The following is a 57017-nucleotide window of genomic DNA, read 5'->3' as shown; positions in this document are numbered from 1 at the left end:
CGTCGAGCTGCAGCAGCTGCTCGGCGCGCCCGTCGAAAACCAAGCGATCCTGGCTGTGCCGGGAATGAATTCCAACGTGCCGATATGGCTGCTCGGCTCCAGCCTCTATAGCGCTCAGCTTGCCGCGATGCTGGGGCTTCCCTATGCGTTCGCCTCGCATTTCGCGCCGGATTCGCTGCTCGATGCGCTCGATATCTACCGCGACCGCTTCCAGCCCTCCGCCGTGCTTGAGAAGCCCTATGCCATGGTCGGTGCCATGGGATCGGTCGCCGACACGGACGAGGAGGCGCAGTATCACTTCACCTCCGCGCAACAGCAGTTCGTCAATCTGCGCCGCAATGTCCGCGGGCAATTCCCCCGTCCGATCCGCGACATAGAAAGCTTCTGGTCGCCGATGGAAAAGACGATGGTCGAGCATACGCTCCGCTATGCCGTCGTCGGCTCGCAGAAGACCGCCGAGGCCAAGCTGACGGAATTCCTGCGCGACACGCAGGCCGATGAAGTGATCATCTCGATGCCGATCCACGATATCGAGGCGCGGCTGAAGTCCGTCGAACTCTTTGCCGGGCTGGGCAACTTCCGGCGCGCTGCCGCCGCTTGAAGTCTGCGGCAAATGCGACAGTTGGCGGCACCGCTGTTTGGACGAATTGACTTCGTACAGGCGGAGCATAGCTTCTAGTGACAGTGCATGCCAATCGCCTGCCGGTGGCGGGCGAATGGGACAGCAGGCCGGCTCGGGAGGGCCGACCCTGTCTGAGCAACCTTTAGAGGAGGATTGCTATGCGTTGCCTTGTTGCTGTCATGAGCATACCGGTCGTCTGTCTTTTCGCCTTCCAGGCTGTGGCCCAGGAAGGCGATGTTGCAGCAGGGGAGACCGTTTTCAAGAAATGCGCGGTGTGCCATATCGCCGATACCGACAAGAACAAGGTCGGCCCCTCGCTGAACCATCTGTTCGGGCGAACCGCCGGCACGCATCCCGACTTTGCCTATTCACCCGCCATGCAGGCTGCCGGCAAGGGCGGTCTCGTTTGGGACCAGGCGACCTTGCGGGACTATCTTCACGACCCGAAGTTGAAGGTGAAGGGTACGAAGATGACCTTCGTCGGCCTCAAGGACGACAAGGATATTACCAATCTGATCGCCTATCTCGAGCAGTTCTCGAAATAGCGACTGTTCACCAGAGCGAGCGACGTCGATCCGTCGGCGCCGATCGAATAATTGCCGCCAACCCATATTTATGAGATAGTGCTGAAGTAAACGCGCGACGGTTGCGGATTTTTGTCCGCGATCTGGTTTGCGGCTCGGGAGGAGCCCATGGTCGTCGTGTTGGTTCTGGTTCTGATTGCCGTCGGTTCGGTGGCTTTCCACCTCCTGAGCCCTTGGTGGTGGACGCCAATAGCGTCGAACTGGAGCTACATCGACAACACCCTCATCATCACCTTCTGGATCACGGGCTTTGTGTTCGTGGCGGTGATCCTGTTCGTGGCTTATTGTGTCTTTCGCTTCCGTCACAAGCCGGGTCGGACGGCTGCCTACCAGCCAGAAAACAAGCGGCTGGAGTGGTTGCTTGCCGGCGGCACGGCGCTTGGCGTCGCAGCCATGCTGACGCCGGGGCTGGTGGTGTGGAAGCAGTTCGTGACCGTGCCGCCTGACGCCGGCGAGGTCGAGGTCGTCGGCCAGCAGTGGCAGTGGAATTTCAGGCTACCTGGTGTCGATGGAAAGCTCGGGCGTGCCGACAACACGGCCGTCACCGCCGACAATCCGCTCGGCGTCATCGCCAGCGATCCGAGTGGGCTCGACGACATCATCATATCAGGCGGCGATCTGCACCTGCTGCTTGGCAAGTCGGTGCGCGTCCACCTGCGATCGCTCGATGTACTGCACGATTTCTACGTTCCCGAATTCCGCGCCAAGATGGACATGATACCGGGCTCGGTCACCTATTTCTGGTTCACGCCGACGCGGACGGGAACATTCGAGGTGCTGTGCGCCGAGCTTTGCGGCGTCGGGCATCCGCAGATGCGCGGCTCGGTCGTGGTCGACGACGCGGAGGCCTACAAGAACTGGCTCCAGCAGCAGCAAACATACTCACAGCTGATGGCAGCGGTGGCGCCAGCCAACTGACGTCTGCGCGTGGTCATGGCGTGAAGTGAGAAGGAAGGGTATGCGATGGTTGACATTCCCAGCACCGCCGGCGGCCTCGTACCACCTGCAGAAGTTCCGGATGTGGAGCTCTATCATCCGAAGAGCTGGTGGACGCGCTACGTCTTCAGCCAGGATGCCAAGATCATTGCGATACAGTATTCGCTGACGGCCTTTTCGATCGGCTTCGTGGCGCTGGTGCTCTCCTGGCTGATGCGTCTGCAGCTCGGATTCCCAGGCTATTTCTCCTTCATCGATGCGGACCACTATTACCAGTTCATCACCATGCACGGGATGATCATGGTGATCTACCTTCTGACCGCGCTCTTTCTCGGCGGCTTCGGCAACTACCTGATCCCGCTGATGCTCGGCGCCCGCGACATGGTGTTTCCCTATGCCAACATGCTGAGCTACTGGCTCTATCTGCTGGCGGTGCTGGTACTGGTCGCCGGTTTCTTCGCCCCAGGCGGGCCGACCGGGGCCGGCTGGACGCTTTATCCGCCGCAGGCACTGCTGTCCGGTACACCGGGCGGGCGCGACTGGGGCATCATCCTGATGCTGTCGTCGCTGATCATCTTCATCATCGGCTTCACGATGGGCGGGTTGAATTATGTCGTCACCGTGCTGCAGGGGCGCACGCGCGGCATGACGCTGATGCGGATGCCGCTCACCGTCTGGGGGATATTCACCGCGACGGTCATGGCGCTTCTGGCTTTTCCGGCACTCTTCGTCGCCGCCGTCATGATGCTGTTCGACCGGTTGCTCGGCACCAGCTTCTTCATGCCGTCCATCGTCGAGATGGGCGAGCAGCTGAAGTCGCAGGGTGGCAGCCCGATCCTCTTCCAGCATCTGTTCTGGTTTTTCGGCCATCCGGAGGTCTATATCGTGGCGCTGCCGGCCTTCGGCATCGTCTCCGATCTCATCAGCACGCACGCGCGCAAGAACATCTTCGGTTACCGGATGATGGTCTGGGCGATCGTGATCATCGGCGCGCTCAGCTTCGTCGTGTGGGCGCATCACATGTATGTAAGTGGGATGAACCCGAACTTCGGCTTCTTCTTTGCCACCACGACGCTGATCATCGCCATTCCGACGGCGCTCAAGGTCTACAACTGGGTGCTGACGCTGTGGCGCGGCGATATCCATCTGACATTGCCGATGCTGTTTGCTCTCGGCTTCATCGTCACCTTCGTCAATGGCGGGCTGACGGGGCTCTTTCTGGGCAATGTGGTGGTCGATGTGCCGCTTTCCGACACGATGTTCGTTGTCGCGCATTTCCATATGGTGATGGGCGTTGCGCCGATCATGGTGGTGTTCGGAGCGATCTACCATTGGTATCCGAAGATTACCGGGCGGATGCTCGACGAGGTGCTGGGGCGGGTCCACTTCTGGATCACCTTCCTTGGTGCCTACGCCATCTTCTTCCCGATGCACTACATCGGGCTGATCGGCGTCCCCCGCCGCTATTACGAGCTTGGCGATACCGTCTTCATCCCGCCCTCGGTCCATACGCTCAACATGTTCATCACGGTTGCGGCGCTGGTGGTCGGGGCGGCGCAGCTCGTCTTCCTGTTCAACGTCGCCTGGAGCCTGAGGCATGGGCGCGAGGCGGGTGGCAATCCATGGCGGGCGACGACGCTGGAGTGGCAGACGCCGCAGACCCCGCCGGCTCACGGTAACTGGGGCAAGGAACTGCCGATCGTCTATCGCTGGGCCTATGACTACAGCGTGCCGGGTGCGGCCGAAGATTTCGTGCCGCAGAACCAGCCGGACGGCTTGACGAGGGCGCCAGCATGAGCGCGATCCTTGTCTTCATGGCCGGGCTTGCGCTCATCATCGGTCGGTGGATGAGTGGTCAGCGACTGATGTCGAAGCCCTGGCTCGAGGCGGGGCGCGTCGGGGAGGTCGCAGCCCGTCAGGGCTCGCCGATGCCGGTGGCGAAGATCGGTCTCGGCATCTTCCTCGCGGTCGTGGGTGCCTTGTTTTCGCTGCTGGTCAGCGCCTATCTCGTCCGCATGGGTGGCGCGGACTGGTGGTCACCGCCGGTGCCGTGGCTTCTTTGGGTCAACACCGCTGTGCTGGTCGTCAGCTGCGCGGCGATGCAGTGGGCAACGTTCGAGGCCAGACGCGATGGCGAGGAGGCGATACGGATCGCGCTCGATGCGGCTCTTGCCACCGCGGTCCTGTTTCTCATCGGGCAGCTCGTGGCGTGGCGCCAGATGGCAGCCGCCGGCTATGTGCTGGCCGACAACCCTGCCAACAGTTTCTTCTACATGCTGACCGGCCTGCATGGCCTGCACATCCTCGGCGGCCTTGCCGTTCTCGGCCGTGTCAGGATCAGGGCGGCAGCGGGCAGCCGCTCTCCGCAGGCGGCGCTTCGCCTGAGCACCGAGCTCTGCGCCACCTACTGGCACTTCATGCTGATCGTCTGGCTGGTGCTTCTCGCACTCTTCACCGGCTGGGCGAACAATCTTGTCGATCTCTGCCGTCAACTGGTTAGCTAGGAGGTGGACGATGGCTGACCTTACCCGCACGGATACCGACCAGGGGGCTCTTTTGCCCCGCACCGGTCTGCGCGGCATTGCCGCCGATTTCTCGTCGGACCAGCGGGCGTTCAAGAACGTCTCCTGGGGGAAGGCCATGATGTGGATCTTTCTCCTGAGCGACACCTTCATCTTCGGCTGTTTTCTGCTGGCCTACATGACCGCCAGAATGTCGACGCCGGTTCCCTGGCCCAATCCGAGCGAAGTCTTTGCGCTCAATATCGGCGGGCAGGAGGTGCCGCTGATCCTGATCGCGATCATGACCTTCATCCTGATCAGCAGCAGCGGCACGATGGCGATGGCGGTCAATTTCGGCTATCACCACGAGCGCGGCAAGACGGCGGCGCTGATGCTCCTGACCGCAGCGCTCGGCGCGTCCTTCGTCGGCATGCAGGCCTTCGAATGGACGAAGCTGATCACCGAAGGCGTGCGGCCCTGGGAAAACCCATGGGGAGCGGCGCAGTTCGGCTCGTCCTTCTTCATGATCACCGGCTTTCACGGAACCCATGTGACGTTCGGCGTGATCTTCCTGCTGATCACGGCGCGCAAGGTGCTGCGCGGTGATTTCGAGACGGGCAGGCGAGGTTTCTTCACGAGCCGCAAGGGCAGCTACGAGATCGTCGAGATCATGGGCCTCTACTGGCACTTCGTCGATCTCGTCTGGGTCTTCATCTTCGCGTTCTTCTATCTCTGGTGAGGTGGCATCATGGCACAGGCGCAAACCCATTCCGGCCAACAACATCCCATCAGGCTCTACCTAGTGGTCTGGGGATTGCTGTTCGTGCTCAGTACCTTCTCCTACCTGGTGGATTATCTCGGCATCCAGGGTTATCCGCGCTGGTCGCTGATCATCCTGTTCATGATGCTCAAGGCCGGACTGATCGTCGCCATCTTCATGCACATGGCCTGGGAAAGGCTGGCGCTCGTCTACGCGATCCTGCTGCCGCCGCTCCTGGTGCTGGTGTTCGTGGCGATGATGGCATCCGAGGCGCACTACACGATCTTCACCAGAATGGCGTTCCTCGGCGGCGGCGTGCAATGACGCCGCTCGTCACTTGATCGTCTCGTTCGGATAGACGCCCCAAAGCGCGGATTGCCTTACGAAGCCCTCTAGGTGGTGTTCCGTCACGTCGACATGGCACCAGTCGCCGTCGCAGGAGTGGACCGCGAGGCGGACTCTCGGCGAAAGCCTTGCGAGGATCGTCGTCGAGGTGCCGGGTGCCGCACGGATGGCGACCGGCTTGGTGATCCAGGGACCGACGAGTGCGGTGCGCTTGCTGGCGAGCAACGCGCGATGCATCCATCCGGAGACGCCGTCGCTGTCCCTGACTTGGCGCCAGTTACCATATTCGGCGGTTATCTCCAGCGGCAGGCCTGCCACCCGGTAGATCCACAGGGTGCCGTAGTCGAGGGACGGGCCGACGCGCATACGCGCTTCCTTCGACCGCAGCGAGACGAAGCGTGGCACGGCAAGGCCGGTCTCACGTCCCTTCGGGCCGTTGACAGCGGGTGCCTGCGGCTGCAGCGGATTGGCGGCGATCGGGGCGCATGTGAGGGCCAGGCCTAGACAGCAGAGGGCAAGAAGTCGCTTCCTGCCGCGCCGTGCCGGAGGCATTCTCTTCATGACATGAGGAATGTCCATCCTCAGTTGCACGTGCTCATGCGCTTCAGGGCGGCGGTCACGCCATTCAGAGAATAGGTATAGCTGGTGGCGGTTCCGCGCAGCGACTGGGCCTGAACGGTCATATTGCTGCCCGAGCGCAGGGCGCTTATCACCTCCGGCTCACGCGCTTCTTCGATGACCCAGGCGGACTTCCCCTTTGTGAACATGGAAAAGGCCTTGTCGCCGATTTCGACCTTGACGCGGGACCCCGGCTTGAGGTCGTAGCCCATGATCGCCTGCGGCTCGTATCCCGAACTCGGCGCGGTGCCGATGACGAAGAAGTTGCGGCCGTGGTCGACGCTTGCCGGCTCCATCGCCTTCGGGACGGTCAATATGTAGCAAACCGTCTGCCCGCCCTTTTTATAGGAATAGACGCCCCAGTCCTCGAATTGCTTGACCATGGTCGGTTGCGCCATGGCCGATGCGGCGCCAAGCAGCGTGAACGAGAGGATGAGGGCTGATCTTTTCATGGGTGGTTTTCCCCGCCGAGAGTGTGAGAGAGGCTGGCCTTGAGACAGACCGGCTGGAGCGAATGCGACGCATTCAAGTCGGGGAGGGTTAGCGATATCTTAACGAGGGGGTCGGGGTAACGAACGTGTTACCGACCGGCGGCAGGATGTGAAGTGCCGGGCGACGAAGGCTGTGGACAACGAAAAGCCGGCCGCGTTTCCGGGGCCGGCTGTTCAGGATGAACCAAATTGGATCAGATCAGGCCGAGAGCTTTGCCAGAACTTCTTCCGAGACTTCGAAGTTGGAGAAAACGTTCTGCACGTCGTCGTCGTCTTCGAGGCTGTCGATAAGCTTGATCAGCGACTGCGCGCGCTCTTCGTCGACCGGTACGTTGTTCTGGGCACGCCAGACCGACTTGACGGTCTCTGCTTCGCCGAGCGTCGCCTCGAGCGCCTTCGCGACTTCGCCAAGGGATTCGAACGCGCAGGTGATGTAGTGGCCTTCTTCATCGGTCTCGACGTCGTCGGCACCGGCTTCGATGGCCGCTTCCATCATCTTGTCGGCATCGCCTGCCGACAGCTTGTAGGTGATCTCGCCGACATGGTCGAAGGAGAAGGAGACCGAGCCGGTTTCGCCAAGCGCGCCGCCGGCCTTCGTGAAGATCGAGCGGACGTTGGATGCGGTACGGTTGCGGTTGTCGGTCAGCGCTTCGACGATGATCGCGGTGCCGCCCGGGCCGTAGCCTTCGTAGCGCACTTCATCGTAGTTCTCGCCGTCGGCACCGGCTGCCTTCTTGATGGCGCGGTCGATGTTGTCCTTCGGCATGGACTGAGCCTTGGCGTTCTGGATCGCCAGACGCAGACGTGCGTTCATGGTCGGGTCGGGAAGACCGGCCTTGGCGGCAACGGTGATTTCGCGCGCGAGCTTGGAGAACATTTTCGATCGCACGGCGTCCTGACGGCCCTTGCGATGCATGATGTTTTTAAACTGTGAATGGCCAGCCATGGCACCCCTGTTCACGTCTTATTGTTAGGAATGGGCCGCCTTATAAGAGCGAAATCGGGCGTGTTCAAGGGAAAAGCGGTTTGTCGGCCGGGTTGCGACCCACCCTCTGGCGCTCCTCGACGACGCGGATTTGGGCCAGCGCGAGGCGCCAGGCGCATTGCGTTGCCGGGTGCGGCGGAACGTTGCAGCTCATTGTGCGCAGCGGAACAAAGCGGGGAGGCCTACGTTTCAAACCACGGACTCTGGAAACGGAAGGAAGTGCGATGGCCAGTTTCAATGAGGCACGGGAACACCCGGCACGGCAGCTTTGGGATCAAGTGAACGACGTGCATGCGGGCATGCTCGGCGTCGAGGGTGCGGACATGCACATGCAGCCAATGGCGCCCCATGCCGACCCGAAGACCAACATCATCTGGTTCTACACCAAGTCTGACGCGGAGCTCACGCGCGCAATCAAACCCGGCACACGGGCGCGGTTCTGCCTCGTCGGCAAGGATCACGATTATCACGCCTGCCTTGCCGGGAAAATCGAGGTGCGGGCGGATCCGTCGAAGATCGATGAGTACTGGAATTCGGTCGTTGCTGCCTGGTATGAGGACGGCAAGAAGGACCCGAACCTGACGATGCTGGCGATGCATGTCGACGATGCGGAGATCTGGGTCTCGACCGGCAGCAAGCTCAAGTTCGGCTGGGAGATCGCCAAGGCCAATCTCGGGGACGAGAAGATGCCGGATGTCGGCGTGAGGCAGCATCTGCATTTTGCTTGAGCGCCATCGAATGGTGCAAGCCGGCCCGGAGCTTTCGGCTCCCAGGCCTTTTTACTGCATCCCCTGGGCGACATAGATCAGGGGCTTCTTCGGTAGCGTGCGCATCGAGACCGTTATCGTGTTGGTCGGTGCGTAGGTGATGTCGAAATCAGGGCCGAACATCGCCAGAAAGCTTTTCAGCGGCCGCGGCTGATGCATCGGCAGGATGAGCGACGACCGGAGGCGCTTGACCACCCGGCTCATGCTGTCCTCGCCCATGGTCAGGCCGCCGTCGACGGGCACCATGATGATGTCCAGCCTGCCGATCTCCGTGTAATGGGCCTCAGTCAGCTCGTAGTGCAGATGGCCGAGATGACCGATGCAGAGGCCCGCAACCTCGAAGATGAAGATCGAGTTGGCGTCCGGTTGCGCGGTGCCGTAGCTGCCCCGGATATCTGTGGTGACGTTGCGGATATAGGTATCGCCCACCGTGAGGTCGATCTTCGGCTTTTCGCCGGGCACGTCGCTCCAGCCGTGTAGCACGTATCGAATGCCCGGGTCGGGCGTCAGCGTATAGTGGGAGGAGTGCGCGCGGTTCATTGTCACCACGGTCGGCAACCGCGGCGGTGTGTACCAGCCGCTATAGTCGGTCGCGATCGAGATGCCGCCGGGTGTTTCGATGAGGAAGGTCGAGTGGCCGACATAGGTGATCTTCACCGTCTCTTCGGTGATGCCTGCGGGCGTCGGCGGCGTGGAGCCGGCAAAGCTTATGAAAGTTGCTTTCGGGATCGCCTCGGCAACTGCCTGGCACTGGCTCACGGCCCTTCGCTGCTCTTGCGCGACAGCGACGTTTGCAGCTGAAAGGGACAGAAGGCAGGTCATTGCCAGGAGAAGAAAATGCAGCCTCATGCCATTTCCTCCGCAGCGCGTTATCGGCGAGCATGGGGCAAGAGGAAATGTCGGTCCACCTGAAATCCGGGGCCGCTGCTCACTTTTATGTCATGGCAGCGACCGCCCGGGCTATCGCCAGAACTCCGGAATGGTCTCGGCCAGCCTCGGTCCCAGGCGCAGCGGCGCGATCTTCTCGGCAAGTCCCGTCGCGTCGGAAATCTCGACGCCGACGCCACAGATGGTCGCGGGGCCGGTGGCGGCTTCCATGCGACCCTTCGGCATTTTCGAGATGAAGCGGTTCAGCGGTTCATCCTTGTCCATGCCGAGCGACGAATCGTAGTCGCCACACATCCCCGCATCCGAGAGATAGGCGGTGCCGCCGTTCAGGATCTGATGGTCGGCAGTCGGGACGTGGGTATGGGTGCCGACAACGAAGCTGGCACGGCCATCGACAAAGTGGCCGAAGCACTGCTTTTCGCTCGTCGCTTCCGCGTGAAAATCGAAGATGATCGCATCGGCCTGCTCCTTGAGCGGGCAGGCCGCCAGGATTGCTTCCGCTGACTTGAAGGGGTCGTCCAGTTCCGGGTGCATGAAGACGCGGCCCATGACATTGGCGACGAGCACGCGGGCGCCGTTGCGCGCATAGAAGAGGCCGGAGCCGCGGCCGGGCGTCCCCTGCGGATAGTTGGCCGGGCGAAGGAACTGGTCGTGGCGACCGGCAAAGGCGACGGCTTCCTTCTGGTCCCAGACGTGATTGCCCGTGGTGACGACATCGGCGCCGGCGTTGATCGTCTCGAGGAAAATGTCCTCGGTGATGCCGAAGCCGCCCGCGGCGTTCTCGCCGTTGACGATCACGAAGTCGAGCTTCAGGTCCGATATCAGGCCGGGCAGGCGATCCCAGACCGCCGTACGTCCCGTCTTGCCGACCATGTCACCCAGAAAAAGCAGTCGCATTGCTATCCAATCCAAGAGGCAAAAAAGCGTAGGCCGCTTTCTGTCAGGATGGCATCCAGGCTTACATCGTGCGGCTCGTCGGGCACATGTGCCACTTCCTGGCAGTCGAATGCAATGCCGATCAGTTTCGGATGCATGCCTTTTTGCTTCAAACGGTCGATTGCGCGGTCATAATGACCGGCACCGTAGCCGATCCGATGACCACGAGCGTCGAAAGCCGAGAGCGGAACGAACATGATGTCTGGGTCAAGCACTGCGGCATCGGGGCCGGGGCCCGACGTGCCGAAACCCGTGCTGACGAGGGGTGCCTCGCGCAACAGTTCGCGAAAGACGATCGTCTGCCGGTCGAGAATGGCGGGTACGCACAATCTTGCGCCACGCACCTGCAACCGCGCCATCAGCGGCCGGATATCGGCTTCCGAGCGGATCGGCAGAAAGCCGGATATGATCGTGCCGGGCGCGAAGGCGATGGCCTCGCCTGCATGGTCGGCCATCGCCAGGCTCTTCTCGATCCTGGTATCGGTCGGTATGGCGTCTCGGAGCGCGAGCCTCTCGGCGCGCATTTCGGCTTTCATTTCTCTCGAGCTCATCGGGTCCGCCGTGGTGTTTTGCTGGACCATAGAGCGCTCATTGCTGATTGCAACGCGCGAATGCGACGTGGGCGCGCCAATCGCGCCGCGTCAGACGATGATGCTGGTCGGTGTCGATGACGCCGGCACCTGAGCCTCGAGCGCGGCACTGTCGACGCCTGTCTGGTCGTTCCGCCCGCGCCAGCTGTTCTTCTCCCGCAGCTCGCGCATTGCCTTGTCCATGAGCTGCCGCACGTCGCGCAGGATCGATTTGAACTCTTCCATCGTCTTGCGATCTTCGGAAGAGATGCCTGACGTGGCGGTCTTTCCGTCTTCGACGACGTTCTGGTAGGCCTTGCGTGCCTGCGTTGCGTCATCGAGTTCCGTTGCCTCAGTCGAGCCATCATCGGTGCCGGTGCTTGAGGCGGAGTCGTCTGCTGCCGCAGTCTGGGCGCCAGCCGCAGTGGTCTCTCCAGATGTGCCCGCCGCGGCATCGGCGCTCACGGCGGCCGAGGCGGCGGTTGCATTGGAAGCGGTGGCGGCGACGGCGGATGCGAATTCGGCCGCGGCGGCGCTGATCTTGTGGGCTAGTTCGGCTGCTAGGCGGGCGACAACTTCCGGCGGGAAGCCGCCGCTTTTCAGCATCTGTAGCTGCTGCTTGGCTTCTTCCAGCTTGCGGGCGGCGCGAGCCTTGGCCGCGTCGGCGGAGGTGGTCATGCTTTCGCGCAGCGTTTCGAGCGCCTTGGCCGAATTCTGGAGTATCTTCAAGCGCGCCGTGGTCGGGCTATCAGCGGTGCTGAGGCTGTCAGAAACCGCAACAGAGGTGCTGCGCAGAATATTGAGCGCTGAAGTAGATTCGACCTGCATACCATTCCCCGGATTGTACAGACCCGGACAATTTGCAACCTCAGGCTTGCGTGGGCCTGTGCGGTATGCCGTCGGTAGCGAGGAAATGAAGGGTCTCCTGCAGCAGCGGCGTGCCACCGGGCTGCCACCCGAGCGCGCGGATCTTCGTGGTGTCCATCGGCGTCAACTGGGACTTGTCGGCTGCTGCAGGCAGCCTGTTCGAACAGTCCCGCTCCCAGCGGATCGGCTCGAGAATGTCCCAGGTGTCCAATGCGAGGTCGGAGATATTGAAGGTTTCGCCCGAGATGCGCGAACTCTCGGTTTCCAGCATCAGCCGCACCGCCTGACCGACGTCGCGGCCATGGACCTCGGTTCCGGCACGCGACAGCATAGGCCGGCCGGCGAGATAGTCGTCGATGAGCTTGTCCCATTTGTTGGGGCGAAGATTGCCGTAGACGCCGGTCAGCCTGAGGCTGGCCGCCGCAAAGCCGGGGCCGGCGAGATGCGCGAGACTGCGCTCGGCGTCCAGTTTTACCTGGCCGTACAGCGTTTCGGGCTTTTCGGGCGTGGTTTCCGTCAGGACGGTTCCGGGCGGGTGCTCGCCGTAGACCGCACGGCTGGAAATGAAGATGCAGCGACGGGTGCCGGCACGCTTGGCTGCTTCGAAGAGCCGGACGGTGCCGTCAAGGTTGAGCCGTCTGAATGTTTCCGGATCGTCGCCCTCTCCGCCGCGGTATTTTCCCGGCGCGTGATGGAAGGCCGCATGAACGAAGAAATAGGCGTCGTCGAAGGCGTCGATGTGATCGTGGGCTGGATCGAGCGACAGCGGCGCAAACTCCACCGGCCGCGAAAAGGCGCGCGGCAACGGGGCATGCCGACCGCCGATGATGACGGAATACCCGGCAGCCAGCAGCTCTTCGACGATATATCGTCCGACGAGGCCTGTTCCGCCCGATACCAATACCTTCATGCTGCCTCTTCCGGGTTGGCCATTGCCGATATGTCCGGCAGTTCATCGCCGGCGTAGAACGCATGCCAAAGGTCGATCAGCGGCCGCAATTTGGCGGCTTTCGGATGATTCGCTTCCCACGGCTTTTCGTACTGGTAGTGCAGGACCGAAATGCTCTTCCAGTCCCAAAGTTGAGGGATGGTAAACCACACGTACTGCAGCATGTTGAAGTAGACAGGCAGGCCGTGCCAGTCCGGGAAAAAGGCCTGCAGGAACGATTGATCCGTGCGTTTCCAGAAGATGTCGGGCTGATCGAGCCGTTCCAGCATGTGCCGGAACGTGTCGGCGGACGGCTTTGCGACGAACACCCCGGAGTTCATGCGTTGGAAATCGGCAAGGCTCTCGTAGACGTTCGGGGCGGCGGAGAACTCCGGATAAAGGAAAAGCTTGTCGATATTCCTGAGCACGATCGCGTCGGCGTCGATGAACACACAGGTTTCGTAGTCCGTGAGCTCCCAGAGACGCAGCTTGCAAAAGTTGTCGAGCGGCGAATGAAAGTCCGGTTTGCGGCCCTTGGTGAAAGGGGCGGCGGCATGCAGCGCCGAGCGCACGTGGCGTTCGTTGAACGCATCCGACAGCGGCAGGTGCGCGACTTCGATGAGGCGACAGCCGAGCGTCAGGAGAGGAGCAAGTGCGGACGATGCGACGCCTGCTGTGTGAAGCACGACGATATCGGCCGCGGTTTGGGTGCGCAGAAGCGAATGGGCGAGCGCCGTGGCCCCCATGGCATAGTCGCCATTGGTCACCAGCGTCACATAGGCATGGCGGGTCGGCGCTTGGCTCATGAGACCGATTTCAGCCGCTTGCCTTCGGGATCGCGGTTGAGCGTGGCGGCGATGTCCCTGGTCCAGGCCGAAACCGCGGGAACGCGCGACCGGTCGACTCGATAGGCAAATTTTTTCGCCACATCGACGATCTCGGTCATCAAGCCTGCCTGCAGCGTGATCGGATCAAGACCCAGGTTGCGGAACTTTTCGTTCTTCACGATCAGCTCGTTCTCCGGTGCTTCCTTTCGGGGATTGGGCAGCCACGCGATTTCGGATCCTGTCATCCGGGCGATCGTTTCGGCCAGATCGCGAACGCGGTGGGTCTCGGTCACCTGATTGAAGATTTCCACGCGGGCCCCTCGGGCTGGCGGGTTGGCCAACGCCAGTTCGATGCAGCGAACCGAGTCCTGAATGTGAATGAAAGCGCGGGTCTGGCCGCCGGTGCCGTGCACGGTGAGGGGGTAGCCGATCGCCGCCTGAATGAGAAAGCGGTTGAGCACCGTGCCGTAGTCGCCGTCGTAGTCGAAGCGGTTGATAAGTTGTGCGTGGCGTCTCGTCTGTTCCGTGTGCGTGCCCCAGACAATGCCTTGGTGCAGGTCAGTGATGCGCAGGGCGTCGTTCTTGGCATAGAAATGGAAGAGCAGCTGATCCAGGCACTTCGTCATGTGGTAGATGGAGCCCGGATTGGCGGGGTAGAGGATCTCCTGCCGGACGGTTTCGCCATCGGACGTCTCGATGCCGACGGGCAGATAGCCTTCGGGTATCGCCGCGCCGACGGTCGAATAGCCGTAGACACCCATGGTGCCGAGATGGATGACGTGGGCGTCGAGCTGCAGCTCGGTGAGGGCGTTGAGCAGATTGTGGGTGGCGTTGAGGTTGTTGTTGACGGTGTAGTTCTTGTGACGGTCGCTCTTCATCGAGTAGGGTGCGGCGCGCTGCTCGGCGAAATGGATGATCGCATCGGGCCTGCTGTCACCAAGCCATTTCTTCAACAGCTCGTAGTCCCTGGCGAGATCGATCAGATTGAAGTAAATGCGCCGGCCGGTCTCGGCGTGCCAGATGCGGGTGCGCTCTTGTATCGAATCCATGGGGGTGAGGGACTGGACGCCGAGTTCCGTATCGATCCAGCGCCGCGAGAGGTTGTCCAGAATATGGATCTCGTGGCCCGCGTCGGAGAGATGCAATGATGTCGGCCAGCCGATAAAACCATCCCCGCCCATCACCGCAATCTTCATGGCGCCATCTCCTGGTTGTCGCGTCTATCGAAAATTACTTAGGAAGCGTGACAATTGTTCAATGCTTGCACCGCGGAAACTCTTGCGCCAAAGAGGGGCGGCACGTTGGAGAAAATTATGGTGGATCACGGTTTTTCGATTTCAGGTGAACTGACAGAGGCGGGCCACCGGCTGCTGCAGCGGGTCTATTACGAAGACACCGATTTCTCCGGGCTCGTCTACCACGCCCGCTATCTTCACTTCCTCGAGCGTGGACGTACCGACTATCTGCGCTGCCTCGGCGTCGAACAGCGCGAACTCATCACCGCTGACGAGGAGGGGCTGGTTTTCGTCGTCCACCGCATGGAGATCGACTTCAAGTCGCCGGCCCGGATGGACGATATCCTGACCGTGCTGACCCACACCGAAAAGGCCGGCGGCGCCAAGATGGTGCTCACGCAGGAAATTCGCCGCGGCGACACCCTGCTGATCGCCGCAAAGGTCATCATCGCGGTCATCAACGCCAGCGGTCGTCCGCGGCGGCTGCCGGAAACGCTGGCCGAGAAGTTTCTCGAAGGTGGCCAGCCGCTTTAGAAAGTATCAGGCACCGATTGTCGGCAGCATTGACATCAGTTCTTCGAGCGATGCGGTTAAATCCTTCCCTGCTGTGTCGATGACAATGCGTCGTTGCCGCCATGCTTGGTATTCACGCGTTACCACTGCATCCCAGCTGGGTAGCCTAAAATCGGCGATATCCGTCGTGCGCGTTTCGATCCGTCGGCGGTGCTCTACAGGATCAGAACAGACGACTTCGACCTGTACGGCTGCAACCTTCGCGTCGGCCGCGATGTCGAGCCAGGCTTGGCGGGTGGTTTCGATTGGGTTGACGGAATCGGCGATGACTGTTTGTCCAACCAGCAAATTTTCACGCGCCAGATTGTAGGCTATTACATAACCTTCCGCCGTAATCTCGGCCGTTAGTGATCCCCAAGACCTCAGTGCCTGTTCTATGGTGTCGATGCGAAGGTAGGTTGCCTGAAGTCGCCGCGCGAGCAGTTTTGCCAGAGATGATTTTCCCGATCCGGGTAGTCCCGCGAAGACGATGAGCATTTCATTTCCTCTGGAGCGTACTCAAATGACATGGCTGGGGTGACCAGATAAACCGGTTTTGTGTTCGCAGCATAAACAACATGGAAAGCGAGCGCACCATAAACGGCAACCGCGAATGGTTTTCGCGTAATGGTTTTGAATTTTGTGGATTTTACCTCTTGAATACAAACAGATAGGCGCGAAACTCGTAGGGTGAATTTAAACTATATTTAATTGATCTCATTCAGATCTGGCTAACATTTGTTGCCATCAAAGGTCTGATATGTCCGGCTTCCTCTCTAATCTCAAAATCGGCCAGCGCGTGCTTCTGCTCGCGGTCGTCGCTCTTCTCGGTATCGCGGCGATCTCCGCCATATTCATCGTGCAGGGGAATGTGGAAGCGGAATATCGCGCCACGACGGACCGGTTTGCGGCCGCGGAAGCCAAGACCGGCAAGCTGGCGACCACTGTCCTTCAGAACCGCAGGCATGAGAAAGACTTTCTGCTGCGCAAGGACGATGCCTCGGTGAAGAGCTTCGAGCAATCGACTGCCGATGCGCGCGGCATCGTGGCGGATCTCCGCAGTGATGCCGATCCCGCCGTACAGTCGAAGCTGGACGATATCGCCAAGCAATACGATGCCTATGCGGCCAACTTCGGCGTGCTCGTGGAAAAGAATGTTACGCTCGGCCTCGATCCATCGAAGGGTCTCGAAGGCGCAATGCGCGAAGCTGTCCATTCGATCGAGGATCAGCTGGGCGCGCTGAAGAACAACGACCTGATGGTCAGTATGTTGATGCTGCGGCGCCACGAGAAGGATTTCATCATCCGTCGTGATGCCAAGTACGTCGACCAGCACGCGGCCGAGACGAAGACGTTCGCCACGCTCGCGGCGAACGAACTCAAAGCCTTGGAGCAGCGCGGCCCGACCATGGATGCGCTCAAAGCCTACAGCGCTTCCTTCCAGAAATATGCGTCGGTGGTGCTTGAAGAGGTCGCCGCGCGCAATGCCACCTCCCAGAGCTACGCCGCCGTGGAGCCGATGATCATCGCGCTCGGCGAGGATTATGCGGCTGCGAAAGTCGCCAACCTTGCCGAGAACGAGCGGGTCGAGGCGCGCAACATGGTGTTCGTGATCGCGGCGCTCGCAACGACCGTTGTCGTTCTCATCCTGGCTGTCTTTGTCATCGGTCGTTCGATCGCCCGTCCGATTATCTCGGTGACGGGTGCCATGCGCATGCTTGCCGCCGGTGATATCGGTATCACGGTCCCCGGCCTTGGGCGCCGGGACGAAATCGGGTTGATGGCAGCGGCGCTTGAAGTGTTCAAGCAGGCGGCGGTTGCCAATCGCCGGCTGGAGGAGGAGGCCGCCGCCAACCGCGCGCAGGCCGAGGCCGATCGTATTCGCATGCAGGAGGAAGCGGAAGCTGCCGCCCAGGTTCGTCTTCGCCAGGCGACAGCCGGTCTTGCGGACGGGCTGCGGCGTCTTGCCGCTGGCGACCTGTCCTTCGAGCTCAGCGAGCCGTTTGCGCCGGATTTCGAACAGTTGCGGCATGACCTCAACCAGGCTGTCAATCAGCTCGGCCAGACGCTGGGTGAGGTTGCCGGCGCAACCCACTCGATCGACGGTGGCAGCAACGAGATCAGCCAGAGTGCCGATGACCTGTCGCGGCGAACCGAGCAGCAGGCGGCGTCGCTCGAGGAAACCGCTGCAGCACTCGACCAGATCACCGCCAACGTGTCGAACTCGTCGAAGCGGGCCGAGGAAGCACGCGGCGTCGCCGTCCAGGCAAACAGCAGCGCTGTTCAGTCCGGCACGGTGGTCAGCAACGCCGTCGATGCGATGCAGCGCATCGAGCAATCGTCTCACCAGATTTCGAACATTATCGGCGTGATCGACGAGATTGCGTTCCAGACGAACCTGCTGGCGCTCAACGCCGGCGTCGAAGCTGCCCGTGCAGGCGAGGCGGGCAAGGGCTTCGCCGTCGTGGCCCAGGAAGTCCGCGAGCTTGCGCAGCGTTCGGCGCTCGCTGCAAAGGAGATCAAGGAACTTATTCGCAATTCCAGCACCGAGGTGCAGACGGGCGTAAAGCTGGTCCGGGAGACGGGCGAGGCGTTGCAGAGTATCGGCCAGTACGTCGCCTCGATCAACCAGCACATGGACGCGATCGCCACTGCGTCGCGCGAACAGTCCATCGGTCTTGCCGAGGTCAATACCGCCGTCAACCAGATGGACCAGGTGACCCAGCAGAATGCCGCGATGGTGGAAGAGACCAACGCAGCCAGCGCGACCCTTGCCAAGGAGGCAAGCCGGCTGCGGCAGCTTATTTCCGGGTTCAATCTCGGCGCGCAAGGGCAGGGACATGGGCAAGGGCAGGCGAGAGCGCTTCGCGAGGTGGCCGCGGTCATGGCAACGCCACCGGCACACAGCCGCGCACCCATGAAGCGGGTCGCCAACGGCCCGGCCTATCAGGACGGCTGGTCGGAGTTCTAGGCGGCACCCAGAGCGACAATAAGGAACCGCCGGCGATTCGTTGTCCGGCGGTTTTTGCGTTCTGCCAAAACGCCGCAAGCGGGTTGTGATTTCGCGCTTGCAAAAACATGACTTTCATGTGAAGGAATTGCCGCGCGCAAGATGAGCGCTGTTTTCTGGTCATCGAACCTAGCTCTGACCAAGTAATCCAAGGGATAAATCTTCCGCCGATAGATTCGCCGTCATCATCCGACGCTAACGAACTATTAACCATAATAGTGTCTTACTCGGATTGTCAGAGTTTGTGCGGTGCACGCCTTCCTTTGACCAAATTTGACGGCAAGGAAGGCGGATAAGAGCTTGGAAGCTTGACCAGGGCTTTGGGCGGCGGCCGCCAGACACTTCTTGCGAGATCACTTTGTGCCGCCCGGTCAAGTGCCGGGCGTTTGGATTCGGGGATTTTGGATCAATGGAACAAGTAGGATTGGCAGCAGCAGCGACGGACGTCAGCCTCTGGTCGCTGTTCATGCAGGCAGGTCTCGTCGTCAAGCTGGTCATGCTCGGGCTGATTGCAGCCTCCGTCTGGACCTGGGCGATCGTTATCGACAAATATCTGGCTTATGGCCGCGCACGGCGCCAGTTCGACAAGTTCGAGCAGGTGTTCTGGTCGGGCCAGTCTCTGGAAGAACTCTACCGCTCGCTGTCCGAGCGCAACAACACCGGCCTTGCCGCGATCTTCGTCGCCGCGATGCGCGAGTGGAAGAAGTCCTTCGAGCGTGGTGCACGCTCGCCGATCGGCCTGCAGATGCGTATCGACCGCGCGATGGACGTGACGCTCGCTCGTGAATCCGAATATCTTTCCGCCCGCCTTGGTTCGCTGGCGACGATTGGCTCCGCCGGTCCGTTCATCGGTCTCTTCGGTACGGTCGTCGGTATCATGACATCGTTCCAGGCGATCGCCGGTTCGAAGTCGACCAACCTTGCAGTTGTTGCGCCGGGTATCGCCGAAGCGCTGCTCGCAACGGCTATCGGTCTCGTCGCCGCTATCCCGGCCGTTATCGCCTACAACAAGTTCTCCGCCGATGCCGGCAAGCTCTCGGGTCGCATGGAAGGTTTCGCGGATGAATTCTCCGCCATCCTCTCGCGCCAGATCGACGAGAAGCTGCAGCCGCGCGCGGCCGCTCAGTAACGGACGGAAACGGAGAGAACGATATGGGTATGGGTGCTCCAAGCGGTGGCGGTAGCGGCGGTGGCCGCGGTGGTCGTCGTCGCGGCGGCCGCAGAGGCGGTGCTATCTCCGAAATCAACGTGACGCCGCTCGTCGACGTCATGCTCGTGCTGCTGATCATCTTCATGGTGGCCGCGCCGATGATGACCGTCGGCGTGCCGATCGATCTGCCGGAAACGCAGGCCAAGGCGCTGAATTCCGAAACGCAGCCGATCACGATCTCGGTCAAGAACGACGGTACGGCGTTTCTTCAGGAAACCCCGATCCCGGTCGAGGAAATCGCCGCGAAGCTCGAGGCGATCGCCACCACCGGCTACAATGAACGTATCTTCGTTCGCGGCGACGCGACCGCGCCCTATGGCGTGATCGCCGACGTCATGGCGCGCATCCAGGGTGCGGGCTTCAAGAACATCGGCCTCGTGACGCAGCAGAAGAAGGACCAATAGCAAACGCTATGAAGGCCAGTATCGTCACATCTGCTGCTCTGCACTGTGCATTGCTCGCCTGGGCGCTGATTTCGATCGGCTCCCCGGAGCAATTCAAGGTCGAGGATTTCGAGGCGATGCCCGTCGACCTCGTGCCCGTCGAAGAAATGACGCAGATGCAGCAGGGCGACAAGACCGCCAAGCCGAGCGAAAAGCCGGCTCCGAAGCCGACGACCAAGCCGACCAATGTCGAAAACGCCGAGAACATGGGCGAGAACAAGGTCGACCTGAAGACGCCGCCGATCCCGAACGCCAAGCCAAACAACAACGAGAGCGCTGCTGCCCCGAAGGCGGTCGAAAAGCCTCTTCCCCAGAATGATCCTGTGCCGAACGAGGTCAAGGACATCATGAAGGAAGAGACGGACGTCGAGCCGCAGCAGGTTGCGTCGATTACGCCGCCGAAGCCCGAGATCACGCCGCCGACGCCCGAGAAGCCTCCGGAAAAGCCGCAGGAAACGCCAGAGCCGCCGAAGCCGGATGCGGAAGCCTTGCCGGACAAGGTGCCGACGCCTGTCGTCAAGCCGCAGGTGAAGCCGCCTGAACAGAAGCCGGCCGAAAAGCCGCCTGAGAAGAAGACGGACGACAAGGCCAAGAGCGACGAGAAGCCGACGGACAAGAAGCTGGCTGACAAGAAGCAGGAAAAGGCTAAGGCCTCGTCCTCGAAGCAGAGCGACTTCAACGCCGATGATATCGCGGCCCTGCTCAACAAGCAGGACCCGTCGAATGGCGGCGCCAAGAGTTCGACTGAGGTTGCTTCGCTCGGCGCCAAAAAGGCCACCGGTGGCTCCAAGCTCTCCATGAGCGAGATGGACGCGCTGCGCAGCGCCATTGCCGGCAACTGGTCGGTCATCCCTGGAATGGAAGGTGCGAGCGACGTTCGCATCAAGGTCCACATGAAGCTTGACCCGGATGGCAACATCATCGGTACGCCCGATGTCGAGGCCATCGGCGGCACCAACGAGGCAACGCGGATGGCGTTGGCGAGCGGTGCAAAGCGCGCCGTCATGAAGTCGTCGCCGTTCACGAACCTTCCGAAAGACAAATACGACGCCTGGGGCGAGGTCATCGTCAATTTCGACCCCAGCGATCTAGCCCTTTAAAATGCTGAAAGGCTTGTGCTCTATGACCAAGTGTTCTCTTTTCCGCGCCTTGATGGTCGCCGTCGGCATGATAACCACAGCGGTTATCGCCACGCCCGCGAACGCGCTTGTCGAAATCAACATCAACAAGGGCAACGTCGAGCCGCTGCCGATCGCGATCACCGACTTCCTGCAGGGCGACATGGGCGCGCAGGTGTCGCAGGTGGTAGCGGCCGACCTCCAGCGCTCCGGCCTTTTCGCACCCATCAACAAGAACGCCTTCATCGAGAAGATCTCCAATCCCGACGCCGCACCGCGCTTCGAGGACTGGAAGGTCATCAACGCGCAGGCGCTCGTCACGGGTCGCGTGACGCAGGAAAGCGATGGCCGCCTTCGCGCCGAGTTCCGCCTCTGGGATACCTTCGCCGGCACGCAGATGACCGGTCAGCAGTTCTACACGCAGCCTGAAAATTGGCGCCGCGTGGCGCATATCATTGCCGATGCGATCTACAAGCAGATCACCGGCGAAGAGGGCTATTTCGATACGCGCGTCGTCTTCGTGTCCGAATCCGGCACGAAGCAGGACCGCAAGCGCCAGCTCGCCATCATGGACCAGGACGGCTTCAACGTCCGCATGCTGACCAACGGCAGCGACCTCGTTCTGACGCCGCGCTTCTCGCCGAACCGGCAGGAAGTCACCTACATGTCCTTCGCCAACCAGCAGCCGCGCGTCTACCTGCTGCAGCTGGAAACCGGACAGCGCGAGGTTGTCGGCAACTTCCCGGGCATGACCTTCTCCCCGCGCTTCTCGCCGGATGGCCAGAAGGTCGTCATGAGCCTTCAGCAGGAAGGCAACGCCAATATCTACACGATGGACCTGCGTTCGCGCACCACGACGCGCCTGACCTCGACGGCCGCGATCGATACCTCGCCGTCCTATTCGCCTGACGGCGGCCGGATCGTCTTCGAAAGCGACCGCGGCGGCCACCAGCAGATCTACGTCATGAATGCCGACGGTTCCGGCCAGACGCGTATCTCCTTCGGCGACGGCAACTACTCCACGCCGGTCTGGTCCCCGCGTGGCGATCTGATCGCCTTCACCAAGCAGTCGGGCGGCAAGTTCTCGATCGGCGTGATGAAGCCGGATGGTTCGGGCGAGCGCATCCTGACGACCGGCTTCCACAACGAAGGCCCGACCTGGGCACCGAACGGCCGTGTGATCATGTTCTTCCGCCAGGCGGCGGGTGCGGGCGGTCCGCAGCTCTATTCGATCGATCTGACCGGTTACAACGAGCAGATGATCAAGACCCCGGCATACGCTTCCGACCCGGCCTGGTCGCCGCTTCTGGAGTAGGAAAGACTGTGGATGTGCCTTCTTGTCGCCGCAAAAATCCTCGATTTGGGCGACAGAGGGACAAATCAACCATTCGTTAACCATAATTCTTGAAAGCCGATTAACCTAGTAAGGTTACAGTCCGGCAACCCTAATCAAGTCGCAAGGAGACCGGCCATGAGCCGAATTCACACCCCGGCAATGAGCCGCATGCAGAATTTCGCCCGTAACCCCGTCATGATCGCGCTCGTTGCCGGTCTTGCTCTGGCTGGTTGCGCGAACAAGAAGAACATGGCCAACAGTGCCGGCGATCTCGGCCTTGGCGCCGGTGCCGCAACGCCGGGCTCTGCCCAGGACTTCACCGTCAACGTCGGCGACCGCATCTTCTTCGACACCGACTCCACCTCGATCCGTGCAGACGCTGCCCAGACGCTCGACCGTCAGGCTCAGTGGCTCGGCCGTTATCCGAAGTATGCGATCACCGTCGAAGGCCACGCCGACGAACGCGGCACGCGCGAATACAACCTTGCTCTCGGCGCTCGCCGTGCGGCTGCTGCCAAGGACTACCTCGCTTCGCGCGGCGTTCCGGCTCAGCGCATGAAGACGATCTCCTACGGCAAGGAACGTCCGGTTGCTGTCTGCGACGACATCTCCTGCTGGTCGCAGAACCGCCGCGCCGTTACCGTTCTCGGCGGCGCTGGCATGTAATTGCCTTCCCGGCACCGAATTGCCGGGTTCTATTACAAATTGGAAAGGCGGCTCCATCGCGAGCCGCCTTTTCTTTTTGAACACACTTTGGCCGAACTCCGTTGCTTTTTGAAAGCAATTGGAAAAATCTCCTGTTCGTGCCATCGAGGCGCGAAGAATCACTGGGACAGGACGAACCATATGAAGAAACTTGTCGTGGCGGGCATGCTTTGCCTCGCAGCGGTGGCCGGGGCAGGCCAGTCGGCGAATGCGACGTCGCTATTCGGCTGGCACGTGGGCGGCAAGCCCGCGGACCGTCAGCAGGATGCCCCTGTTGTCAACGTGCAGGCCGCCGGCGGTGCCGAGGTCCGTATTCAGCAGCTCGAAGAGCAGCTTCGCCAGCTGAACGGCCGCATTGAGGAGATGAGCTTCCAGCTGCTGCAGATGCAGGAAACGATCCGCAAGGCGCAGGAAGACAACGAATTCCGCTTCCAGGAACTGGAAAAGGGTGGCGGCAGCGCTGCCGGCAGCGGCGGCAAGACGATGAAAAAGAGCGAAGCCGTCGTGCCTCCGGCCCAAGGCGGGCAGGGGGGTGACGATGTCGCCCGTGTAATCACCGCACCGCAGGGGGCCGACACGGCTCCCTCGACGGACGTTCCGGCGAATGACGGTCTTGGCCAACCGCCGAAGCAGCTTGGGTCGATGCAGTTCGACCAGAATGGCAATCCGATCGGCGGCTCCGTCAATCCGGGCGCTGATGTCGGTTCCGGCCCTCTTCCCGATGTGGATTCGGGCAAGTCGTCGCAGACGGCGTCGCTCGGCAGCGAGAACGACCAGTACAAGGCCGCTTACGGCCATGTGCTTTCCGGCGACTATTCGACCGCGGAACAGGAGTTCAATCAATACATCGCTCAGTATCCAGCAAGCGCTCGCGCGGCCGACGCCAATTTCTGGCTCGGTGAAGCACTCTATTCCCAGGGTAAGTACAACGAGGCGGCAAAGACCTTCCTGAACGCGCACCAGAAATTCGGCAGCTCGGAAAAGGCTCCGGAGATGCTCTTGAAGCTCGGCATGTCGCTGGCCGCTCTCGACAACACCGAAACTGCCTGCGCTACGCTCAAGGAAGTATCGAAGCGCTATCCGAAGGCCTCGCGCGCCGTCATAACCAAGGTCGCCAGCGAACAGAAGCGCCTCGCCTGCTAAGGCCTTCCGGTTTTGCGCCCGGATGGCACACTTTCTCCTGAAACGGCCACACGCCGCTTTCTGGACGCGCTGACAAAGCCCTCGCGCATACTCGTCGCGATTTCGGGCGGCAGCGATTCAACTGGCCTGCTCGTTGCCCTTGCCGACGCGCTGAAAGCCGCTCGCAACTCCTCAATATCCCTCTGTGCGGCAACGGTTGATCACGCGTTGCGTGCTGACTCAGCAGACGAAGCGCGACAGGTCGCCGCTCTCTGCCACTCCCTCGGCATTCCCCACGTCACGAAAACCTGGCTTGGACCAAAGCCGAAGACCGGCATCATGGCGGCGGCGCGCGATGCCCGTTACGAACTGCTCGCGGAAGCCGCCGATGAACTCGCGGCAGATCTCGTCGTGACCGGCCATACCTTCGATGATCAGCGCGAAACGCTTGTCATGCGCGGTGCCCGCTCGGAGGCGGAAAGCACGGGAATTGCTGATCTTGTCCTGTTTGACCGGCGCCTGTGGATTGCCCGTCCGTTTCTCTCATGTCTGCGCGAGGACATCCGGGCTGTGTTGCGTGCGCGCCAGTTGCAGTGGCTCGATGACCCAAGCAATGACGATCCGAAATACGAGCGCGTCCGCATGCGTCTCGCCTTGAAGGACCATGCGGCTGCGGCACCGTTAATGGATGCGGGCGACAGGCGGGCGAGCCTCGCCGAAGATGCTGCCCGGTGGCTCGCCGCGCATTTCGTTGTTCACGCTTCGGTGTTGGGTCAGGTGTCGCTGGCCGGTCTTGTCGCCGATCGGTCGGTTCTCGAATATGCGCTGTCTCGTCTCGCCGCCGTTTTTGGCGGCCAGCCCTATGCGCTGGGGCGCGAACAGACAGATGCTCTTCTTGCCCTTATCGAAAAACGCGAGCTCGCACGCATGACGGCGGGGAGGGTGGTGTTCGACTTGCGTCGCAACGGGCTTTTTCTCTGCCGGGAGAGCCGTGGCATCCTGCCGCTGGTTCTTCCCGAAGGCGGATGCGGAATATGGGATGGCCGGTTCGAAATCAGGAACCACGATCGAGGGGCTGTCTGGATCGAAGCCGCGGGCTCGGCCGCCATGCCGACCGCCAACGATCTGCAGGCGCTTCCGAAATCGGCTCTGCGCCGGGCATATGCGGCTTTGCCACGCTTTGTCGACGCCAACGGCGAAGCTCTGTCTGCAGGCCGCGCCGGGAAAGTTTTGGTGACGCCTTATTTCGCTCCGTTCGACCGTTTTTTGACACGATTTGACGTCATCTTTGCGGATAGCCTTGCGGCTGCTTTTGGAACACGCCCCTATCCAAAAGCGCCTTTAGGTCTTATTGACGGAAAAACCATCTAACGGACCGGTTTGCCTTGGCATTCGCCTGACGCACTCCTATGTTAGGAGCCAAATATGACGGTCGCCATGAGGCGCTCGTTCCAGTGCTGGGGAGTTCGATGAACCCTAATTTACGTAATTTCGCCTTGTGGGCAATCATAGCGCTCTTGCTGATTGCCCTGTTCAGTATGTTCCAGACGTCGCCGGCGCAGACCAGCTCCCGCGATATCCCTTACTCGCAGTTCCTGCGCGAAGTGGATGCGGGCCGCGTCAAGGAAGTCGTCGTCACGGGTAACCGTGTCTCCGGCAGCTATATTGAAAACGGCACCACCTTCCAGACCTATACGCCTGTCGTCGACGACAACCTGCTTGATCGTCTGCAGAGCAAGAACGTTCTCGTTTCGGCGCGGCCTGAAACCGATGGTTCGTCTGGCTTCCTGAGTTATCTCGGCACGCTGCTGCCGATGCTGCTGATCCTCGGCGTCTGGCTGTTCTTCATGCGGCAGATGCAGGGCGGTTCGCGCGGCGCGATGGGCTTCGGCAAGTCCAAGGCCAAGCTGCTGACGGAAGCGCACGGCCGTGTCACCTTCGATGACGTCGCAGGTGTCGACGAAGCCAAGCAGGACCTTGAGGAAATCGTCGAATTCCTGCGTGATCCGCAGAAGTTCCAGCGTCTGGGCGGCAAGATTCCGCGCGGCGTGCTGCTGGTTGGCCCTCCCGGCACCGGTAAGACGCTTCTCGCCCGCTCCGTTGCAGGTGAAGCCAACGTTCCGTTCTTCACGATCTCCGGTTCCGACTTCGTCGAAATGTTCGTCGGCGTCGGCGCAAGCCGCGTCCGCGACATGTTCGAGCAGGCCAAAAAGAACGCGCCTTGCATCATCTTCATCGACGAAATCGACGCCGTCGGCCGCCATCGTGGCGCCGGTCTTGGCGGCGGTAACGACGAACGCGAGCAGACGCTGAACCAGCTGCTGGTCGAAATGGATGGCTTTGAAGCAAACGAAGGCATCATCCTGATCGCTGCGACCAACCGTCCCGACGTTCTCGATCCGGCGTTGCTGCGTCCGGGCCGTTTCGACCGTCAGGTCGTGGTTCCGAACCCCGACATCGTTGGCCGCGAGCGCATTCTCAAGGTGCATGCGCGCAACGTGCCTCTGGCGCCGAATGTCGATCTCAAGGTTCTGGCTCGCGGGACGCCTGGTTTCTCCGGTGCAGACCTGATGAACCTCGTCAACGAAGCTGCCCTGATGGCTGCGCGCCGCAACAAGCGCGTCGTCACCATGCAGGAATTCGAAGACGCCAAGGACAAGATCATGATGGGTGCCGAGCGCCGCTCGTCCGCCATGACCGAGGCCGAAAAGAAGCTGACTGCCTATCACGAAGCCGGTCACGCCATCACCGCGTTGAAGGTGCCTGTTGCGGATCCTCTGCACAAGGCAACCATCATCCCGCGCGGCCGAGCGCTCGGCATGGTCATGCAGTTGCCGGAAGGCGACCGCTATTCCATGAGCTACAAGTGGATGGTGTCGCGTCTGGTCATCATGATGGGTGGTCGTGTTGCCGAAGAACTGACGTTCGGGAAAGAGAACATCACCTCGGGTGCGTCGTCCGATATCGAACAGGCGACCAAGCTTGCCCGTGCGATGGTCACGCAGTGGGGCTTCTCGGATGCGCTTGGCCAGGTCGCCTATGGTGAAAACCAGCAGGAAGTGTTCCTGGGCCACTCGGTTTCGCAGTCGAAGAACGTGTCCGAAGCGACCGCTCAGACGATCGACACGGAAGTTCGCCGCCTTATCGATGACGCCTACCAGGAAGCGCGCCGTATTCTCACCGACCACCACGACGAGTTCGTGGCGATCGCCGAGGGGCTGCTCGAATACGAAACTCTGACCGGCGAGGAGATCAAGGCATTGATTCGCGGAGAGAAGCCGTCGCGCGATCTTGGCGACGATTCCACCCCGACACGCGGCTCCGCCGTGCCGAAGACCGGCACTCGCCCCGCAGCCAAGGGCGACGAGACCGAAGGCGGTCTGGAGCCTCAACCGCATTGATTTCCTTTGGAAATGATCGAGCGGCCGGGTACCCGTGATGGTGCCCGGCCGTTTTCGTTGGTAACGGGATATAATGAGTTTTCTCGCTAATTTACGTGATGGCGGCCGCAATTTATGTCATGCCGCTGACATGAGGAGGCCTCAATCAGGGCTTTTCTAGCGAAATTCGGCGCCCAAAGGCGCGAGATTGCTAAAATGGTAGTGCGCAGCCCAAAGGGCGCGCCCAAGGCACAGGGGTGCATATGAAAAGACGATATTTCGGTACGGACGGTATCCGCGGTCAATCCAACGTGTTCCCGATGACACCGGATCTGGCGATGCGGGTCGGCATTGCGGTTGGAACAATCTTTCGCCGTGGCAACCACCGTCACCGGGTCGTTATCGGCAAGGATACGCGCCTCTCGGGCTACATGCTGGAAAACGCCATGGTGGCAGGCTTTACCGCCGCCGGGCTTGATGCCTTCGTTCTCGGTCCTATTCCGACGCCCGCCGTCGCCATGCTGACGCGGTCGTTGCGCTGCGATATCGGCGTCATGATCTCTGCGTCGCATAACCCTTATGAGGACAATGGCATCAAGCTGTTCGGACCTGATGGTTACAAGCTGTCCGACGACCTAGAAGCGCAGATCGAAGACCTGCTCGATAAGGACCTGTCATCGCAGCTGGCGAAGTCGGACGATATCGGCCGGGCCAAGCGTATCGATGGTGTTCACGACCGCTATATCGAGCATGCCAAGCGCACGCTTCCCCGCGATGTCACGCTGCAGGGCCTGAGGATCGCGATCGATTGCGCCAACGGCGCCGCCTACAAGGTGGCCCCCGCCGTGCTCTGGGAACTCGGCGCCGAGGTTGTCACCATCGGCAATGAGCCGAACGGCACCAACATCAATCTCAACTGCGGCTCGACCAGCCCGGTCGCCCTTCAGAAGAAGGTGGACGAGGTGCGGGCCGATATCGGCATTGCGCTCGATGGCGACGCCGACCGGGTGATCATCGTCGACGAGAACGGTGCCGTTGTCGATGGCGACCAGCTGATGGCCGTGATCGCCGAAAGCTATGCCGAAAGCCAGCAACTGCGGGGCGGCGGCCTCGTTGCAACCGTCATGTCCAATCTGGGCCTCGAGCGGTTCCTGCAAGACAAGGGTCTCGACCTCGTGCGCACGGCGGTCGGCGACCGCTACGTGGTCGAGCACATGCGCCAACACAACTACAATGTCGGCGGCGAACAGTCCGGCCACATTGTGCTGTCAGACTATGGCACGACCGGCGATGGCCTTGTTGCCGCGCTGCAGATCCTTGCGGCCGTCAAGCGCACCGGAAAGACCGTCAGCGAAGTCTGCCGTCGTTTCGAGCCGGTGCCGCAGCTGTTGCGCAACGTTCGCATCTCCGGTGGCAAGCCGCTGGAGGACATCCAGGTCCAGAAGGCGATTGCCGATGCCGAGGCAGAGCTGTCAAAGAGCGGTCGTCTCGTGATCCGTCCGTCTGGAACCGAGCCCCTGATCCGTGTCATGGCCGAGGGCGACGATCGAAGCCAGATCGAGCGGATCGTGAACGATCTGATTGGCACCATCTCCAGCGTCCGCACGGCGGCGTAACAGACTGTCCTGGAGGGTCGGCGCTCCAGCGCCGGCGCCTCGCCTCTGACCGCTCTTGCGATCAACGGGGAGCGATCCTAGGCGATCATGTCGGGAAAGGCGCCCTTCAGAACATCGAGCGCTTCGGTGGAGTCGACATACTTCACCTCGCGGCGGCTACTTCTGCCGAGCCCACATAGGATCTGAAAAGTCAAAATCATCGATATCTGCAGTCGTCGTGACTTGTAGCCAAGCCACTCGGTGAACGGCGGTCGCGTTTCCGTCGGTCTGGTTCTGGCGATCATGCTGCGCCTGATCGAGTGGGAGATGGGGTTGCTCTTGCTGAGAATGCTTGTCTGTATGGCGCATGCCGGCTCGATCTGGACCTTACGGAGGTCCAGCGTCAGGTTGACTGCGGCATCAGCCAGCGGAAGCATGGTCTTGAAGCTGGAGAGCAGTTTTCGGGCGCCTTCCGGCCAGAGCAGGTAGGCGGCCGCGCCCGCGCTGTCGCGGAAAATTCGTGCGATGGTATAATCGCCGACGCCGAGCGGCGCCCGACGCCCGAGCGTCTTTTTCGCGCCGAAAGTTTCAAGATTGACGCAATCGACGTTTTTCAAGGCGGCGGCGGCCTGCAGAATCGCCGGAGTGTCTGTGGCGAGGATGGCGTCGTCTTCAATGATGAGCATGGGGTCGCTCGAGCGTGAAACGATCTCCCAGGCTCGCCTATGGCTGAGGGCGCAGGCCACCTCCGTATCGCGCAGGCGTCGAGCCCAACGCCGCTGCAGATGTGCCATCTCCGGTGCCGGCACATCGAAGGTTGTCGTGGCATCCACGAACTCGAATGCAAGGCCAAGGCGCTGAAGTTGGAAAAGCTGCAGTGCGCGGCGGTCTGCTGACGAGGCCATGCTGATGACCAAAGTACCTGGTGTCTGATGCACGAGAAATTGCTCCGGGCCGATCTGCAGCAGCCAAACGCCGCTATTGCCATGTTGACAATAGGGGCACTCCGCTCCGGTTCCAATGTTCCCCCGGATTTAGGTGTCCTGCGCACTCTGTGCAAGCGGATCGGTACACCAGTCCGGGCCGGTTGGCCGGTTTCGTGGCCGGGCGATGGTTTATGACCTGATAAAAATCACGGTAAACAATCGTAGTTAAGCCCGTTTTAACGTTCCCACTTCATTATCCATCTCGAAACGAGTCCGACTGGCAGCGATTGGTCCTGCCATACCCCGAACTTTGGAGTGGGATCCATGAAAAGAAGCCTGTCCGGCATTTTTGCCGCCTTGCTGATCACATCGAATGCCTTTGCCGCAGACCTCGCGCCGGAACCGGTGCCGGAGATGCCCCCAGAAGTCGTCGTTACCGAAGCGACCGGCTGGTATCTTCGCGGCGACGTCGGTTACGGTTGGTCCGATCTGCGTGGCGCTAGCTACTTCCAGGGCAGCAATGCCAGCGAAGTCGACTTTCAGACCGCTGATCTGCGTGATGCCTTTACCGGTGGCGTCGGTGTCGGTTACCAGGTCAACAACTACTTCCGCACCGATTTGACGCTCGACTACTTCGGATCCGCTGATTTCCACGGTTCGACGGTCGGAAGCTGCGGTGTTGCGGTTGCTTGTACCTCCAGCGATATTTCTTCGCTGACGGCATGGAGCCTGATGGCAAACGCCTATGTCGATCTGGGAACCTACGGCTACGTCACTCCGTATGTGGGCGCCGGTATTGGTGGGACCTACGTCAACTGGAAGGGCCTGAGGAATACGTCGTGCGAAACCGGCAACTCTTCGAACTGCGATGACACCTTCACGCATGATGGAAAGAGCAGCTGGCGCTTCAGCTACGCCTTGATGGCCGGCGCCACGATCGACGTCACCTGCAACGTCAAGGCAGATGTCGGCTATCGCTTCCTCCACGTCGATGACGGCGAGATGTTCGGCTACAACGCGGGCGGTGGCCCCGGCCGTGACAAGGGCTTCAACGTTCATGAAGCGCGCATCGGTGCCCGTTATCTCTTCGGCGGCTGCGCTGCTCCCTATGAGCCGCCTCCGGCGCCTATCGTCTACAAGTAAGTTCACCGCAGATGCTTACAAAGCCGCCCCGACCGGGCGGCTTTTTCGTTTGTGGCAATGTGTCAGTGGAGGCAGCTTGGTCGCGCCTGCGTCAAAAAGTCCTCCGGCTGCGACACTTGCCCGTTGACTAATTCGGGCTCGATCTATATCCACGGCGGCGGGACACCTCTCCCCAACGAGAGGCTAATTACCTGGAAGGGTATACACATGGCCACTGCCACCGCGAAGCCGGACGTTCGTCCGAACAACACCCATTTTTCTTCTGGCCCTTGCTCGAAGCGCCCCGGTTGGTCGCTCGAAGCCCTTTCCGACGCGCCGCTTGGCCGTTCGCACCGTGCGAAGATCGGAAAGACGAAGCTCAAGCAGGCCATTGATCTCACACGCGAAGTTCTCGAAGTGCCGGCGGATTACCGCATCGGCATCGTGCCCGCTTCCGATACCGGCGCCGTCGAAATGGCGCTCTGGTCGCTGCTCGGCGAGCGCGGCGTCGACATGGTCGCCTGGGAAAGCTTTGGCGCCGGTTGGGTCACCGACGTCGTCAAGCAGCTGAAGCTCAAGGACGTTCGCAAGATCGAAGCCGGTTACGGCGAACTGCCCGATCTCTCGACCATCGATTTCGACCGCGACGTCGTCTTCACCTGGAACGGCACCACCTCGGGCGTTCGCGTTCCGAATGGCGATTTCATTCCCGCCGACCGCAAGGGCCTGACGATCTGCGATGCGACCTCTGCCGCCTTTGCGCAGAACCTCGATTTCGCCAAGCTCGATGTCGTCACCTTCTCCTGGCAGAAGGTTCTCGGCGGCGAGGGCGCTCATGGCGTCATCATCCTGTCGCCGCGCGCCGTCGAGCGTCTGACGACCTACGCACCGGCGTGGCCGCTGCCGAAGATCTTCCGCATGACCTCGGGCGGTAAGCTGATCGAGGGCATCTTCACCGGCGAAACCATCAACACGCCGTCGATGCTCTGCGTCGAGGACTATATCGATGCGCTGCTGTGGTCGAAGGACGTCGGCGGCCTGAAGGGCCTGATGGCTCGCGCCGACGCCAACGCCAAGGTCATCGCCGACTTCGTCGCTGCCAACGACTGGATCGCCAACCTTTCGGTCAAGGCCGAGACGGCTTCCAACACGTCGGTCTGCCTGAAGATCACCGACAAGGACGTTCTGGCGCTCGACGCCGACGGCCAGGCGAACTTTGCCAAGGGCATCGTCAGCCTGCTCGACAAGGAAGGTGTCGCCTACGACATCGGCCATTACCGCGACGCGCCGTCTGGCCTTCGCATCTGGGCCGGCGCCACGATCGAAACTGCAGACATGCAGAAGCTGATGCCGTGGCTTTCCTGGGCGTTTTCGACCCAGAAGGCTACGCTTTCCCAGGCTGCTGCCTGAGTTGATCGCATCCGGCTCCGCTGAAAAAGCGGAGCCTCGCAATCCCGATTACATTCCATCGTTGAACCTTTTGAAGGAAGCCCCCAATGGCACCTCGCGTTCTCGTATCCGACGAACTGTCGGAAACCGCCGTCCAGATCTTCCGTGATCGCGGCGTCGAAGTCGATTTCCAGCCGCAGCTCGGCAAGGACAAGGACAAGCTCGCCGAAATCATCGGCAATTATGACGGTCTCGCCATCCGCTCGGCCACCAAGGCGACGGAAAAGCTGATCGCCGCCGCTGCTAACCTCAAGGTTATCGGCCGCGCCGGCATCGGCGTCGACAATGTCGATATCCCGGCTGCGTCGAAGCGCGGTATCATCGTCATGAACACGCCGTTCGGCAACTCGATCACGACCGCCGAACACGCCATCGCACTGATGTTCGCCGTTGCCCGCCAGCTGCCGCAGGCCGATGCCTCGACGCAGGCCGGCAAGTGGGAAAAGTCGAAGTTCATGGGTGTCGAGATCACCGGCAAGGTGCTCGGCGTCATCGGCGCCGGCAATATCGGCGGCATTGTCTGCAAGAAGGCGATCGGCCTCGGTATGCACGTTCTGGCCTATGACCCCTTCCTGTCGGCCGAGCGCGCCCAGGAGATGGGCGTCACCAAGGTCGAACTCGACGAGCTGCTCGCCAAGGCGGATTTCATCACGCTCCACGTTCCGATGACCGACAAGACCCGCGGCATTCTCGGTCGCGAAAACCTTGCCAAGACCAAGCCCGGCGTTCGCATCATCAACTGCGCCCGCGGTGGCCTTGTTGACGAAGCGGCACTCGCCGACGCCATCAAGTCCGGCCATGTGGCTGGTGCCGGCTTCGACGTGTTCGAAGTCGAGCCTGCCAAGGAAAGCCCGCTGTTCGGGCTGCCGAACGTCGTCTGCACGCCGCATTTGGGCGCATCGACCACGGAGGCTCAGGAAAACGTTGCCCTGCAGGTCGCCGAGCAGATGTCGGACTATCTCGTCAAGGGCGCCGTCTCCAACGCCATCAACATGCCGTCGATCACCGCTGAAGAGGCGCCGATCCTGAAGCCGTTCATCAAGCTCGCCGACGTTCTCGGCGCCTTCGTTGGTCAGGTGTCTGAAGATCCGATCAAGGAAATCGAGATCCTCTATGACGGCGCCACCGCCACGATGAACACCAAGGCGCTGACCTCGGCGCTGCTGGCAGGCCTCATCCGCAACCAGGTCGCCGACGTCAACATGGTTTCGGCACCGATCATGATCAAGGAAAAGGGCATCGTGCTCTCCGAGGTCAAGCGCGACAAGACCGGTGTTTACGACGGCTACATCAAGCTCACGGTGACCACCGACAAGCAGACCCGCTCCGTTGCCGGCACGGTGTTCTCCGATGGCAAGCCGCGCTTCATCCAGATCAAGGGCATCAACCTTGACGCCGATGTCGGCGCCAACATGGTCTACATCTCGAACACCGACGTTCCCGGCATGATCGGCTTCATCGGCACGACGCTCGGTGCGGCCAACGTCAACATCGCCAACTTCCAGCTCGGTCGCGGCGAGCAGGGCGGCGATGCGATCGCGCTGCTTTACGTCGATGGACCGGTCAGCGACGACGTGCTTGCAAAATTAACTGCGAACACTGCAATCCGACAGGCCAAGCCTCTCGTATTTGCTGTTGATTGAGCTTTCCTCCCAAGGGAAACATACAAAAGCCCGGCGCAGGCGACTGCGCCGGGCTTTTGCTTTGCTCGGTGACTGTTCCCTGGGCCGCGCGGCTATTCCTGCGGGCGCAGCAGCCTGAGGGCGTTGATCGTGACGAGGACAGTTGCACCGGTATCCGCCAGGATCGCGGGCCAGAGGCCGGTGATGCCGGCGATGGTGGTGACCAGAAATACGGCCTTCAGCCCGAGCGCGATGGTGATGTTCTGCATGATGTTGCGCATCGTCCGCTTGGAAAGGGCGATCATGGACGCCACGTCGCTTACCCGTCCGTGGAGGATGGCTGCATCGGCGGTCTCCAGCGCAACGTCGGTACCACCGCCCATGGCAATGCCGACGTCGGCGGCGGCCAAGGCGGGTGCATCGTTGATGCCGTCCCCAACCTTGGCGACGACAAAACCCTCACGCTTCAAATCGCCCACGATGCGCTGCTTGTCCTCAGGCATCAGCTCGGCGCGAACCTCGATGCCGAGCGTCTCCCCAATCGCGGTTGCCGTGCGCCGATTATCTCCCGTCAGCATGACCACCTTGACGCCTGCGGTTTTCAGGGCGTCGATGCCTGCTTTCGCGTCGTCGCGCGGCTCGTCGCGCATGGCGATGGCGCCAGCCAATACACCGTCGGCAATCAGGACGGAGACCGTCTTGCCCTCATCGTTCAGCGAGGCGATCCGCGTGGTCTGATCGGGAGAGAGTGGAATGCGCTCGTCGGCGGCCTTGGGAGAGCCGAAGAATATCTCGACCCCTTCGACCGTTCCTGTCACGCCCTTTCCCGGCAGGGCGCCCGGGTTGATTGCCGGTGTCGTCGCGATGCCTTCCTCCGCTGCTCTGGCGAGGATTGCAACGGCCAGGGGATGGCTTGAACCAGCCTCGAGGGCGGCGGCGTATTTCAGCACATCGGCTTCTGTTCGCCCGAAGCCCAGGACGTCGGTGACCTTTGGTTTGCCGGCCGTCAGCGTGCCCGTCTTGTCGACGGCGACGGCGGTAACCTTGCCGAGCGTTTCCAGCACCGCCCCACCCTTCAGCAGCAGTCCGCGACGCGCGCCCGCCGAAAGCGAGGCTGCGATTGCGGCGGGCGTGGAGATCACCAGCGCGCAGGGGCAACCGATCAGGAGGATGGCAAGGCCCTTGTAGACCCATTCGCTCCAGATGCCGCCGGCAAGGAGAGGGGGCAGGATGGCGACGAGTGCGGCCACGGCGACCACGCCCGGGGTGTAATAACGGGAAAAGCGGTCGATGAAGCGCTCCGTCGGTGCCTTCGATTCCTGTGCTTCCTCAACCAGCTTGACGACGCGGGCGATCGTGTTGTCGGCGGCTGCAGCCATGACCCTGACCCGCAGCGCGGTGTCGCCGTTCACGGTGCCTGCGAAGACGATGTCGCCTTCGGTCTTGCGCACGGGAGTGCTTTCACCTGTCACCGGTGCCTCGTCGATCCCGCTTTCGCCGGAAAGAATGACGCCATCGGCAGAAATCCGGTCGCCGGGGCGAACGAGGATCGTCGATCCGACGGTCAATTGTTCTGCCGGGATCTCCCGTGTCTGGCCGTTCTCCTCCAGAATCGCACTCTTCGGCACAAGGGTCGTCAGGGACTGGATGCTTTCGCGCGCCTTACCTGCGGCCACGCCTTCCAGCAGCTCGCCCACAAGGAAGAGGAACACGACGGTGGCTGCTTCCTCGCCGGCATGGATGATGACGGCGCCGACGGCGGCGATTGTCATCAGCATCTCGATCGAGAAGGGTGTGCCGGCCAGCGCAGCCATTATGGCGCGGCGGGCAATCGGGACGAGACCGACCAGTATGGCGGCTACGAAGGCGTAAGGCGCGATCTGCGGCACGAGGTGGCCGATTGCATAGGCGACGACAAGAGCGGCGCCAGAGGCGATCGTCAGGCGACCCTTTCGGCTCTGCCACCAGGGGCCGGACATCGGGGTATGATCGTGGCCATGCAGGCCTTCGATCTCCGCTGCCTTTCCGTGCTCGCTGCCGTGATCGTGGTGTGCATGGTCGTGCCCCCCTTGGTCATGGCCATCGTGCTCATGGTGATGATGGTCGTGATCGCATGTTGCATGGCTGGGGGCTTCGTGCCCGTGTTTGGCATGATCGCCCGTGGGCGCCAGGGAATAGCCGAGGCCGGTCACCTTTCTCTCGATGGCCAAGAGATCACTGCTGCCGTCGTAGCGCACGGTCATCGTGGCCGCCGTAACCGATACCTTGACGTCAGCCACGCCGGGCATTCGACGGACGGCGGTATCGATCTTGGCAGCGCAACTGGCGCAATCCATGCCACCCACTCTGTACCGTTTCTCGACCGTTTCACCCATGACATGCTTCCTTGAGATTTGGATGCACCTTTCCTACATCCTCTAGTGGCTAGAGGTGCAAGTGGAAAAACATGAAGAAGATTACTATTGGAGAAGCCTCCCGGCAAAGTGGCGTGAAGGTGCCGACCATCCGGTACTACGAGAGCATCGGACTGCTGGCCGAGCCCAACCGCAGCGAAGGGAACCAGCGCTCCTACGAGCCGTCGGATCTGCGCCGGCTCGCCTTCATCCGGCACGCCCGCGAACTCGGCTTCGAAGTGGATGCCATTCGTGCGCTGCTGACCCTTCAGGACGACCCGAACCAGTCCTGCGCGTCGGCCGATGCGATTGCCAAGGCGCGTCTTGTGGAGGTCGAACAGCGTATCCGTAGCCTGACGGCGTTGAAGGCTGAGCTTGAGACGATGATCAAGGGATGTGTGCACGGCCGTGTCGACGAGTGCAGGGTGATCGAGGTTCTGGCTGATCATGGCCAGTGTACTCATTCGCACCACTGAAACGCGGGGAAAAGGCAAAAAGCCGGAGCGTAACGCCGCCTTGTTGCACAACTGGAAGGCGTTCGCCTAAAGTTTAGGCGAACTATGATTCTGATTTCATTTAGTTTTTTCGATTATAACAAGTCGGTCCGCCCTCAATATTTCATGTGATTTTGCCATGACCGGCCTTTTGACAGCACTTGTTCCTATCGATGCGCCCAACGATGATTTCCAATCGTTGTTTGCGACCCATCCATCGCCGATGTGGGTCTACGATCCGGACACCTTGCGCTTTTTGATTGTCAACAACGCCGCGGTCGATCTCTACGGATATTCGCCACAGCAATATGCCAGGATGACCGTTCTCGACATTCGGCCCGCGCAGGAGCGTCGGCGAATGCTGGATGCCGTGTACGCACGCACTGATATGGAAAAGGCCGAGCGCTGGACGCATCTCAAGGCGAATGGCGAGATGCTGGAGGTACTGACCTACGGTCGCGCGGTGCGCTTTGACGGTCGTGATGCCATCCTGGCGATTGTGCAAGACCGCACCGAGGTCAATGCCGCGCATCGGGAGGTGACCGATACGCGCTCGCTTCTCGACAGTATCGTCGACAATCTGCCGGTCGGCGTCTTCGTGAAGGACATGGAAGCGGATGGTCGCTACATTCTGTTCAACGAGGCCTGCGGATCAATCGTCGGCTTCAATGCGGCAGACGTGATCGGCCAAAGCGACCGCGCGATCTTCGACGACAAGCAGACGGCCATCTTCAGGGAACAGGATGCCCAGGCATTCGAGGCCGTTTCCACGATCAGCTTCGAGGAGACGATGCGCCGCGTCGACGGCGTGCCGCGCATACTGCGGACGGTGAAACGCGCCTTGCCGGCGCCGCATGGTTCCGAACCGCGCTATCTGCTCGGCATATCGCAGGATGTGACGGAAGAGCGTTCAGTCGAGGCACGCCTTGCCTACATGGCCATGCACGATGCGCTGACCGGCTTGCCGAACCGCGCTTATTTCTCCGAGCATATCCAGCGCGAGGCGGCGCACGCCAGTGCCGAAAGCCCGATCGCGCTCCTCTATCTCGACGTGGATCATTTCAAGCACATCAACGACAGCAAGGGACACGCGGCGGGGGATGCGTTGCTCTGCCAGGTGGCCGCGCGCCTGACGGAGCTTGTGAAGGACGGTGACCTTGTCGCCCGCCTTGGCGGCGATGAGTTCGCACTCGTGCTGCGGCTTACCGAGGATGGCTGTATCGAACGTTTTGCGGAACGCCTGCTCACGGCTCTGTCGAAGCCCTTTGATCTCGACGGCGTCAACGAGCATGTGACCTGCAGCATCGGTATTGCGATGGCGCCGGACCACGCCGCCGATGACGACGTGCTCATGCGGTATGCGGATCTGGCGCTCTATGCGGCCAAGGAGAGCGGGCGCTCCACCTACCGATTCTATGAGGTGGAGATGCGCCGCGAGGCGGAGCGTCGCCACATGCTCACCGTCGAGCTGCGCGAAGCGTTGCAAAGGAACCAGTTCGAGCTCTACTACCAGCCGATTGTCCAGCTCGACGACGACGGCCTCGGCGGGTTCGAAGCACTCATTCGCTGGCGTCATCCCGAGCGTGGGCTCATCCCGCCCATGGATTTCATTCCGGTGGCCGAGGAAACGGGGCTGATTGTTCCGATCGGCGACTGGGTGCTGCGCGAAGCCTGCCGAACGGCGGCCACATGGCCGCAACATCTCAAGATCGCGGTCAACCTTTCCGTCTGCCAGTTTAGACACAACAGCCTGCTTTCGACGGTTGTATCAGCGCTCGACGAAACGGGTCTGCGTCCCGAACGGCTGGAGATCGAGATCACGGAATCGGTCTTCCTTGCGGATGTCGAGCAGAGCCTGCCGCTGTTGCGGGCGCTGAAGGAGCTCGGGATCCGCATCGCCATCGACGATTTCGGCACGGGCTATTCCTCGTTCAGCTACCTGCGCGCCTTCGCCTTCGACAAGATCAAGCTCGATCGCAGCTTCGTGTCGGGTATCGAGAGCGATCCGGGTAATCTCGCCATCGTGCGCGCCGTGGTCGGGATCGGATCTGGCTTCAACGCGACGACGCTTGCCGAAGGGATCGAGACCGAAGAACAATTGCAGAAGCTGCGGGACGAAGGCTTCAGTGAAGTGCAGGGCTTTCTGCTCGGCAAGCCCATGCCGCGCGCGGAAGCCGAAGCCTTGATCGGCGTTGGCGCGTCAAGCCTTTTGGCTGCCGCTGGACGCTGAAACCATGTCGTCAAAGGCATCGGCTGCCTTGCTGCGATAGCGCTCCTCATGGCGCAGCAGGAAGAAGGGGCGGGGAAGCGCCGGCACGTTCGCCTCGACCAGCGCGCCGCTGCGCAGCAGCGGGGCCACGATGCTGCGGGACATCAATGTTGCTCCCGTGCCGGTTTCCACGACACCAATGACGGTTTCATTGCCCGGAAGCGACAGCGGGATGGCGAGAGAGCCGATGCTCATTGCCGCGCCTTCCAGCAGGCTCTCAAACGCGCGGCGTGTGCCTGAGCCGGTTTCGCGCAGGATCCAGGCCGTGTCGGCAAAATCTCGAACGCTTCTCGGCCTTCCATCCGCCCAGGCATGGCCCGGTGCAACGACGACGATCATCTCGTCGGTAGCAACCATGCGTGCGGATACGCTTCGCCGTTCATTCGGCCATTCGATCAGGCCGATTTCCGCCCGACCTTCGGCAACGGCGTCGGCGACCTCTGATGTATTCGCGATGCGAACGCCAAGGGCGATACCCGGATAGCGTCTCTGATACTCCGCCAGGCGCGGTGCCAGCCAATAGCCCGCCACGGTCTGGCTTGCCATGATCGACAGCTCGCCATGCATCAGCCCTGACAGGTCCATGAGTGCCGCTTCGGCCGCCTTTGCACTGGCCAACACCGCATGTGCCTCCTTCAGAAAGAGACGCCCTGTCTCATTCAGAACGATAGAACGTCCGACACGATCGAACAGCGTGACGCGATGGCGGCTTTCCAGGGCGGTGATGGCGGCGCTGACGGCCGATTGCGTCATGTTCAGATGTGCCGCCGCCTGGGTGATGTGCTGGCGAGCGGCGACCTCGGCAAAAATTCTGAGTTGTTCCAGCGTCATTTCGGCCTCGGTTGATACCATTTGATTTTACCGAACAAAATGACAATTACAATTCGTTGGAATCGATTGATTGGCGAGCGTATCGATTGGGCCAGATCAAGGATTGAAAGCAATGGCCACACTCACCGCATCCAACCGCAGCGCGACACGTCTCCTTAACAACGTACGTATCCGGCATTTCACCCCCAACTGGTTTGCGACCACAATGGGGACAGGCATACTTGCTATCTGCCTGGGGCAATTCCCTCACTCACCGCTGCTGGTGCAGATGGGCGGCTTTCTGTGGCTCGCCAACGGTGCGCTTTTCGTTGCTCTCGCAGCCCTCTATGTCGCCAAATGGCTTTTCCATTCGCGCGATGCCCTTCGCGCTGTGGAGCATCCCGTCGTGTCGATGTTCTTCGGCTGCATTCCCATGGGATTGGCGACCATTGTGAATGGTGCGTTGATCTTCGGTATTCCGATGTTCGGAGCGGTCGCCGCGCAGGTGGCTGTCTATCTCTGGTGGATCGATGCGTTTCTGGCAGTTCTGGCGGGGCTTGCCATTCCGTATGCCATGTTCACGCGGCAGGAGCACGCCTTCGAGCACATGAGCGCCATATGGCTGCTGCCGATCGTCGCCAGCGGCGTGACGGCCGCAAGTGGTGGTCTTCTGCTGCCGCATATCGACGGGGCGAGTGCGCAGCTCACGGTGCTGTTTGCAAGCTGTGTGCTTTGGGCCTGCTCCTTGCCGCTTGCCCTCAGCATCCTGACGATCCTCTTCCTGCGACTGGCACTGCACAAGCTGCCGCCGGCAAGCATGGCGGCCACCGCATTTCTGGCGCTCGGGCCGATCGGCACGGGAGCGCTCGGGCTGATGCTGTTTGCAGCAAACGGGCGCAGTGTGCTGGAGGCAAATGGTCTTGATGCCATCGCGGCGGCCATATCGGGAGCGGCACTCCTCGGCGCCATCCTGTTGTGGGCTTACGGTCTCTGGTGGCTCGGCGTGGCTGCGGCCGTCACCGTTCGCTATCTGAAGATCGGCCTGTCGTTCAATCTTGGCTGGTGGGCCTACACTTTCCCGATGGGGGTCTATGCGGTGGCAACGTTGCGTCTGTCGACCATGATTCCGGTTCCGGCACTTGGCGTATTCGGGGCGCTCCTAGTCGTCGTCCTTGCGGCGACATGGCTTCTGGTCGCCACCCGGACAGCCCTGGGGGCGCTTGATGGGGCGCTGTTTTCAGATCCTTGCCTAGAGCAATAGATCGGATCGTGTTTTCCGGGTCTTCCAGACCTCTCGCCCGGTTCGAAATTTCTGCGCGACGCACTGGTTTTGCCGTACCACCTTGTTGTTTCCGTTGCAGATCGCGCGAAGGTATCTATTCTGACGACGCTTCAGGCCGTTCGGAGGAATGAATGTCGGCACGGCCTTTCTTCAGGATATCTGCGGCGGTTAGCGCCTTGCTTGCCGTTACCGGGCTGTTCGCCGTTGCGGCCCTGACGACCCCTGATGTGACGGGGCGAACCAATATCGCTCTTGACGCTGTGCTCGTGGCCATATGGGCCGCCTACGTGTTGCAACTCATCGATACCGTGATCATCCAGCGGGCATCGCGCTCTCGCGACAGGACGCCCGCGATCGCGGTGGACGTGCTCGCTGTTGTGGTGCCCCTTGGTGCCTTCCTTTTTGCCGGCAGCCGCGATCAAAGCCTCTATTGCGCCATATGGCTGCTGAAACCGTTGCGCGATTCGACCTTCTTCCGGATGCTTGGGCGCGTTGTCGCGAATGAGGCCCGCAACCTGGTTGGCGTGACCTCGATCTTCGGCATCGTTCTCTTCGGTGCAGCACTCGCCGCCTATCTGATCGAGCGCGATGTTCAGCCTGACCGCTTTGGCAGCATTCCGCAGGCGATGTGGTGGGCCGTGGTGACGCTATCGACCACGGGCTATGGGGACGAAATTCCACAGAGCTTCGCCGGTCGTATTCTTGCCGGGCTGGTGATGATGAGCGGGATCGGCATCTTTGCGCTCTGGGCCGGTATCCTCGCGACCGGCTTTGCCGAGGAAGTGCGGCGCCGGGATTTCGTGCGCAACTGGCAGCTGGTGGCGGCGGTGCCGCTCTTCCAGAAGCTCAGCTCGGCGGCACTTGTCGAGATCGTGCGGGCATTGCGATCGCGGGTGGTGCCAGCCGGCACCGTGATCTGTCGCAAGGGCGACGTGGGCGACCAGATGTTCTTCATCGTCGAGGGGCATGTCAGCGTCGCGACGCCCAACCCGGTCGACCTGTCCGCCGGCAGCTTTTTTGGCGAGATGGCGCTGATCACGGGCGAACCGCGCTCGGCGACGGTGAGCGCGGCAACCGAGGTCTCGCTGCTCTCCCTTTACGCCGTGGATTTCCAGGTGCTCTCCAGCAGTAACCCCGATATCGCCGAGGTCATTCGCAAGACGGCGCTCGAGCGTCGTGGCATGGTGACAAAGGAATAGGGGGGATCGTCGTGGCAGTGTCGCCCCTTGCGCCGCAAGGCAATCCTTTCTATATCCTCGCCTACGAAAGTGCCCGCGGTCGATCCCGCCGGCAGAGACGGAGGTCTGCCGGATTTGCGCATTGCAGGGCGGATGAAGACACGCTTATAGAATTGGCCACTGCCCGTGAACACACTGGATTTTGACAAGAAGCCGGAAGATACCCGCGTTGTCGTCGCCATGTCAGGCGGCGTCGACAGTTCCGTCGTGGCGGGCATTCTCAAGCGGCAGGGCTACGACGTGCTCGGCATCACGCTGCAGCTCTACGATCACGGCGCGGCCGTTCATCGTGCCGGTTCGTGCTGTGCTGGCCAGGATATCGACGATGCGCGCCGCGTTTGCGAAACGCTCGGCATTCCGCATTACGTCCTGGATTACGAGAAGCGCTTCCGCGATACGGTGATCAATCCGTTCATGGAGAGCTACGTAGCCGGCGAGACGCCGATTCCTTGCGTCTCCTGCAATCAGACGGTCAAGTTCGCGGATCTGCTGGCGACCGCCAAGGAGCTTGGCGCCGATGCGCTGGCGACTGGCCACTATATCCGCTCGCGTGCGAACCCGGCGCCCGGCAATCCCGGCCGCCGTGCGCTTTATCGCCCGGCTGATGCCGACCGCGACCAGAGCTATTTCCTGTTTGCAACCACGCAGGAACAGATCGACTATCTGCGTTTCCCGCTGGGCGGCCTGCCGAAGGCCGAAACCCGCAAGCTTGCAGAAGAGATGGGTCTCGTCGTCGCCAAGAAGGCCGATAGCCAGGACATCTGCTTCGTGCCGCAGGGGAAATACACCGATATCATCAACAAGCTGAAGCCGAATGCGGCGCTCGCCGGCGAGATCGTCCATCTCGACGGGCGCGTGCTCGGCAATCACGAAGGCATCCTGCACTATACGATCGGCCAGCGTCGCGGCATCGGGGTTGCGACCGGCGAGCCACTCTATGTCGTCTATCTCGACGCGCGCTCGCGCCGCGTCATCGTCGGGCCAAAGGAAGCGCTGGAGACGCACCGCGTCTATCTCCGCGACGTCAACTGGCTGGGCGACGAAGAACTGCTGCAGGCAGCTTCGGGCGAAGGCTTTGCCTGCTTTGCCAAGGTGCGCTCGACCCGTGCGCCGACGCCAGCCGTTCTCCATGCCGACCAGAGCGGCATCTACGTCGATCTCGCCGTCGGCGAAGCAGGGGTAGCACCTGGGCAGGCCTGCGCCCTCTACTCGGCTCCAGGCGACAACGCCCGTGTCTACGGCGGCGGTTTCATCGAGCGCTCCGAGCGGGAACCCGCTGCCGAAGCCTCGCTGAAGGCGTTGCTGGCGAGTGCCGTCGCGGCCTGAAAAACTCTCGGGCATTTTCTCGATCATGCGCTTGACATGACCGCAAGGGTCGCCATATAAGCCGCTCATTCAACGAGCCGGGCGCTTCGCAAACGGCATTGTTGGCAGATGGCTGGGTAGCTCAGTTGGTGAGAGCGCAGGATTCATAACCCTGAGGTCGGCGGTTCAATTCCGCCCCCCGCTACCATTTTTATCCCTGACAAGTCTGAAATGCCTAGGATGGAGGATGCCCCATCGGTTCTCTGAGGTCGGAGCGTTCGGGCATTTGCGCCACCGCTGTTGCGACCAGCTGTGGCGGTAAGCTTCGGCGATGGTTGTCCGTTATTGCTCGCGATGATCTCAGTCGAGGCTTCGATGTTTTCCCAGAACCGCTTGGCTCCTGGATGGCGCCTTGAGGGAGGCGTCCAGCCGGCAGGTCGCTTGAATTTATGCAGACCGCTGCTCCAATTGGAGGGCCTTCTCAATTTGACATGGATAAAGTCGCGCTCAAGATCGTAGCGGGGGAAGCGATCAAGCTTGTCCGAGAAACGCTGAACAAAGGCTTCGTCGATCGGCGTTATTGAATATGACGTATGAAGCACGTCAAAGCCAACCATATTGAAATAGTTGAAATAGTCAGCAATCGACAACTGGTTGACCCAAGCCGAGGTTCTTTTTAGGTTCAGCGTCTGATAAAACTGTTCAACGATCTCATCGTCAAACAGCAGGTGTGGCCACGGGAAGAATATGTCTCGATAGCGGTGCGATGCCTTGGGTCCCCGATGTAGGTTCGCGCTGAGCAGAAGATGGCCGCCTGGCTTCAGAACGTCAAAGGCTCTCTTCAGCATTTTGAAAGGGTGGCGAACATGCTCCCAAACGGAGTTTGAGTATATAAGATCGAATTTCCCAATGTCTTGCGGGTCTTCTGCCGTTTGATCTGTCTGAAGCAGAGTGACGCCACGCGGCGCGTCCTCCCATTCTGGGTAGCTCCGGACATCCACGCCAACGACATCGCCGCCATAGGTCTTATTCAAGGCAAAACAGACTTCGCCTCTGCCGCACCCGATTTCAAGAACCCGCTTGCCAGCGACTGGAACTTTGCGATTGATGTTTTCAACGCGGCGGGCGGCGCGCTCCACGAGAGTCGCCGGATCATAGGTGGGCGGAGCCGGCACCAACGGCTTTGTCTTGTATTCCTCGTTCAGAGACAGAAACAGGTCAAGGTCGTATTTCACAGATTCCCCCCTGCGATGCCAAGCCGGCCACCCGTCGTTCTAATATCTGAAACTGTTGTCGTAAATAGCCATCCGCCCTCTCAGCGAGCTTTTTGTTCATCACTACAATCTGGAGTTATCAATACAGGCCATCGATCCCTATGACGCTATCTGTTGTATGAAAGCGTATCCTGTGGTCCAGAAAGCGCAAAGATAGGTTGGAATCGATTTGAGAAGGTCGCCGCGAAGGTGGAAGTGATATGGTGCTGGTCGCGGTAGGCTATCCGCCCGTTTTGGACCGGCGAGCAGATCGGACCAGCGCATATATCATTCGTGAAGTCCAGCAGGGTCACATCCGGATCGACGTCAGGTATCGACGCATACGATGATGCCATAGCCGTTTCGCGCGGTAGTGCGCATCCGTTGCCATAGCCCTTGGACAGGCAGTCGGATACACCGAGACTCATTCGCGGTGTATCTCGAATCAAATATACCGGGATGCCCATATCGCGAAAAATGCTCACGGTTTTCTTGAGGGCGGTTGGCAAGTCCTTCGAGCCTCCTGCCTCTATGCCATAGCGGTCCAACGCATAGGTCGACGAATTAGCAATAATTACGGCTTGGGGCGGCGTTTTCCTTAGGCTTTCGAGAACCGCATTTCTCCAGTGATCGCAATCGATGAACGGGGATTTGGTAGGCGCATACCACACTGTTCCGCTGATTGAGGGGCAACCTGATTTGGTCTCATTGGCGACGCGCCAACCGGAGCCATCAGCGGCTAAAATGATCGCTTCAAGCCATTGAGCAGCATGGCTATCGCCGAAAAGAAGAACAGTCTTCTCGCCATTCCCATATATGCAGTGTGTCGGCGTTTTATCCCAGATTTTATTGACGTGGCAGCCGTCGCGGTAACTTCTTGGTAGGTCCTGGCGCGCAGCAATGATCTCATTATCCAACGCGCTTGGGGGAAAGTGCCGGTTAATGGTTCTGTTGTAGCCGGCAGAGCCGAAGGCGACCGCCACTACACTTAGTCCGCACGCAGATGCAACGATGATCCTTCTAGTTTCGATGCGTGCCTGCTTTCGCAGCGGCTCCTCGACGAGATAGAAAACCGCGATCGCAATGGCACTTCCGATGGTAACGCCGACAGCTGGGGAGGCGACTTTTCCGTTGATTGACGACGCAGCAAATACCAGCGCGGGCCAATGCCACAGGTACAAACTGTAGGACCAGTCTCCCACTAGGCCGAGGCCACTCCTCTTTGGAAAGGTTTGAGCGAGGAGGCGCGAGTCCGGGGCAAAGGCGATGAAAAATGCGGCGCATAGTGTGGGCGCTAGGGTTATCCAGTTCGGATAGAGCTCATCTTCGGAGACCAGCACAATGCCAGCGAGCATGCCGGCAAAAGCTGCCCAAGCGATAATGCCACGGAGCTGGGGGTTTCCCAACATCGATATTGGCTTGATGTACAGCGCTAGAAGGCCGCCAATCGCAAACTCCCAAGCGCGTGTGTGCAGCAAGAAGAAAGCGAGATTCTGGTTGAAATGCACCGTCCAGACGGCGAGGGAAAACGAGACAGCCGCTGTAAGGGCAAGGCCATAACCAATCACGCGCTTGCGCCAAGTTCCCTTTACGAAGCTGACGACCAGTAGCGCTATGGGCAGCACGAGGTAGAATTGTTCTTCGACGTTCAATGACCAAAAATGCAAGACAGCACTCGGCAGATCGGTCGAACTGAAATAGTCGCTCGACTGCTTTGAAAAACGAATGTTTCCAAAAAACAGAGCGTTCGCCTGAACGTCTTTTGCCAAGCCGGCTGCTCTGTACCTAGCGAGAAAAATATAGCTCAGCAGAAGGGTTACCGAGAGCGTCAGCAGCGCATTCGGAAGAAGACGCGCAGCCCGCGCGCTCGCAAAGCTGAACCAACGAATTCTGCCAGTCTCGAAAAGTTCAGTTGAGAGCTTGCCCGTTATCAAAAAACCCGAGATGACAAAGAAGATATCAACGCCGGTGAAACCACCTCCCATGCCAGGAACGCTCGCGTGATAGCCGATCACAGCAAGAACAGCGACTGCTCGTAAAAGCTGTATATCTGCCCTTTTTTGCCCAGTCATTGAGGTCTCCAAATCTCTTGGGCAGTTCCGTACACGCGGTTCTAAGTAAACTCTAGGGACGCGATGTCACAGTGAGCAGCAAAGGTGATCGGGACGTTCCCATATGGCGTTGGTTGTAGTGACGTGTCATTTCCTCTTGGTTGCTCGTGTATTTCGATTGCAATCTATGGTATGTAATATTTGAATTGTTGGCCTTTATGTGGCGCCCTCCCGGATTGGTTAAACGCTTTATCTTTCTCGCCGTAACCGTTTGTGAACAGCCTGTAACACTTTGTAAACAACTTAGAGGGGTTGTATCGATCATCGGATATTGCTTACGGATGCAAGCTAATCTATTGCCCCTCATAGGGGGTACCTTATGAAGAAAGTTATGACGGTCTTTGGGACCCGACCCGAAGCGATTAAAATGGCTCCGATTGTTTCGGAACTGCAAACACGAGCCGATTTCACCTCCTGCGTGTGTGTAACCGCTCAGCATCGCGAAATGCTCGATCAGGTGCTCGATGTCTTTGCGATTAAGCCGCATCACGACCTGAATGTCATGCGGGCAGGCCAGACGTTGTTTCATGTGACGTCGGCTATCCTGCTTGGATTGCAGGCGATCCTGGAGGCGGAAAAGCCTGACGTGCTATTGGTGCACGGAGATACCGCAACTACCTTCGCGGCGTCCCTGGCTGGCTATTACAGCCGGATACCGGTTGGACACGTCGAGGCAGGTCTGAGGACAGGCAATCTTTATTCTCCGTGGCCTGAAGAGGGGAATCGAAAGCTCACGAGCGCGATCGCGACGCATCATTTTGCACCGACCGAGGCTGCGCGGCAAAATCTTCTTGCCGAGAATGTCGATCCCTCGTCAATCGTCGTCACCGGCAATACGGTTATCGATGCCCTTGTCAGCGTAAAGCAGCGACTGGATGCTGACCGCTTGCTCCAAGCAAGCATCAGGTCGCGTTTTCCGTTCCTATCGGACGGCAATCGGATCATCCTCGTGACGGGACACAGGCGCGAGAATTTCGGCGCCGGTTTTGAGCGCATATGTCAAGGCTTGCGCAATATCGCAGAACGGTTTCCGGACTGCACGATTGTCTATCCAGTTCACTTGAATCCGAATGTCCGTGAGCCGGTAAGCCGCATACTCGGGAATGTTCTGAACATTCTGCTTATCGAACCTCAAGATTACGTTCCCTTCGTTTATCTCATGAGCCAATCAGAGATAATCTTGACTGACTCTGGAGGGATCCAGGAGGAGGCGCCGTCTCTTGGGAAGCCGGTCCTTGTGTTTCGCGATACGACAGAAAGGCCGGAGGCGGTGGCTTCGGGCACCGTTCGGCTGGTCGGCACTGATGTCGACAAAATCACAAACGAGGTATCCCTACTGCTATCCAATTCGGACGCCTACCGAGCGATGAGCTCGGCTAACAACCCTTATGGCGACGGATACGCAAGCAAGCGGATTATAGATTGGTTGCATAAATAATGACTGCGAAGAACTTCACAAAAATCTCTGTCATAGGATTGGGCTACATTGGTCTTCCGACTGCAGCCCTATTTGCGTCGCGGAAAATCCAGGTTGTCGGAATTGACGTCAGCCAAAGCGTCGTGGACACCATAAACAAGGGCGAAATCCATATCGTAGAACCCGACCTCGATATCGTTGTTCACAGCGTTGTCCACGAGGGTTATTTGCGTGCATCAACTGTTCCAGAACCCGCAGAAGCCTTCCTGATCGCTGTTCCAACGCCCTTTACGGGTGAGAGCCATGATCCCGATCTCAGGTACATCGAAGCGGCGGCGAAATCGATCGCTCCTGTACTTCAGCCGGGAAATCTCGTGGTGTTGGAATCGACGTCTCCGGTTGGAGCAACTGAACAGATGTCCGCGTGGTTGGCCGAAGCACGACCAGATCTTTCTTTCCCGCAGCAAGCAGGCGAGGATTCGGACATCCGAATTGCGCACTGTCCCGAGCGGGTTTTGCCGGGGAAAGTTATTCAAGAACTGGTGTCCAATGATCGTATTATCGCCGGCATGACGCGCCGGTGCTCCGACTTGGCAGTGCAGCTATATCGCGCCTTCGTTGAGGGCGATTGCGTATTGACTAATCCTCGCACGGCGGAACTCGCAAAACTGACGGAAAACAGCTTTAGGGATGTGAATATTGCGTTTGCCAATGAACTCTCATTGGTATGCGAACGCTTGAAAGTTGATGTCTGGGAGTTGATTAGCCTAGCCAACCATCATCCTCGGGTAAATATCTTGCAGCCTGGCCCGGGGGTTGGGGGGCATTGTATCGCAGTTGATCCTTGGTTCATCGTTTCCAGTGCTCCGGAGGAATCGCGTCTGATAAGGACGGCTCGGGAGGTCAACGATAGTAAGCCGGGATGGGTGTTGGAAAAGATAAAGAAGGTCGTCGGCGAAACCCTGATGAGCTCACCCGAGCGCCGGGCGGTTGATCTGAAGGTTGCGTGCTACGGCATGGCATTCAAGCCGAATATTGATGACCTGAGAGAGAGCCCTGCTTTGGAAATCATCCAGAACCTAAGTAAGGAGCATCCGGGTGAAGTTGTTGTTGTAGAGCCGAACATAGACGACCTGCCAAAGGGATTTGGCCATCTTCGGCTGATGGATGTCGATGATGCATTAGGATATGCCGACGTTCACGTCGTATTGGTTGCGCATAAGGAATTCGCGGGAAAGTGCTTTCCGCCCACAACGGTGAAGGCTGTAGCAGTCTAATTTCAATTGGCGATCGGGGGATCCAATGGCTTTGATGCATGCGACGAGGCTCGACAACGTAGATGGACGAAACACGGCCTCTTTCGGATTCGAACTGAGAGATGAACTTGTCCAATACTCCGTCGATTTGGTGCGAGCACACAAGAAGCGGGCGGCGAGGCATCCCCTGAAGCATCTTTTGACGCCCCACAAGCTTATCATGGCGGGGAGGATAAAGAAGATCGCCCGGCAAATACAGCGCTTGGCGGATGAGAATAGCCACATCCCGGATAGCGTTGCCTCGTCAATATGGCAGCAGATATCGCGCGCACCACTCCCTGCGGCAGTCCGGGGAGAGGTCGCAGGCGCTTTGTTGGCAGCGCTTTCCAGATTGGACAAAAATGTTGCCAAGCAGTTTGTCGGCATAGCCCAGCGGAATAAAGGCGAATTCTTCGACAAGTTGGTCTACTTTTCGCTAATGCAGTCCGCGCTAGACTTGGAGAGTGCGCTCTCGACTGCGGAGGAGTTGTTAGCGAGCAACGACCTGACAACGGCGCAACGTTCATTTTTAACACGGCAGCCAGTAATGTTGCTTTCTGCTCGGAAATTGGTCGCCAAGACGACTGTTTCAGCAGGGCAGACAACAAAAAATAGGGTTGCCTATATTGCTGCCTCCAGTCTCCCATATAACGTCACCGGCTACACGACGCGTACCCATGGCGTAGCCAAGGGTTACCAAGGCATTGGGCTGGACGTGCAGGTGATTACGCGGCCGTCCTTCCCCTTGAATTTCCACAAGGACCTTCCGGTCGAAAGCATACCCGCCGTCGACGAGATCGATGGCGTACCTTACCATCGCATATTGAAGCCTACTGAATCGCGACACGATACGCTTGAGTGGGTCAAATCGGCTGCGGATGCTTTGGAGCAGAAAATACGTGCGCTACAGCCGGAAATCGTTGTCGCCGCTTCTAACTTCATGAATAGCCTGCCGGCGCTTATTGCTGCCAAGCGGCTTGGATTGCCGTTCGCTTATGAAGTTCGTGGAATGTGGGAACTCACGAGAGAGTCGAAGGACCCCGGCTACAACAAGACACCGGATTATGCTGTTACAGTCGCGCTTGAGAGTTTTGTGGCGCAGCAGGCGGATGTCGTACTAACGCTAACCGAGCCTATGAAGACGGACCTTATTTCGCGTGGCGTTGATCCGCGACGGATCCACTTGATGCCGAATGGGGTGGATGATGCATCGGTTTTCAGCCCTGAAGAAGATCGGACACTTGCTGAAAAGCTGAAGATACCGGCGGGCATTCCCGTTATTGGGTATGTCGGTTCGATCATCGAATATGAAGGCCTTCCTGATCTGGCGCGGGCGTCTGTTGCGCTGGCAAAAAAGGGATATGACTTCAGGCTTCTGATCGTTGGAAGTGAGAAGCGTCTCAAGGACGGCACGGCTCCCATAACTGACGAGATCCAAGAGTGCTTTCGCGCGGCGGGTCTAAGCGACAAGCTGATCATGCCGGGCCGCGTTCCTTTCGAGACTGTGAGTTCTTACTACTCACTGATCGAGATCGCTCCTATTCCGCGCCTGCCTTTCAAGGTGAGCGAGATGGTTTCTCCCATAAAGCCAATTGAGGCTTTGGCGATGGGCAAGGTGCTCATCGTATCTAACGTTGAGGCATTGAAGGATTTCGCCCAGGCAGGTGAAACCGGATTGCTGTTTGAGAAAGGCAATGTCGCCGATCTCGAAGCTAAAATTCGCCTGGCGCTGGATAAACCTGAGCTTCGCAGCACCCTGAAGGTCAATGCCCAACAGTTCGTGCGTGAAAATCGCACTTGGTCCGCGATCTGCGAGCGAGCGGCCGGCCATCTAGGTTTGGAAAGAGTGTAAAGCGGCGCTTGGGTTCCGGCTAAAAGGAAACTCTTTGTCGATTGCAGATGGGCAAATCGTGTGCGCTTAGCGATCGATGGTGAATGGCGATGCGGCTCAGCCCCAGCACACTGAAGTCACCCTCCTTTCAACCGGGCTGCGACGCGGCCCGGTTGAAATGTTTCTTGTACCGCACTAAGCGGAAAAACTGTGTAGTTCGTTGAGCCGAGAATAAATCCCACCGTCTTTCTGCGAAAGCGATTGGTGGGTGCCTTCCTCTACAGCCCTTCCGTTGTTCATCACAACGATCTTGTCAGCATTTCGGATTGTTGAAAAACGATGCGCGATAACAATAACTGTTCTGCCCGCCATGGCCGCTTCGAGGGCTTTCTGAACAATGCCTTCTGACTCTACGTCGAGGGATGAGGTCGCTTCATCGAGAAGCAAGATCGGAGCGTTCCGCAGGATTGCCCGTGCTATCGATAGCCGTTGACGTTGGCCGCCCGACAGAGTGATGCCATTTTCACCGAGCGGTGTATTATACCCTTGCGGTTGCTCCAAAATAAAATCATGCGCATAAGCGAGACGGGCGGCCTCCTCGATCTCACCGGTCGTCGCACCTGGACGGCCAAGTCTGATATTCTCGCCAATCGTGCCTTCGAACAGATATGGCTGCTGCGAAACGTAAGCGATCTTTTCTCGCAAGGATCGTTTGGTCACAGAAGCAATATTTTGGTCGTCAACGAAGATACCGCCTTCCGCCGTATCGAAAAAACGCAGCAGCAAAGTCGCCAACGTCGACTTGCCGGCGCCTGATGGTCCCACAAGCGCAGTGGTCTGGCCGCGTTCAGCTGTGAACGAGACCTTATTCAGAACGTGTTGTTCACCATAGCCAAAGGACACCTCCCGAAATTCAACCTTTCCCCCGGAAACTTCCAGTTTGGGTGCGGAAGGTGCATCTGGTTGGTTAGGTTCGGAATCCAAGAGCGCGTACAACATCTTGGCGTTGTTCGCTGCGCGCTGCATCTGAACCTGAATTTTGGTCAGTCGACGCGCGGGATCATAAGCCATCAACAACGCGGTAATGAATGAGAAGAACGCTCCCGGAGGCACATTGTGGTATATCGTTCGGTACGCCGCGTAACCGATCACGCTTGCTACCGCCGCACCGGCAAAAGTTTCGACCATGGGGCCGTTGCGCTCGGACAGCCGCACAATCTGGTTAGAGCGGTTTTCTGCTGCGCGAATTACCTCATCAAGGTTTTTTTCTAACTGGCGTTCCATCGTGAAGGCTTTCACGATGGAAATCCCCTGTATCGTTTCCTGGAACGCCCCAAAAACCCGACCGGTAATTTTGACGCCTTCCGAGTTGGCGTGTCTCAGTTCGCGTGCGAGGCGCTGCAATCCGAAGAGCATGGGTGGCGCAAAAACCAAGGCTATGAACGCCAAGACGAAATCTTGATAGAACATCACACCGACAAGCGATACCAGCGACAAGATATCGCGTGTTGTCGACGTGATCGTCAGATTGAGAACTTCGCGCACGCCAGTAATATTCTGGTTTATCTGAGCAACAACCTGTGCGGAACGTCGTGAATTGAAGAATTCGACTGAAAGTTTCATCAGGTGCGCCGCCACGCGACGCTGATAAGTCGCGATGATATTGTTGCTAACTCTGGAGAGCGCCACGGCTTGCCCATAGCTGGCAAAGCCTCTCAGCGAAAATGCAACAAAAATAGATAGGCAGATTAGCCAGACGTTTTCTGCGTTTCCTGCCGCAAAGGCCTGATCGATGAACGACTTCATTATGTATGCCACATAAGAAGTCGAAAGCGCTACGGTGACCAGACAGATCCCTGCAAAGATGTATCCGCGGATATGCGCGCGGCCATTCTCAGCAAAGACGCGCCGGAGCACTCTCAGTCCATCCTCTCGACTCAAGCTTTTGACTTTTGTCTGGCGCTTACCCAACGTTCAAACCTCTGACAATTCCGATTGCCACGCCATATAAAGGCTCTGTGACCATATGGCTAGCAGACTCGCCAACAGCGTTTAGTCTGGGGCATTCGTGTTGTTCTTTATCAACATCCCAGCTTGCCGCAGTCAGTAATGATACGTTAGTCGCTGCACTATTCGGCGCCCCGCAAAAGTTGCTGTTAGGCTACCCAGTCATTTCATGTCCTGATGTCAGCAATTGGCACGTGGCCAGGATATTGGCGGGAGCAAGAAGCGTGGTCGGAGTGCTCCAAAAAATAGCGTTTTATCAAGCGAGACAGTTTCTCCGCCAACATGGTCGTGTCCGGCGATTGGCGCGGAAGACTGATCGATGGGCTCCCCGCAACGTGTGGCGACCAGTCAACTAAAGCACGCAACACTCAGTGGACCACCGCGATGTAGCGGATTCCTGCTTCGTGCGCGGCGCGGATCAGCGCGTCGCGCGCCGCGGTTGGGGAGATGATGCCGTGGATGGCGTCGAGGCAGGCCTTGACGGCGACGACGTATTCCTCGCCGTCATCGCTTGGCCATCGCTTTATCAGGATCTCGGCGGCCTCTCCGAGGGTTCGGACGGGCCTGGATCGTTCCTGGCCACCCAGGACGAGGGTCAGAGCGGGAAATTCCATATATGTGTGCCGAAACATTACAACTGGCCTCTACACAATGAAGATATTGATAACTGTGCAAGGAGCATTCCAATTGAGTGGGGGAAAAGCCTTGCCGATGGGCTTGACGCTTCCAGGCGGCGGTAAAGCGGGACCCGTCGCGCTGACCCGGCTAGAGGGGCTGCGTCTTGAAGACGAGGCAGGTTCCGCCGTTCTTCTTGATTTCATCGCAGGTGTCGTTCGCTTCCGCGCGTGTCTGTCGTCCGATGCGGGCGCTGTAGCGGGGGCGGAAGCCGAAGCTTCTGTCTCTATGGGGAATGATAAGCGGCAGCTCGTCCTTGAGCGGCGATGGAAGCCTGACGATGGCACTGGCAAATAGGGCGCGTGCCGTGTCCGGCGTCGTGCTTGCCGCGAGCTGTACGCCCCAGGGCGCCCAGACGCCTTCGGGCTTATAGGTCGGCGCGGCCAGCCGGCGGCTTTCGGCGAGTGTCACGCAGGCGTCAAGAAAAGGGGCTTTCTGGTCGAGGAGGGGTTGAGCGAAATCGCTCGTGGAGGTCTTCCATTCCTCGACGGTGTGTCCGGTGATATTGAGGACGTAGCTTCGCGTCTCGAACGGCAATGTGCCTGCGTTCAGGAAATTCGCGAGGCGTTGTTCGCCGGCGTTATAGGCCGCTGCGGCGAGGCCCAGGTTGCCGAAGCGGGCTTTTAGTTCGCCCAGATATTCCGCCGACGCGCGCAGGGCCTGAACGACGTCGAAACTGTCGTTCAATCCGCGCAATTCGGCAGTGCCCGGCATGAATTGGGCAATGCCGCGCGCTCCCTTGGGGCTGACTGCATCGGCGCGAAATCGGCTCTCCCGCCATATGAGCCTGGCGAGATAGTCAGGCGGCAGGGCGTTGGCGTTTGCGACATGGGCGATCGCGGTGCAGAGGTCGCGATTGAAGCTCGCGGCCTTGATGCACAGGTGATCGTCGCTGGTGAGGTCGGTTGCGCTTGAATAGAGGCAGGTGGCCTCGCTCGCGATTTCCTGCGACGCCGCGGGGCGGGAAACAGGCGTGATAAGCACCAGCGCGGCCGCCAAGCGTGCCGCTGTCGAAATGCACCAGTTCCGCCGAAGTGCCGCCATCTGAGTGTCGTCCCGCGTGCCTCTTGATTAGCATCGGCGGGCGAGGGAAGGCAACCGGATGGTTCCCCATGCCTTCCCCTGGACGGGCGGACGACCGCTAGGCGCGATCGTCCCTGGCTGCCGCCTTGGTGGCGGATATTGCACTCAGCCCTTGTAGAATTGGCCTGCGCGCGGGCCTGCAAGGGTAACCTGCCAGCTGCCCTTCCTCTTGAAATTCTGGCTGGCGAGGAAGGTATAGCCTGTCCGATGCCATGGTTTGACGCTGCCGCTGAGATTGTCGAGAACATAGTCGCCAGAGTTCAAGCGGGCGAGCAAGACGATGTGGTTGTTGCCGCTATGATCGAGGACGACCGATAGTGCCAGCTTATTGGAGGGGAACCCTACGTTGAGCAAGGTCTTCATTTTCAGAAGCGCATAGTCTTCACAGTCACCCCGGTTGTTGATCGGCAGCGACCAGTACTCGGACTTCCCCGTCGTGGTTCGGTCTTCGGCCGGTATCACGCTGGCGTTTACGTAACGGTTGACCTGCTGCAACACGCGCAAAGCCTGCCCGTCGTCGATGTTGCCGCCACCCTTGCCGTGGCACACCCAACCATATCTGGCGCAAGCAGAACTGAAGCCAATCGGCGCTGCGATAGATCTACTTGCTGGAACCTCAGATCCAGCAAAACCTTGACTGGTCCATAAAGGAACCGAAACAACAACACCGAGAATGGCCAAAATCTTCCGCATGCAAAGCTCCTATGTTCGCCCGTGATTTGCTCTAGCGCTACTATTGGATGACGTATTAGCTCTTAATAATGTAATTGTAGCCAAATTGAGTACACGCTCATATTTTGTTTCTTCTTTCAAAATTAGGTTGCCCTAATAAACTCTCCCCCTGTTAACGTCACGTTAACCATGGGAGTGAGCGATATGAACAGAACAGTAATCAAGCTCTCTGTCGGCAGGCGGCGGCGGCAACGGCGGCGGCGGCGGTAACGGCGGCGGCGGCGGCAATGGCGGCGGCGGCGGTAACGGCGGCGGCGGCGGCAATGGCGGCGGCGGCGGCAACGGCGGCGGCGGCGGCAATGGCGGCGGCGGCGGTAACGGCGGCGGCGGCGGCAATGGCGGCGGCGGCGGTAACGGCGGCGGCGGCGGCAAT

The 57017-nt window shown here is 59.9% G+C and carries 51 protein-coding genes and 1 tRNA gene (1 of these 52 running past the window's edge); 31 read left to right on the top strand and 21 right to left on the bottom strand.

The features are described from left to right. The 7 genes from QTL94_RS07415 to QTL94_RS07385 form a co-directional block, all read left to right on the top strand. On the top strand, nt 1–601 hold the 3' portion of the coding sequence (locus QTL94_RS07415; protein WP_065692446.1) for an LLM class flavin-dependent oxidoreductase. It extends 404 nt beyond the left edge of the window; the window shows 601 of its 1005 coding nt (coding positions 405–1005); the start codon falls outside the window, past its left edge; its stop codon occupies nt 599–601. A 179-nt stretch (nt 602–780) separates the two neighbouring features. After that, entirely contained in the window at nt 781–1167 is a 387-nt protein-coding gene (locus QTL94_RS07410; protein ID WP_065692447.1) for a c-type cytochrome, read from the top strand. A 147-nt stretch (nt 1168–1314) separates the two neighbouring features. Beyond that, the gene (locus tag QTL94_RS07405) at nt 1315–2124 is read left to right on the top strand and encodes a cytochrome c oxidase subunit II (protein WP_065692448.1); all 810 of its coding nucleotides are present in this window, start codon (nt 1315–1317) and stop codon (nt 2122–2124) included. Nucleotides 2125–2169: 45 nt separating this feature from the next. Beyond that, complete coding sequence (gene ctaD, locus QTL94_RS07400) at nt 2170–3939, top strand: cytochrome c oxidase subunit I (RefSeq protein WP_065692449.1); 1770 nt, start codon at nt 2170–2172, stop codon at nt 3937–3939. Next, nucleotides 3936–4646, top strand: coding sequence for a cytochrome c oxidase subunit 3 (locus QTL94_RS07395; protein WP_289801097.1), 711 nt, complete (start codon nt 3936–3938; stop codon nt 4644–4646). Before ctaD ends, QTL94_RS07395 begins: the two co-directional genes overlap by 4 nt. A 10-nt stretch (nt 4647–4656) precedes the next feature. Next, complete coding sequence (locus QTL94_RS07390) at nt 4657–5382, top strand: heme-copper oxidase subunit III family protein (protein ID WP_289801096.1); 726 nt, start codon at nt 4657–4659, stop codon at nt 5380–5382. Between the two features lie 9 nt (nt 5383–5391). Further along, nucleotides 5392–5727, top strand: a complete 336-nt coding sequence (locus QTL94_RS07385) for a cytochrome C oxidase subunit IV family protein (RefSeq protein ID WP_289801095.1) — start codon at nt 5392–5394, stop codon at nt 5725–5727. A gap of 9 nt (nt 5728–5736) precedes the next feature. Here QTL94_RS07385 and QTL94_RS07380 read toward each other — a convergent pair whose 3' ends face one another. The 3 genes from QTL94_RS07380 to QTL94_RS07370 form a co-directional block, all read right to left on the bottom strand. After that, on the bottom strand, nt 5737–6309 hold the full coding sequence (locus QTL94_RS07380; RefSeq protein WP_289801094.1) for an SH3 domain-containing protein: 573 nt from the start codon (nt 6307–6309) through the stop codon (nt 5737–5739). A gap of 20 nt (nt 6310–6329) precedes the next feature. Next, complete coding sequence (locus tag QTL94_RS07375; RefSeq protein WP_113521829.1) at nt 6330–6818, bottom strand: invasion associated locus B family protein; 489 nt, start codon at nt 6816–6818, stop codon at nt 6330–6332. 238 nt (nt 6819–7056) lie between these two features. Then, nucleotides 7057–7803, bottom strand: coding sequence for a YebC/PmpR family DNA-binding transcriptional regulator (locus tag QTL94_RS07370; RefSeq protein ID WP_113521828.1), 747 nt, complete (start codon nt 7801–7803; stop codon nt 7057–7059). A 263-nt stretch (nt 7804–8066) separates the two neighbouring features. Between QTL94_RS07370 and QTL94_RS07365 the strand changes: the two genes are divergently transcribed. Next, nucleotides 8067–8570: a pyridoxamine 5'-phosphate oxidase family protein gene (locus QTL94_RS07365; protein WP_289801093.1), complete on the top strand. Its 504-nt coding sequence runs from the start codon at nt 8067–8069 to the stop codon at nt 8568–8570. A 51-nt stretch (nt 8571–8621) separates the two neighbouring features. Here QTL94_RS07365 and QTL94_RS07360 read toward each other — a convergent pair whose 3' ends face one another. From QTL94_RS07360 to QTL94_RS07330, 7 genes are all read right to left on the bottom strand, one after another. After that, a complete protein-coding gene (locus tag QTL94_RS07360; protein ID WP_289801092.1) occupies nt 8622–9458 on the bottom strand; it encodes an MBL fold metallo-hydrolase in 837 nt (278 codons plus the stop codon). Between the two features lie 111 nt (nt 9459–9569). Beyond that, nucleotides 9570–10394 (bottom strand): TIGR00282 family metallophosphoesterase, encoded by an 825-nt coding sequence (locus QTL94_RS07355; RefSeq protein WP_289801091.1) that lies wholly within the window; start codon nt 10392–10394, stop codon nt 9570–9572. A gap of 2 nt (nt 10395–10396) precedes the next feature. After that, nucleotides 10397–10984 carry a 5-formyltetrahydrofolate cyclo-ligase gene (locus QTL94_RS07350; RefSeq protein WP_289801090.1) on the bottom strand — a complete coding sequence of 196 codons (588 nt, stop codon included), beginning with the start codon at nt 10982–10984 and terminating at the stop codon, nt 10397–10399. A gap of 90 nt (nt 10985–11074) precedes the next feature. After that, entirely contained in the window at nt 11075–11830 is a 756-nt protein-coding gene (locus tag QTL94_RS07345) for a hypothetical protein (RefSeq protein WP_289801089.1), read from the bottom strand. Between the two features lie 40 nt (nt 11831–11870). Then, a complete protein-coding gene (locus QTL94_RS07340) occupies nt 11871–12779 on the bottom strand; it encodes an NAD-dependent epimerase/dehydratase family protein (protein WP_289801088.1) in 909 nt (302 codons plus the stop codon). Beyond that, on the bottom strand, nt 12776–13603 hold the full coding sequence (locus tag QTL94_RS07335; protein ID WP_289801087.1) for a glycosyltransferase: 828 nt from the start codon (nt 13601–13603) through the stop codon (nt 12776–12778). The genes QTL94_RS07340 and QTL94_RS07335 overlap by 4 nt, the downstream gene beginning before the upstream one ends. Next, on the bottom strand, nt 13600–14820 hold the full coding sequence (locus QTL94_RS07330; RefSeq protein WP_289801086.1) for an NAD-dependent epimerase/dehydratase family protein: 1221 nt from the start codon (nt 14818–14820) through the stop codon (nt 13600–13602). Before QTL94_RS07330 ends, QTL94_RS07335 begins: the two co-directional genes overlap by 4 nt. Before the next feature lie 117 nt (nt 14821–14937). On the opposite strand from QTL94_RS07330, the gene ybgC reads away from it, so the two are divergent. Further along, on the top strand, nt 14938–15393 hold the full coding sequence (gene ybgC / locus QTL94_RS07325; RefSeq protein WP_065692531.1) for a tol-pal system-associated acyl-CoA thioesterase: 456 nt from the start codon (nt 14938–14940) through the stop codon (nt 15391–15393). A 6-nt stretch (nt 15394–15399) separates the two neighbouring features. Here the strand turns inward: ybgC and QTL94_RS07320 are convergent, their stop codons facing one another. After that, a complete protein-coding gene (locus QTL94_RS07320; protein WP_065692532.1) occupies nt 15400–15909 on the bottom strand; it encodes a P-loop nucleotide/nucleoside kinase family protein in 510 nt (169 codons plus the stop codon). 262 nt (nt 15910–16171) lie between these two features. Here QTL94_RS07320 and QTL94_RS07315 point away from each other — a divergent pair, with 262 nt between their 5' ends. The 10 genes from QTL94_RS07315 to glmM all read left to right on the top strand — a co-directional run bounded on the left by QTL94_RS07315 (nt 16172) and on the right by glmM (nt 29351). Next, nucleotides 16172–18382, top strand: a complete 2211-nt coding sequence (locus tag QTL94_RS07315; protein ID WP_289801085.1) for a methyl-accepting chemotaxis protein — start codon at nt 16172–16174, stop codon at nt 18380–18382. 448 nt (nt 18383–18830) lie between these two features. Next, on the top strand, nt 18831–19550 hold the full coding sequence (tolQ, locus tag QTL94_RS07310) for a protein TolQ (RefSeq protein WP_065692533.1): 720 nt from the start codon (nt 18831–18833) through the stop codon (nt 19548–19550). A gap of 29 nt (nt 19551–19579) precedes the next feature. Next, complete coding sequence (gene tolR, locus QTL94_RS07305) at nt 19580–20035, top strand: protein TolR (RefSeq protein WP_198928722.1); 456 nt, start codon at nt 19580–19582, stop codon at nt 20033–20035. A gap of 8 nt (nt 20036–20043) precedes the next feature. Continuing rightward, nucleotides 20044–21174: a cell envelope integrity protein TolA gene (gene tolA / locus QTL94_RS07300; RefSeq protein ID WP_065692535.1), complete on the top strand. Its 1131-nt coding sequence runs from the start codon at nt 20044–20046 to the stop codon at nt 21172–21174. 22 nt (nt 21175–21196) lie between these two features. Further along, nucleotides 21197–22507 (top strand): Tol-Pal system beta propeller repeat protein TolB, encoded by a 1311-nt coding sequence (gene tolB, locus QTL94_RS07295; RefSeq protein WP_065692536.1) that lies wholly within the window; start codon nt 21197–21199, stop codon nt 22505–22507. A gap of 156 nt (nt 22508–22663) precedes the next feature. Continuing rightward, nucleotides 22664–23194: a peptidoglycan-associated lipoprotein Pal gene (pal, locus tag QTL94_RS07290; protein WP_065692537.1), complete on the top strand. Its 531-nt coding sequence runs from the start codon at nt 22664–22666 to the stop codon at nt 23192–23194. Between the two features lie 180 nt (nt 23195–23374). Beyond that, a complete protein-coding gene (gene ybgF, locus QTL94_RS07285) occupies nt 23375–24376 on the top strand; it encodes a tol-pal system protein YbgF (RefSeq protein WP_289801084.1) in 1002 nt (333 codons plus the stop codon). A gap of 12 nt (nt 24377–24388) precedes the next feature. Continuing rightward, complete coding sequence (gene tilS / locus QTL94_RS07280) at nt 24389–25726, top strand: tRNA lysidine(34) synthetase TilS (protein ID WP_289801083.1); 1338 nt, start codon at nt 24389–24391, stop codon at nt 25724–25726. Nucleotides 25727–25824: 98 nt separating this feature from the next. Then, entirely contained in the window at nt 25825–27756 is a 1932-nt protein-coding gene (ftsH, locus tag QTL94_RS07275; RefSeq protein WP_065692540.1) for an ATP-dependent zinc metalloprotease FtsH, read from the top strand. Between the two features lie 242 nt (nt 27757–27998). After that, complete coding sequence (gene glmM, locus QTL94_RS07270) at nt 27999–29351, top strand: phosphoglucosamine mutase (protein WP_289801082.1); 1353 nt, start codon at nt 27999–28001, stop codon at nt 29349–29351. Nucleotides 29352–29428: 77 nt separating this feature from the next. On the opposite strand, the gene QTL94_RS07265 is transcribed toward glmM, so the two are convergent. Then, on the bottom strand, nt 29429–30268 hold the full coding sequence (locus QTL94_RS07265) for a glycosyltransferase family 25 protein (RefSeq protein WP_289801081.1): 840 nt from the start codon (nt 30266–30268) through the stop codon (nt 29429–29431). Between the two features lie 312 nt (nt 30269–30580). Here QTL94_RS07265 and QTL94_RS07260 point away from each other — a divergent pair, with 312 nt between their 5' ends. The 3 genes from QTL94_RS07260 to serA all read left to right on the top strand — a co-directional run bounded on the left by QTL94_RS07260 (nt 30581) and on the right by serA (nt 34470). Further along, a complete protein-coding gene (locus tag QTL94_RS07260; RefSeq protein WP_289801080.1) occupies nt 30581–31399 on the top strand; it encodes an outer membrane protein in 819 nt (272 codons plus the stop codon). 207 nt (nt 31400–31606) lie between these two features. Next, nucleotides 31607–32788, top strand: a complete 1182-nt coding sequence (locus QTL94_RS07255; RefSeq protein WP_112980013.1) for a phosphoserine transaminase — start codon at nt 31607–31609, stop codon at nt 32786–32788. A gap of 86 nt (nt 32789–32874) precedes the next feature. Beyond that, entirely contained in the window at nt 32875–34470 is a 1596-nt protein-coding gene (gene serA, locus QTL94_RS07250) for a phosphoglycerate dehydrogenase (RefSeq protein ID WP_289801079.1), read from the top strand. A 92-nt stretch (nt 34471–34562) separates the two neighbouring features. Here the strand turns inward: serA and QTL94_RS07245 are convergent, their stop codons facing one another. After that, on the bottom strand, nt 34563–36824 hold the full coding sequence (locus QTL94_RS07245; RefSeq protein WP_289801078.1) for a heavy metal translocating P-type ATPase: 2262 nt from the start codon (nt 36822–36824) through the stop codon (nt 34563–34565). Between the two features lie 71 nt (nt 36825–36895). Between QTL94_RS07245 and QTL94_RS07240 the strand changes: the two genes are divergently transcribed. Together QTL94_RS07240 and QTL94_RS07235 are read left to right on the top strand one after the other, a co-directional pair. After that, nucleotides 36896–37318, top strand: coding sequence for a MerR family transcriptional regulator (locus QTL94_RS07240; protein ID WP_065692547.1), 423 nt, complete (start codon nt 36896–36898; stop codon nt 37316–37318). 157 nt (nt 37319–37475) lie between these two features. Continuing rightward, on the top strand, nt 37476–39566 hold the full coding sequence (locus tag QTL94_RS07235; protein ID WP_289801077.1) for a putative bifunctional diguanylate cyclase/phosphodiesterase: 2091 nt from the start codon (nt 37476–37478) through the stop codon (nt 39564–39566). Here the strand turns inward: QTL94_RS07235 and QTL94_RS07230 are convergent. Next, a complete protein-coding gene (locus QTL94_RS07230) occupies nt 39537–40457 on the bottom strand; it encodes a LysR family transcriptional regulator (RefSeq protein ID WP_289801076.1) in 921 nt (306 codons plus the stop codon). The two genes, QTL94_RS07235 and QTL94_RS07230, sit on opposite strands and share 30 nt — an antisense overlap. A 91-nt stretch (nt 40458–40548) precedes the next feature. On the opposite strand from QTL94_RS07230, the gene QTL94_RS07225 reads away from it, so the two are divergent. The 4 genes from QTL94_RS07225 (at nt 40549) to QTL94_RS07210 (ending at nt 44448) form a co-directional block, all read left to right on the top strand. Beyond that, the gene (locus tag QTL94_RS07225; protein WP_289801075.1) at nt 40549–41676 is read left to right on the top strand and encodes a TDT family transporter; all 1128 of its coding nucleotides are present in this window, start codon (nt 40549–40551) and stop codon (nt 41674–41676) included. A 152-nt stretch (nt 41677–41828) separates the two neighbouring features. Further along, nucleotides 41829–42896, top strand: a complete 1068-nt coding sequence (locus tag QTL94_RS07220) for a cyclic nucleotide-gated ion channel (protein WP_289801074.1) — start codon at nt 41829–41831, stop codon at nt 42894–42896. Between the two features lie 165 nt (nt 42897–43061). Next, nucleotides 43062–44261, top strand: a complete 1200-nt coding sequence (mnmA, locus tag QTL94_RS07215; protein ID WP_065692552.1) for a tRNA 2-thiouridine(34) synthase MnmA — start codon at nt 43062–43064, stop codon at nt 44259–44261. A gap of 110 nt (nt 44262–44371) precedes the next feature. Next, nucleotides 44372–44448 (top strand) — tRNA-Met (locus QTL94_RS07210). Here the strand turns inward: QTL94_RS07210 and QTL94_RS28290 are convergent. Together QTL94_RS28290 and QTL94_RS07205 are read right to left on the bottom strand one after the other, a co-directional pair. Then, nucleotides 44405–45379: a class I SAM-dependent methyltransferase gene (locus QTL94_RS28290; RefSeq protein ID WP_354666052.1), complete on the bottom strand. Its 975-nt coding sequence runs from the start codon at nt 45377–45379 to the stop codon at nt 44405–44407. The two genes, QTL94_RS07210 and QTL94_RS28290, sit on opposite strands and share 44 nt — an antisense overlap. A gap of 242 nt (nt 45380–45621) precedes the next feature. Further along, a complete protein-coding gene (locus tag QTL94_RS07205) occupies nt 45622–47565 on the bottom strand; it encodes an acyltransferase family protein (protein ID WP_289801073.1) in 1944 nt (647 codons plus the stop codon). A gap of 358 nt (nt 47566–47923) precedes the next feature. Here QTL94_RS07205 and wecB point away from each other — a divergent pair, with 358 nt between their 5' ends. The 3 genes from wecB to QTL94_RS07190 are packed head-to-tail and all read left to right on the top strand — an operon-like array spanning nt 47924 to nt 52168. Then, on the top strand, nt 47924–49042 hold the full coding sequence (wecB, locus tag QTL94_RS07200; RefSeq protein ID WP_289801072.1) for a non-hydrolyzing UDP-N-acetylglucosamine 2-epimerase: 1119 nt from the start codon (nt 47924–47926) through the stop codon (nt 49040–49042). Further along, nucleotides 49042–50298, top strand: coding sequence for a UDP-N-acetyl-D-mannosamine dehydrogenase (gene wecC, locus QTL94_RS07195; RefSeq protein ID WP_354666051.1), 1257 nt, complete (start codon nt 49042–49044; stop codon nt 50296–50298). The genes wecB and wecC overlap by 1 nt, the downstream gene beginning before the upstream one ends. A 25-nt stretch (nt 50299–50323) precedes the next feature. Continuing rightward, entirely contained in the window at nt 50324–52168 is a 1845-nt protein-coding gene (locus tag QTL94_RS07190; protein WP_289801071.1) for a glycosyltransferase family 4 protein, read from the top strand. Nucleotides 52169–52342: 174 nt separating this feature from the next. On the opposite strand, the gene QTL94_RS07185 is transcribed toward QTL94_RS07190, so the two are convergent. The 5 genes from QTL94_RS07185 to QTL94_RS07165 all read right to left on the bottom strand — a co-directional run. Then, nucleotides 52343–54118 carry an ABC transporter ATP-binding protein gene (locus QTL94_RS07185; protein WP_289801070.1) on the bottom strand — a complete coding sequence of 592 codons (1776 nt, stop codon included), beginning with the start codon at nt 54116–54118 and terminating at the stop codon, nt 52343–52345. Nucleotides 54119–54522: 404 nt separating this feature from the next. Then, nucleotides 54523–54768: a DUF982 domain-containing protein gene (locus QTL94_RS07180; RefSeq protein ID WP_342587901.1), complete on the bottom strand. Its 246-nt coding sequence runs from the start codon at nt 54766–54768 to the stop codon at nt 54523–54525. A gap of 151 nt (nt 54769–54919) precedes the next feature. Then, a complete protein-coding gene (locus QTL94_RS07175) occupies nt 54920–55873 on the bottom strand; it encodes a lytic transglycosylase domain-containing protein (RefSeq protein WP_289801069.1) in 954 nt (317 codons plus the stop codon). 144 nt (nt 55874–56017) lie between these two features. After that, complete coding sequence (locus tag QTL94_RS07170; RefSeq protein ID WP_065692508.1) at nt 56018–56605, bottom strand: transglutaminase-like cysteine peptidase; 588 nt, start codon at nt 56603–56605, stop codon at nt 56018–56020. A 199-nt stretch (nt 56606–56804) separates the two neighbouring features. Continuing rightward, on the bottom strand, nt 56805–57017 hold a 213-nt coding region (locus tag QTL94_RS07165; RefSeq protein WP_289801068.1), incomplete at its 5' end, for a hypothetical protein.

Source organism: Rhizobium sp. S96 (assembly GCF_030382195.1).
Lineage (GTDB): Bacteria > Pseudomonadota > Alphaproteobacteria > Rhizobiales > Rhizobiaceae > Rhizobium.
Note: the sequence above shows the minus strand (reverse complement) of the source record. Positions and strands in the feature narration are given on the sequence as shown.

Bases quoted from the DNA above. Each gene is read 5' to 3' on its own strand.
- QTL94_RS07340 (WP_289801088.1), bottom strand. From the start codon at position 12,779: ATGAAGGTATTGGTATCGGGCGGAACAGGCCTCGTCGGACGATATATC.
- QTL94_RS07410 (WP_065692447.1), top strand. From the start codon at position 781: ATGCGTTGCCTTGTTGCTGTCATGAGCATACCGGTCGTCTGTCTTTTC.
- QTL94_RS07385 (WP_289801095.1), top strand. From the start codon at position 5,392: ATGGCACAGGCGCAAACCCATTCCGGCCAACAACATCCCATCAGGCTC.
- QTL94_RS07395 (WP_289801097.1), top strand. From the start codon at position 3,936: ATGAGCGCGATCCTTGTCTTCATGGCCGGGCTTGCGCTCATCATCGGT.
- QTL94_RS07175 (WP_289801069.1), bottom strand. From the start codon at position 55,873: ATGGCGGCACTTCGGCGGAACTGGTGCATTTCGACAGCGGCACGCTTG.
- QTL94_RS07190 (WP_289801071.1), top strand. From the start codon at position 50,324: ATGGCTTTGATGCATGCGACGAGGCTCGACAACGTAGATGGACGAAAC.
- QTL94_RS07365 (WP_289801093.1), top strand. From the start codon at position 8,067: ATGGCCAGTTTCAATGAGGCACGGGAACACCCGGCACGGCAGCTTTGG.
- tolB (WP_065692536.1), top strand. From the start codon at position 21,197: ATGACCAAGTGTTCTCTTTTCCGCGCCTTGATGGTCGCCGTCGGCATG.
- QTL94_RS07220 (WP_289801074.1), top strand. From the start codon at position 41,829: ATGTCGGCACGGCCTTTCTTCAGGATATCTGCGGCGGTTAGCGCCTTG.
- QTL94_RS07360 (WP_289801092.1), bottom strand. From the start codon at position 9,458: ATGAGGCTGCATTTTCTTCTCCTGGCAATGACCTGCCTTCTGTCCCTT.
- tolA (WP_065692535.1), top strand. From the start codon at position 20,044: ATGAAGGCCAGTATCGTCACATCTGCTGCTCTGCACTGTGCATTGCTC.
- QTL94_RS07205 (WP_289801073.1), bottom strand. From the start codon at position 47,565: ATGACTGGGCAAAAAAGGGCAGATATACAGCTTTTACGAGCAGTCGCT.
- QTL94_RS07320 (WP_065692532.1), bottom strand. From the start codon at position 15,909: ATGCTCATCGTCTTCGCGGGACTACCCGGATCGGGAAAATCATCTCTG.
- wecC (WP_354666051.1), top strand. From the start codon at position 49,042: ATGACTGCGAAGAACTTCACAAAAATCTCTGTCATAGGATTGGGCTAC.
- QTL94_RS07240 (WP_065692547.1), top strand. From the start codon at position 36,896: ATGAAGAAGATTACTATTGGAGAAGCCTCCCGGCAAAGTGGCGTGAAG.
- tolR (WP_198928722.1), top strand. From the start codon at position 19,580: ATGGGTGCTCCAAGCGGTGGCGGTAGCGGCGGTGGCCGCGGTGGTCGT.
- QTL94_RS07260 (WP_289801080.1), top strand. From the start codon at position 30,581: ATGAAAAGAAGCCTGTCCGGCATTTTTGCCGCCTTGCTGATCACATCG.
- QTL94_RS07390 (WP_289801096.1), top strand. From the start codon at position 4,657: ATGGCTGACCTTACCCGCACGGATACCGACCAGGGGGCTCTTTTGCCC.
- wecB (WP_289801072.1), top strand. From the start codon at position 47,924: ATGAAGAAAGTTATGACGGTCTTTGGGACCCGACCCGAAGCGATTAAA.
- serA (WP_289801079.1), top strand. From the start codon at position 32,875: ATGGCACCTCGCGTTCTCGTATCCGACGAACTGTCGGAAACCGCCGTC.
- glmM (WP_289801082.1), top strand. From the start codon at position 27,999: ATGAAAAGACGATATTTCGGTACGGACGGTATCCGCGGTCAATCCAAC.
- QTL94_RS07350 (WP_289801090.1), bottom strand. From the start codon at position 10,984: ATGAGCTCGAGAGAAATGAAAGCCGAAATGCGCGCCGAGAGGCTCGCG.
- QTL94_RS07370 (WP_113521828.1), bottom strand. From the start codon at position 7,803: ATGGCTGGCCATTCACAGTTTAAAAACATCATGCATCGCAAGGGCCGT.
- QTL94_RS07255 (WP_112980013.1), top strand. From the start codon at position 31,607: ATGGCCACTGCCACCGCGAAGCCGGACGTTCGTCCGAACAACACCCAT.
- QTL94_RS07405 (WP_065692448.1), top strand. From the start codon at position 1,315: ATGGTCGTCGTGTTGGTTCTGGTTCTGATTGCCGTCGGTTCGGTGGCT.
- QTL94_RS07380 (WP_289801094.1), bottom strand. From the start codon at position 6,309: ATGAAGAGAATGCCTCCGGCACGGCGCGGCAGGAAGCGACTTCTTGCC.
- QTL94_RS07330 (WP_289801086.1), bottom strand. From the start codon at position 14,820: ATGAAGATTGCGGTGATGGGCGGGGATGGTTTTATCGGCTGGCCGACA.
- QTL94_RS07315 (WP_289801085.1), top strand. From the start codon at position 16,172: ATGTCCGGCTTCCTCTCTAATCTCAAAATCGGCCAGCGCGTGCTTCTG.
- QTL94_RS07180 (WP_342587901.1), bottom strand. From the start codon at position 54,768: ATGGAATTTCCCGCTCTGACCCTCGTCCTGGGTGGCCAGGAACGATCC.
- ctaD (WP_065692449.1), top strand. From the start codon at position 2,170: ATGGTTGACATTCCCAGCACCGCCGGCGGCCTCGTACCACCTGCAGAA.
- QTL94_RS07335 (WP_289801087.1), bottom strand. From the start codon at position 13,603: ATGAGCCAAGCGCCGACCCGCCATGCCTATGTGACGCTGGTGACCAAT.
- QTL94_RS07345 (WP_289801089.1), bottom strand. From the start codon at position 11,830: ATGCAGGTCGAATCTACTTCAGCGCTCAATATTCTGCGCAGCACCTCT.
- ybgC (WP_065692531.1), top strand. From the start codon at position 14,938: ATGGTGGATCACGGTTTTTCGATTTCAGGTGAACTGACAGAGGCGGGC.
- pal (WP_065692537.1), top strand. From the start codon at position 22,664: ATGAGCCGAATTCACACCCCGGCAATGAGCCGCATGCAGAATTTCGCC.
- QTL94_RS07375 (WP_113521829.1), bottom strand. From the start codon at position 6,818: ATGAAAAGATCAGCCCTCATCCTCTCGTTCACGCTGCTTGGCGCCGCA.
- QTL94_RS07235 (WP_289801077.1), top strand. From the start codon at position 37,476: ATGACCGGCCTTTTGACAGCACTTGTTCCTATCGATGCGCCCAACGAT.
- tolQ (WP_065692533.1), top strand. From the start codon at position 18,831: ATGGAACAAGTAGGATTGGCAGCAGCAGCGACGGACGTCAGCCTCTGG.
- QTL94_RS07355 (WP_289801091.1), bottom strand. From the start codon at position 10,394: ATGCGACTGCTTTTTCTGGGTGACATGGTCGGCAAGACGGGACGTACG.
- QTL94_RS07245 (WP_289801078.1), bottom strand. From the start codon at position 36,824: ATGGGTGAAACGGTCGAGAAACGGTACAGAGTGGGTGGCATGGATTGC.
- QTL94_RS07225 (WP_289801075.1), top strand. From the start codon at position 40,549: ATGGCCACACTCACCGCATCCAACCGCAGCGCGACACGTCTCCTTAAC.
- QTL94_RS07170 (WP_065692508.1), bottom strand. From the start codon at position 56,605: ATGCGGAAGATTTTGGCCATTCTCGGTGTTGTTGTTTCGGTTCCTTTA.
- ftsH (WP_065692540.1), top strand. From the start codon at position 25,825: ATGAACCCTAATTTACGTAATTTCGCCTTGTGGGCAATCATAGCGCTC.
- QTL94_RS07230 (WP_289801076.1), bottom strand. From the start codon at position 40,457: ATGGTATCAACCGAGGCCGAAATGACGCTGGAACAACTCAGAATTTTT.
- ybgF (WP_289801084.1), top strand. From the start codon at position 23,375: ATGAAGAAACTTGTCGTGGCGGGCATGCTTTGCCTCGCAGCGGTGGCC.